This is a genomic window from Amycolatopsis camponoti (assembly GCF_902497555.1).
Lineage (GTDB): Bacteria > Actinomycetota > Actinomycetes > Mycobacteriales > Pseudonocardiaceae > Amycolatopsis > Amycolatopsis camponoti.
The window spans coordinates 3291968-3346849 of sequence record NZ_CABVGP010000002.1; the positions used below are offsets into that span (position 1 = coordinate 3291968).

Consider the following 54882-nt stretch of genomic DNA (forward strand, 5'->3'; position numbering starts at 1 on the left):
CGCAGCCGGCTGCTGGTGATCCTGTCCGTGCTCGCCTTCGGCAGCGCGTGGTTCGCGTCGCGGTCGCTCATCACCAACTACGGCATGGAGACGCTGGGCATGTCCCGCGGCGACGCCGGCGGGCTGACCCTGCCCAGCGGGCTGGCGTTCATCGTCGCCGCCTACCCGGTGGCGCTGTGCGCCGAACGCTTCGGCCGGCTGCGCGTGATCCTGATCGGGATGACCGTGTTCGCCGCGGCGATGGTGCTCGGCACGATCGTGCGGACGCCCACCGGCACGGTCGTCGCGATGTGCGTGGCGGCCGCGGGAGCGTCGGCGTTCATGGTCAACATGGCGGTCGTCCTGTGGAACCTCGCGCCCTCGGCCCGGGTGCTCGGCACCTACACCGGCCTCTACACCGTCGGCTGGGCGGGCGGCGGGTTCCTCGGGCCGGCGCTGGTCGGCGGCATGGTCGACGTGACCGGGTGGCCGTTCCTGCTGCTCGACATCGCGGTCGTCACGGCGGTCGCGGTGCTACTGGTGGCCCGGATCGCTTCGCTGCAACGACGTCGCACCGACGGACGCGCACTGTGAGGCGCGTGCTGGTCACCGCCGACTACCTGCGTCCCGGCGACGAGGTGGACGAGTACCTGCGCGGGGCCGGGCTGGAAACCGTGTACTCGCCGATGATCGGCAAGCGCGATCCCTCGCAGCTCGTCGCGGCGCTCGACGGGATCGACGCGGCTTTGGTGGCCAACGAGCCGTTGACCGCCGGGGTGCTGGCTCGCGCTCCGAAGCTGCGCGTCATCGTGCGGACCGGCGTGGGGTACGACTCCATCGACGTCGAAGCCGCTGCCCGGCAGGGGATCAGCGTCAGCAACCTGCCCGGCGTCAACGCCAACGCCGTGGCCGAGTACACGTTCGGGCTGCTGCTCGCCGGAGCGCGGCGGCTCGTGCAGTCGGCTTCCGGGGTGGCGGCGGGGAAGTGGCCGCGCGAGGACGGCCACGAGCTGCGCGGGTCGACTCTGGGGCTCATCGGGTACGGCGCTTCGGCTCGGGCGGTCGTCCCGCTGGCTCGCGCGTTCGGCATGACGGTGGTCTGCACGTCCGGCCTGCGGGGGCCGGACGTCCGGTTCGTCGACCTGCCCGAGCTGCTGTCCACTTCGGACTACGTCTCGGTGCACACCTCGTTGACCGACCGGACGCGGGGCATGCTCGACGCGGAGGCGTTCAAGCTGATGAAGCCGACGGCGTTGCTCGTCAACACCGCGCGCGGCGCGATCGTCGACGAGGACGCGCTCGTCGCGGCCGTGCGCTCCGGCGAGATCGCCGGCGCGGCGCTCGACGTCGTGTGCGAAGAACCGTTGCCGGACACCAGCCCGCTGCGCGGGGTGGACGGGATCGTCGTCTGTTCGCACCTGGCCGGGCAGACGGCCGAAGCGCGCCGGGCCGCGGGCCTGCGCGGTGCGGAAGAACTGGTCGCGGCCCTCGACGGCCGGGCCCGGCACGTGGTGAACGGAGAGGGATGAGGGACATGGAGAAAGTGCGCGTGCTGGCGCCGAGCGGGATGCTCGGCGCGGGCTGGGACCACGCGACGGTCGAGCGGGGGATCGCCCTGGGCGCCGACGTCATCAGCATCGACGGCGGGTCGACCGACTCGGGCCCGTACTACCTCGGCGCGGCGAAGGCCAAGACGACCGCGAAGGCCGTCGCGCGCGACCTGCGCAGCCTGTTCACGGCCGCCGCGGGCGCCGGGATCCCGGTGATCGTGGGCTCGTGCGGGACGAGCGGGACCGACGCCGGCGTCGACTGGGTCGCCGGGATCGCCGCCGAGGTGCTCGCGGAGGAGGGCCTGGACCTGAGGGTCGCGAAGATCTACAGCGAGCAGGACGCGGCCGAGCTGAAGGACCACCTCGGCTCCGGCCGGGTCCACCCGTTGCCCCCACTGGGGGAGCTGGCCGCGGAGACCTTGGAGAGCTGCACGCACATCGTCGGCGCGATGGGGCACGAGCCGATCGTCGAGGCGTTGCGCGCGGGCGCCCAGGTCGTGCTGGCCGGCCGCGCGACCGACACGGCGGTGGCGGCCGCGTTCCCGCTCATGAAGGGAATGCCGGCCGGGCCGACGTGGCACGCCGCCAAGATCGTCGAGTGCGGCGGCCAGTGCACCGACAACCCGCGCGCGGGCGGCGTCCTGGCGACCATCGACGCGGACGGCTTCACGATCGAGCCGCTCGACCCGGGCGCGGCGTGCACGCCGATCCTGGTGGCGGCGCACATGTTGTACGAGACGGCGAACCCGTTCGAGATGCGCGAACCCGACGGCACGCTCGACGTCCGCGAGGCGGTGTACACGGCGGTCGACGACCGGATCGTGCGGGTCACCGGGTCTCGCTTCCACGTCGCGGACCAGCACACGATCAAGCTGGAGGGCGCGCGGATCACCGGGTACGAGACGATGTCGTTCTCGGCGATCCGCGACCCGCTGGTGCTCGCCGACATCGACGAGTGGGCGTCGCTGATGCGTGCGTTGATCACGCAGCGGGTGGGTCAGACGCTGGGCCTGGCGGACGACGAGTACGCGTTCGACCTGCGGCTGTACGGCCACAACGCGGTGCTCGGTGAGCTGGAACCGGAGAGTGGCCCGCCGCGCGAGGTGGGCGTGATGCTGCTGGTGAACGCGCCGGACCAGGCGACGGCGACGGCGGTGGCGAAGATCGCCAACCCGCTGATGCTCCACCTGCCGACACCGTCGATGGACTACTTGCCGAGCTTCGCGTTCCCGTCGTCCCCGGCGGAGGTCGAGCGCGGCGCGGCGTACGAGTTCGTGCTGAACCACGTCGTCGACTGCGCGCCGCTGGACCTGTTCCGGATCGAGTTCGAGGGGAAGTCCCATGCCTGAAACGACTTTGGCGGAGCTGGCCCACGAGGTGCGCTCCAAGAACGCGGGCCCGTTCTGGGTGACGCTGGAGCTGTTCATGAGGGACGCGGACGGCTACCGCGTGGCGGCGGACGAGACGTTCTTGAACGAGCGCGTGGTGGCTTCGCTGTACCGGGTGGAGGAAGAGACGATCCAGATCTTCCGGATCCCGTCGTTGAACGTCGTGAAGATTTCGTTCCCGCGGCCGGTGAGCCAGGGGTCGTTGCGGGACCGGGACATGCACGCGGGGCAGCACCACGTGCCGTTGGCGCGGATGGTGGTCCCGCTCAGCTGAACAGGCGGGGGAACAGCCGGCGAACACCGCTCCGCAGGTCGTCGAGCGCGTCCTCGGCGCCGATGATGTGGCGCTGCAGGGCCTGCTGGAACAGGCCGTCGAACAGGGCGTACGCCTCGGGCGGTGTGCACGTCGGCTCGACCCCCGTCAAGTCCGCGTACGCCCGGACGTTGCGCCAGATCATCTCCTGCAGGCTCGCGTCGATCTCGGCGACGTCGTCGCGGAACGCTTCCTCGAACAGGGACTGCGAGCGCAGGTCGTACCAGAGCCGGTGCATGAGCGGCGCCTCTTCGAGCGCCGCCGCCAGCCCGTCCGCGCACGCCGCGGCCAGCTCGTCGGTGGTGGCCGCCCCGCCGACGCCGCCTTCGTAGCGCTTCACGCACGCGGCCTTGTACCGCCGCACGCAATACGTGATCAGCTCGACCTTGTCGGCGAAGTAGTAGTGCAGCAGCCCGTGCGAAAAGTCGGTGTGCTCCGCGATCGTGCGCAGGCTCGTGCGGGCGTAGCCGAGGTCGGCCAACGCCAGCAGGGCCGCGTCGGCGAGTTCGCGACGGCGGTCCTCGAACTTGTCGACTCGGGTGCGGCGCCGGACGGCGGCTGCGCTGGTCACCGGCCGAAGATACCACCGAGCGGTTCTCTGACCAATCGTCCAAGAAAATCTTGACATTCGTCCAAACGGCGGCCAGGGTCGTGTCCAGCGACCGACGCAGCTCGAGAGGGACGACGATGTCTCTGTACTTCTACCTGGAAAAAGGCGCCTCCCTGGACCCGGGCGCGCCCTGCCTGACCCTCGACGGGAACTCCCTGTCCTACGGCCAAGTGGTCGAGTTCGCCCAGGCCGTCGCCCGCGCTCTGCGGCGCTCCGGCGTGCGGCCGGGGGACAAGGTCGGCATCCTCTCGGCCAACGACCCGACCGCGTTCAGCTGCGTCTTCGGCATCGCCCGTGCGGGTGCCGTCTGGTGCCCGATCAACCCGCGCAACGCCGCCGGCGAGAACGCCGAGCTCCTGGACCTGTTCGACTGCTCGACCTTGATCTTCCAGCCCGGCTTCGAGGACCTGGTCCGCCGGATCGCCCCGAAGCTGCCGAAGCTGACCACCCTCGTCCGCCTCGGCGAAGGCGACGACTTCGCGCCGGGCTTCCCGGACTGGCTCGACGCCGCCCGAGACGATCCGAGCGCCGAGGCGGACCAACCCGGTGACATCGCCGCCCTCGTCGGGACCGGCGGCACCACCGGACGGCCCAAGGGCGTCATGCTCACCGGCCGCAACCTCGAGGCGATGTCGGCGATCACGCTGATGAGCTACCCCTTCGACGGGCGCCCGGTGTACCTGGCCCTGGCCCCGCTGACCCACGCGGCCGGTGTCCTGTGCTTCCCCATCCTCGCCCGCGGCGGCGAGGTCGTGATCATGGCCAAGCCCGACGTCGGCCGGTTCCTGGAGCTGATCGAACGCCACCGCGTCACCCACACGTTCCTGCCGCCGACGCTGATCTACATGGTGCTCGGCCACGAAGCGCTCGACCGCACGGACCTGTCGTCCCTCCAGTGCTTCTGGTACGGCGCGGCCCCGATGTCGACGGCCCGGCTGACCGAGGCCCTCGACCGCATCGGCCCGATGGCGCAGCTGTTCGGTCAGTCCGAGGCCCCGATGATGATCTCGACGATGTCGCCCGCGGACCACCGCCGACCCGACGGCACCGTCCACACGGGACGGCTGGCCTCCGCCGGCCGCCCCTCGCCGCTGGTCACGGTGGCGATCCTCGACGAGGACGGACGTCCTGTCCCGCAGGGGGACCGCGGCGAGATCTGCGTGCGCGGCTCGCTCGTGATGGCCGGCTACTACCGCAACCCCGAGGCCACGGCGGAGGCGTCCGCGCACGGCTGGCACCACACCGGCGACATCGGGTTCCTCGACGACGAGGGGTTCCTCCACATCGTCGACCGCGCCAAGGACATGGTCATCACCGGCGGCTTCAACGTCTACTCCGCCGAGGTCGAACAGGCCGTGATGGCCCACGACGCCGTCCGCGACTGCGCCGTGATCGGCCTGCCCGACGACAAGTGGGGTGAACGCGTCACCGCCGTCGTCCAGCTGCAGCCCGGCCGGGAGCTGGACACCGGCGAGCTGATCGCGTTCGTCAAGGACCGCATCGGCAGCGTCAAGGCGCCGAAGCAGATCGAGATCTGGCCGGAGCTGCCGCGCTCCACCGTCGGCAAGGTACTGAAAGCCGACATCCGCTCCACCTTCACCGAACGCAGCAAGGAGGCTGTCCGACCATGAAACTCGCGCTCTACCTGCCGAACTTCCGGGACAAGGTGACCGTCCGGGAGCTCGAAGACCTCACCGCGCTCGCCGAAGACCTCGACTTCGACTCCGTCTGGACGCTCGACCGGATCATCGTGCCGGAGGCGTCGGACCGAGGGGAAATGCAGTACCCCTTCGGAATGCTGGACGAAATGGGGAAGCAGCTCCCGGTGAGCTCGCGGGGCGAGTTCCTCCAGGGCATGCCGCTGCTCCCTTGGCTCGCCGCGAAAACCTCGAAGGTCCGGATCGGCATGAGCATCATCGACACGCCGTACCGTTCCCCCGGCGTGCTCGCCGCGGAGCTGGCCACCATCGACCACCTCTCGGGCGGCAGGCTCAACGTCGCCGTCGGTTCCGGCTGGATGCCCGAAGAGTTCGCCGCCGCCAGTGCCGCGCACATCTTTCCCAAGCGGCACAAGCACGTCCGCGAAACCCTGGAGATCATGCAGGGCATCTGGACCAACGAGGTCTTCGAGTACCACGGCGAGTTCGCCGACTTCGAGCCGGCCGGGTTCGGGGCCAAGCCGGTGCAGAAGCCGCACCCGCCGATCTTCTTCAGCGGTCTCAAGGACCCGAAGCGCTCCGCCGCGCGCATCGCGAAGTACGGGCTGTCGGGCTGGATCGGGATCCAGGACTCGCCCGAGGACATCCGGCGGTGGCGCACCGAGATCCAGCGCGAGCTCGACGAGCTCGACACCAAGCGGTCGGTCGACGACCTCGAGATCTCCAGCATGATCTGGTTCGTCATCACCGACCAGGACATGGACCAGACTCCCCGGGGCAAGGGCACGAACCTGCTCGTCGGGTCGGAAGCGCAGATCACCGACCAGCTCAAGCGGTACAAGGAAGCCGGGCTGACCATGCCGTTCCTGTGGCCGCCGTTCGCGGACGTCCCGGTCGCGAAGACGCTCGACGACCTAAAGCGTCTCAAAGAAGAGATCCTGCCCAAGATCGAAGCGATGTGAGAGGAACCAGCATGTCCGAACTCGAGGGAAAGCGCGTCTTCGTCACCGGGTCCGGCGCCGGCATCGGCAAGGCGATCGCGGCGCTGTTCACCGAACGCGGCGCCCGGGTCGTGGTCAGTGACATGAACGCCGACGCGGCCAAGCAGGCGGCCGAGGAGATCGGCGCCGCCGGCGTCGCCAACTGCGACGTCACCGACGAGGGCCAGGTCCAGTCCGCCATCCAGCAGGCGGTCGACCTCCTCGGCGGTCTCGACGTCCTGGTCAACAACGCCGGGATCGAGGTCTCGTCGCCGCTGCTGCAGCAGTCCACCGAGAGCTTCGACAAGATCTTCGCGGTGAACGTGCGCGGCACGTTCGTGACGATGAAGGCGGCGACCCCGCACCTGATGGAGTCCAAGGGCAACATCGTCAACATCGCTTCGATCGCCGGCATCGGCGGCAGCCCGCTGCTCGGCTCCTACTGCGCGACGAAGGCGGCGGTCATCCAGCTGACCCGGGTCGCCGCGGTGGAGATGCGCCCGGCCGGCATCCGCGTCAACGCGGTCTGCCCGGGCTTCGCCGACACCGCCATGGTCGAGCGGCTCGTCCCCGACTTCGAGGCGGCCACCCAGGTCCCGTTCAAGGACCTCGTCGCGGCCAAGCAGGGCCGGCTCGGCACGCCGCAGGACATCGCCGAGGTGGCGGCGTTCCTCGCGTCCGACCGGGCGACGTGGATCACCGGCAGCCACTACGTCCTCGACGGCGGGCTGACCGCTTCGCTCGTCTGACGGCCCCCGGCCGGCGGGTCCGCGAGCGGCGGACCCGCCGGCCGTCCCCGCTTCGGAGCGGAGATCGGCTTCACCCTCGGTACCTGCCGCGTCACGCTCGGGCGAGCCGATGCCGCGTCGTCCCGTTGTCGACGAACTGTCGACGAGGTGTGCGAGCGTCGCCGCATCGTCCGGGGAATTCGGGGTGGGGCCCGCTCCCGGGACGGTCCGCGTGGCCGGTTGCCACGCGGCAGCCGACTTGGGGGATTGCCGTGGGGAGAACGGATGCCGCCGTCGTCGCGGAGCGCTGCTCGGCGGACGGCGAACCGGTCCTGGTGCCGGTGGACGATCCGCGGTGGTTGGACCGGGAGTCCCGGCCGAGCCACGCGCGTCGACCACGTCGGAACCACGGACGGAGGTCGGTATGACCACCTTCGTCCAACCGGTCGACGTCGTCATCGACACCAGCGCACTCGTGCCGGTGGCCCGGCGCTCGCCCGGCGTCGTCGCGGTCGTCGGCGACGCCGACGGTGCCACCGCGCCCGTGTCGACGCCGCTGGTGATCACCGGCCACGCCGACGCGATCGCCCTGTTCGGCAAGGCCGGCGCCGCGACGCCGCTGAGCCGCAGCCTCGACCTGGTCCTCGCGCAGGACCCGCGGCCGAGCAAGATCTACGGCGTCCGCACGCCGGCGGCGGGCAACTACGCGGCCGCGCTCACCGGGCTGGAGGCCGCCGACGACGTCACGTTCGTCTGCCTGGCCGGGGAGACGAACGTCGGCTCGGCCACCGACGGTGCCACGCCCGCGACCGGGCTGCGCGCGCTGGCCGAGCACGTGGAAACCCAGTCGGCGGCGGGAAACCGGCGGCTGGCGGTCGCGATGATCGACCCCGCCACCGCGCCGTCCGCGACCTATGTGGACACCGTGCTGGCGGCGAACTCCTACGGTGCCTTGAGGAGCGCGACCGGCCGGATGGTCCTCGTCGCCGCGCGGGGCGCGACCACCGACGAGACGGTCGACCCGAACCCGGTCGCCGACGCGGCCGCCGCCGTGATGGGGGCGATCGCCGGCCTGGCCCCGGCCGCCGGCGTCGTGCTCGAACGGGTCCGCGGCCTCACGATGCCGATCACGCAGCAGTACGCGCCGTCGGAGGTCACCGGGCTGGCCGGCCAGGGCGTGATCCCGCTGGTCGACCCGGCGCTGGTGCCCGGCACCGGGCTGTTCCTGGGCGACGGCGGCACGTTCTCGTCCGACCCCGCCCGCAACTACGTCGACATCTGCCGGGTGCTCGACGACATCGAGTTCCGGCTGCGGGCCGGGCTGGCCGGCGACGCGAGCATCACGAAGGCCGGCCTCACGTCGGTGCGGGTCCGGGTGGAGGGCATCCTCGGCCCGCTGCAGCTCGGCGAGGTGATCGACGACTTCTCGGTCACCGTCCCGCTGCTGGCCATCCTCGCGCTGCCGGAGACCGCCCGCACCGCCGCCGAAGAGGCCCAAGTGGCCACCGCCCGGCGGACCCGGCAGGTGTCCGTCCTCATCGGCATCACCTACGGGCCCGCGGTGCACCGGCTCAACGTGACTCTCGCCGCCCGGCGCTGAGCAGGAACGGCTACTGAATCTTTTCCGGGGAAGCAAAGGGGAATGCGCATGATGCGAATCCGACGGCGGGCACTGCTGGTGACCGCGGCGATCGCCGGCTTGTCGATCGGGACCGCGGTGGTCGTGTCGGCGGCCGCGGTGCCCCGGGCCGGCTCGGGGGCGGGCGGGTGCTTCGACCCCGTCGCCTTCGGGGCGGTGCCGGACGACGGCGTGGACGACCGCGCGCCCGTCCAGGCCGCCCTCGACGCGGCGAGCGCCGCGGGCGGCGGCACGGTCTGCCTGGGCAGCGGGCGGTGGCGCGTGTCCCGCGCGCCGGCCGGGTCCTACGACCGGTTCGCCGCGTTGTCCACCCACGGCGCGCACGTGACGCTCACCGGCACCGGGCCGGGCTCGGTGCTCGAATTGGTCGGTGACCAGCAGGCGGCCGCCGTCGCGGTGGTCTCGCTCGACCCGGGAGCGAGCGACGTCACCGTGCAGCGGCTCCTGATCGACACGTCGGCGGCGAGCAACACCGACGAGCAGACGCACGCGATCGCGATCGGCTCCGGCGTGTGCACCACGGCGAACGGGACCTGCTCGATGCCGGTCTCCGACGTCACGGTCCGCGACGTCGTCTTCGCCCACCCGGCGACGCCCGGGTCGCGCAAGGGCGACTGCATCCGGGTGCTCGGCAACACCGCGGCCACCGCGGTCGAACGCGTGACGATCTCGGGCGGGTCGTTCGTCAGCTGCGCCCGCTCGGGGATCGGGGTGCAGCGCAACGTGCTCTCGCTGGCGGTACTGGGAAACCACTTCGGCGAGCAGATCGGCGACACCGCCTTCGACGGGGAAGCCACCGGCGGCGACTGGGACGACGGCCTGCGGCTCGAGGGGAACTCCTTCGCCGATTCGACGGTGAACTTCAGCGCGTCGCTGACCTCCTACCGGCACGCGACGATCACCGGGAACACCTTCGCCGGCAAGGGACTTTCCCTCTACCGGACCGAGGACGTCGTCGTCGCGGACAACACGTTCGACGTGACCGCGGTGAGCGGTGCCGGGGTCGTCGACTCCCAGAACGTGGCCACCGGCGACAAGATCGCCGGCAACATCATCCGGCGCCACGGCGCGTCCGGCCCCGGCATCCGGATCACCCCGCACAGCGGCGGGATCCCGGCCCAGGTGACGGTCACCGGCAACACGATCGCGCTGGACGGCGACGCGGACGGGATCTACGGCGACTCGGTGCACGAGATCGGGGTGCGCGACAACGACATCACGTTCACCGGGGCCGCGCCCGACGGTTCGGGAGTCACGCTCCAGGGCATCAGCGGGCCGATCGAAGACGCGATGATCACGGGCAACACGGTGGCGGGCGCGAGTCCCTACTTCGCCGCGATCCGTCTCGACTCCCGGCCGGAACCGTTCCGCGGCGTCACCGTCGCGCTGAACTCGGCCCGCGGCGCCGCCCGGTCGCTGCAGTGCTCGCAACGGGCGCCCGGCGGGTTCCCGCCGTCGATCGTCTCGACCGGCAACCGGTGGCCCGTCGCGCCGACCTGCCCGGTCGCCACGCTCCAGCCGGGGCAATGACCGGCACGTGACCGAAGGGAGAACCGACCATGGCCAGGGGAACCGACGTCCATCCGTTCTACCAGCGCGGCCTTCGCTGGGACCAGGTGACCGACCTCGCGTTCGCGTGGGTCAAGGTCTCCGACGGGGGAGCGCCCTACAGCCGCAAGGAAGGGAACGTGGTCTACCGGCCGGACACCCACGTGGCCGGCGCGAAGTCGCGCGGGATCCCTGTCGGCGGCTACCACTACGCCCAGCTCACCGCCGGTCCGGAGGAGCAGGCCGACCTGCTGCTCGCCGAGGTCCGGCGGCTCGGCGCGATCGGCGTCGCGCCGATGCTGGACCTCGAAGCCCCGTTCCGCCCCGACGCGGGGGCGCGGGACTTCGGGACCGCGTTCTGCGGGCGCGTCGCGGCGGCGGGGGTCCGGCCGGCCGTCTACATGAGCGCGTCGTTCGCCGCCGCGCTGCGCCCGGACCAGTGGGAGGTGCCGGGCCTGGTCATCGTGATCGCCCGGTACGGCGCGCGCCCGGAAGCCCCCGGCGCCGGCCGGTACCCGGGCCGCTACGACGTCCACCAGTACACCAGCGGCGGCAGCCTGCCCGGCTCGGCCGGCGCCGTCGACTTCGACGAGTCCTACACCGACAACCACCTCGACCCGGAGGGTGCCATGCCGTTCACCAGCGACGACTTCGTCCAGTTCATGTGGGGCAACGTCTTCGACAGCGCCGGAAACCGCAACTACGCCCAGTTCGTCAAGGACCTGGACGCCAAGATCACGGCGCTGGGCTCCTCGCTCGACGCCGTCACCAAGCTCATCACCGACAGCTCGGCCCACCCGGTCGACCCGCAGCAGCTCGCCGCGGCGCTCGAAGGGAAGCTGGTCGCCGAGCTCGTGCCGGCTGTCACCGACGCGGTCACCCGGGCGGCCGGCACCGAGACGGCCGACGAGGTCCGGCAGATGCTCGTGGAGCGCCTCAGGTCCCCGGCCTGACTCAGGAGCGGCAGAGCAGCGCGTCGGGCGTCCGGCTCGAGCCCACCCGGCCCGTGTACGCCACCCCGGCGACGTATTCGCCCGGCGCGCACTGTCCCTTGTAGTTGCCCGAAGCGAAGTCGCCGCCGGGGTCGCCCGCCGGGCGGTTGTCGCCGCGGTCGAACCAGACCGTGCGGCCGGCGCGGCCGAGCGGGGCGGGGGAGCGGCCGCACAGCACCGCGGAGACCGCCGCGCCCCGGACGCTGTAACCGACCACGGCGTGGTCGGGCGGGCACTGCGCCTTCGTGTACCCCGACGCCCAGTCGATGTCCACATAGGACTCGTCGCGGACGGTCGTGTAGGCCGTGGGCGTGGGCAGCGTGCCGGTGCAGAGGCCGCGGCCGCCGGTGTGCGCGAGGCCGGTGAGGCGCTGGCCGTCGGGACAGACGCCCTTGCGGGCGCCGGAATCCCAGTCGCCCAGCGCCCGGACCGTGCGTGACTCCTGGAAGTCGGCGTAGTCCAGATTGAGCATCGACCAGTGCTCGGCCGGCGCGATCTGCCCGGTCCGCGTCGGCGCGGTCACCAGCCGCTGCCAGGCCGGGCCGCGCCAGTCGGTGCCGTCGAGGACGTCGATGCGGTGGCCGGCCGCGTCCCAGGCGAGCAGCGACCAGCCGTCACCCGAGCCGTTCGTCTGGAAACCCACCGCGGGCCAGTAGGCGAAGTCGGTGTCGGTCTCGGCGAGGTAGCTCACGAAGTTCTCGAACCAGGCCCGGGAAGCGGCGTCGGTGGTGCCGCGGCCCTCGCCGAACTCGCTGATCCACAGCGGCGCGGTGTAGTGCTTGCCCGTGTCCTGCTCGACGAAGAACGCCTGCCGGTACAGGGTGTCGCGCAGCTCCTGGGGTGAGAGGTCGCGGTAGCGCGGGTCGTGGGTCTCGCCGACGCCGGTCGCGCCGGAGTGGTTCGGGCCGGTGTAGCCGTAGAAGTGCGCCGAATACACGAGCTTCCCGGAGTCGACGAGCGTGTGCGACAGCGTGCGGGCGGGCTCCAGCGTGGGCCGTCCGTGGGCGAAGCCGTCGATCGGCAGGCCGGTCCAGTTGATGCCTTCGACGATGATCAGCAGGTCGCGGTTGGCCTCGGTGAGGATGCGGTCGCCCACCTGCTGGCTCGCGCGCTGCCAGTCCTTGTCGTTGCCCCAGCCCCAGTTCGGGTCGTCGAAGACGTTGCGGCGGACCTCGTTGTAGAGATCGGCGCCGACCACCCGCTTGTTCGCGGCGTAGCGGCGGGCCATGAACAGCCAGTCGTCCTGCCACTGCTGTTCGGACTGCGCGGTGTTCCAGCGCTCGTTGCCGTCGAGCCCGCAGCACCAGCGCGACGTCGTGGTGTGGTTGTTGAGGATCACGGCGAACCCGCGCGCGGTGAGCCGGTCGACGACGCGGTCGTACACCTGCAGCGGGGTCAGGCCGTGCAGGCCGGGGTTGGCGGGCAGGTCCGGCACCGGCCGCGTGTCGTGGATCATCGCGTTGGAGAACTGCAGTCGCACGCTGTTGAGGCCCAGCTGCGCGAGCCCGTCGATCACGGTGTCGATCGAGGCGCGGTCCAGCCCGAGCGGGGTCTGGTAGGCGATCTCGCCGGCGTGGTGGTTCGCGGGGTCGTTCACGTCGCCCGACCCGGTCCACGTCCCGCTCCCGCCGTGCCAGTTGGCGGACTTCAGCTTGAAGCGGTCGCCGTTCGCGTCGACGATGTAGCGCCCGCGGGTGCTCAGCGGGCCCGCGAAGGCGGGCGGGTCGGTGGCGGCCGACGCCGGTGGCGCGGGAGCGACGACGAATCCGGCGGCGGACAGCACGGTGAGCACGACACCCAGGAACCTCACGGGCGGAGGTTAACCAACCTACCCGCCGGTTGCATACGGCCAGGTGGATCAACCCGGCGGTGGACAGGACCACGCGAACGTGTTGGGCTGGGGGTGACTTTCCGCCCCGCGACGCCTCGAGGAGCCCGGTCTGAGCCTGTGGGAGTACCTCCGCGAAAACTGGATCGACGTCGTCAACGACGCGATCCTGCACGTGGACCTCACCCTCGCGGCGGTGGCGCTGGCCGTGCTGGTGGGGATGACCGTCGGCCTGCTCACCTACCGGCGCCGGTGGCTCGGCTCCCTGGCGACCACCACGACCGCGGCGTTCCTGACCATCCCCTCGATCGCGCTGCTGGGCATCCTGATCGGCCCGTTCGGGCTGGGGCTGACCAACGTCCTGTTCGCCCTGGTGCTCTACGCGCTGCTGCCGATCACACGCAACACGATCGTCGGGCTGCGCGGCGTCGACCCGGCCGTGGTGGACGCGGCGCGCGGCATGGGCCTCGGCCGCGCGCGGGTGCTGTGGCGCGTGCGGCTGCCGCTGGCGTGGCCGGTGATCCTCTCCGGCATCCGCGTCTCGACGCAGATCACCATCGGGATCGCCGCGATCGGCGCGTACGTCAAGGGTCCCGGGCTGGGCAACGAGATCTTCGACGGGCTCGGCCGGTTCGGCGCGGTCAACTCGCTGAACCAGGTGCTGACCGGGACGCTCGGGATCGTCGTGCTGGCGCTGCTGTTCGACCTGGCCTTCGTGGTGCTCGGCAAGCTCACCACGCTACGACGCCGGCGCGTCCCCGAAGCGGCGCCGGCGCAGGCAGTCGGCACCGCGGGCGAGACGATCGAGCTGCGGGAGGTCAGCAAGATCTACCCCGGGCAGGCGCGGCCCGCCGTCGACCGCCTCACGCTGCGGATCCCGGCGGGCGAGATCGTCGTGCTGACCGGGCCGTCGGGGTGCGGCAAGACGACGACCATGCGGATGATCAACCGGCTCGTCGAGCCCACCTCGGGCGCGGTCACGATCGGCGGCACCGACGTGACGGCGCTCGACGTCGACGAGCACCGGCGCCACACCGGGTACGTCATCCAGCAGGTCGGGCTGTTCCCGCACCTGCGCGTGGACGCCAACATCGGCGTGGTGCCGCGAGTGCTCGGCTGGACCCGGCGCCGCGTCGCCGGCCGCGTGCGGGAGCTGCTCGACGTCGTCGGCCTCACCCCCGAGCACGGTCTCCGGTACCCGCGTGAGCTTTCCGGCGGCCAGCAGCAGCGCGTCGGCGTGGCGCGGGCGATGGCCGCGGACCCGCCGGTGATGCTGATGGACGAGCCGTTCGGCTCCACCGACCCGATCACGCGCGCCCGGCTGCAGGACGAGTTCCTGCGCCTGCAACGGGAAGTGCGCAAGACGATCGTGTTCGTCACCCACGACTTCGACGAGGCGCTCAAGCTCGGCGACCGGATCGCCGTGCTGCGCCCGCGTTCGGAGATCGCGCAGTACGACACGCCCCAGGCGATCCTCGCCGCGCCGGCCGACGACTACGTCGCGTCGTTCGTCGGCTCGCGGCGGAACCTGAAGCGGCTGGCGCTGATCCCGGTGTCGCACCTGGAACTCCGGCCGGTGACCGGCGGACTGCCCGCGGTTCCGCGGGAAGCCACGCTGCGGGACGCGCTGGACACGATGGTGCGCACCGGCAGCACCGAGGTCGCGGTCACCGAGAACGGCACCGCGCTGGGGGTGTGCGACGTCGCCGGCCTGCTCGCGGCGCTGCGGCCCACCGACGAGACACCGCTCGCGGTCACCGCGACGCCCGCTCCGGCACCGGAGCGCGAGCCGACGGCGCGGCCCCGCCGTCGGCTCGGCCTGCTGGTCCGCCCGGTGCTCATCGCCCTCGCCCTGCTGGCGCTGTTCCTCCTCGTGCGGGCGCAGCCGATCGACTCGATCGAGCAGCGCTACCTCAACGCCGGCGAGATCTTCACCGAGCTGGGCGCGCACCTGCGGCTCACGCTGATCTCGACGGCGTGCACCCTCGCCATCGCCCTCCCGCTCGGCATCCTGCTGACCCGCCCCGGCGCCCGGTGGCTCCGGCCGATCGGCCTGGGCCTGGGCAACCTCGGCCAGGCGATCCCGTCGATCGGGCTCGTCGTGCTGCTCGCGCTCTGGATCGGCACGGGAACCGCGACGGCGGTGACGGCGCTGGTCGTCTACGCGACCTTGCCGGTGCTGCGCAACACGATGGTCGGGCTCGACGGCGTCGACCCGACCCTCGTCGACGCCGCGCGCGGCATGGGCATGACGAAGACGGCGATCCTGTGGCGGATCGAGCTGCCGCTGGCCGTCCCGGTGATCCTCGCCGGGATCCGCACGGCGCTGGTCCTCACCGTCGCGAGCGCGACGCTGGCGACGTTCATCGACGGCGGCGGTCTCGGCGGCGGTCTCGTCGCCGGGATCGGCCTGTACCGCCCGATCCTGAGCCTGACGTTCGGCATCGTCGTCGCCGCGCTGGCGCTGTTCGCCGACTGGCTGGGCCTGGTCGCGGAGGAGGTCCTGCACCCGCGCGGCCTATAACCGACTCAAGGAGGACGTCCCATGCGACGCACGACTGCCGCTGTTCTCGCGCTCGTCGCGGTGCTTGCCGCGGGCTGCACGATCGGCAAGGACCAGACCGGCGCCCAGGTGGGCGAGGGATCCATCAAGAAGATCGACGCGCTGAGCGGCGCGCAGATCCGCGTCAGCTCCAAGGAGTTCGACGAGCAGCTGCTGCTCGGCCAGATCGCGCTCGTCGCGTTGCAGGCGGCCGGGGCGAGCCCGCAGGACAAGACCAACATCACCGGGTCGAGCAACGTCCGCCAGGCGCTCACGAGCGGCGCGGTCGACCTGTACTGGGAGTACACCGGCACCGCGTGGATCAGCTACCTCAAGCAGACCAAGCCGATCGCCGACCCGCAGGCCCAGTACGACGCGGTCAAGCAGGCCGACGCGGCCAACGGCGTCTCGTGGTGGGCCCGCTCGCCGGCCAACGACACCTACGCCATCGCGGGCAACCCGGCGACGGTGGCCAAGACCGGCGTCAAGACGGTGTCGGACTACGCGGCGCTGGTGAACAAGGACCCGGGAGCGGCGTCCACCTGCATGGGCCCGGAGTTCAAGAGCCGCGACGACGGCTTCCCGGGGCTGGCCAAGACCTACGGGTTCGCGTTGCCCGACGCGCAGGTGCACCTGCTCAACGACGCCGTCGTCTACCCGAGCATCGGCAAGGGCGACCCGTGCGGCTTCGGTTCGGTCGCCTCCACCGACGGGCGCGTGGCCGGGCAGAAGCTGGTGGTGCTGGACGACGACAAGCACTTCTTCCCGACCTACAACCCGGCCATCGCGATCGCGGCCGGCGTCGCGGGCAAGTACCCGCAGCTGGAGCAGCTCTTCACCCCGATCGCGGCGAAGCTCGACACGGCGACGCTCACGGACCTGAACAAGAAGGTGAGCGTGGACGGCCAGAAGCCGGCCACCGTCGCGCACGACTGGCTCAAGGCGGCGGGCTTCATCGGCTGAGCGGGCGGGGCGTTCTTCGCATTCCGCCGAAATGCCGCGGTGGACGCCGGTGATCTGTCATGATCCGGCGAAGCCCCGTACCGCGAAGGAAGTGACGATGTCGGCCGAAATGGACCAGCTGATCGCCCAGTTCGAGACCTTCCAGTCGAAGGTGCGCCAGGCCGAAGCCCGGTTCGCCGAGGTCGGCGACATGCAGGAGCGGATCGCCCGGCTCGAGAGCACCGTGACCTCGCCGGACGGCACGGTGACGGTCGTCGCGGGGGCCGGCGGGACCGTCACCGACCTGCGGCTCACCGCCGGGGCGATGCACCTGGAAGCGGGCCAGCTCGCCCAGCGGATCATGGCCACCCTGCGCCAGGCCGTGGCCGGGGCCGCCCAGCAGCAGGCCGGCATCGTCGACGACGCGTTCGGCGACCAGCTCGGCGTGGACGTGAGCGGGCAGGTCCGGCAGGCCCAGGCCGAAGCGTTCGGAACCGCGGCGCCGGAACCCGCGTCGGAGCAGCAGGCGCCGCGGCCGCGACGCCGTCCCGCTCCGGGGGACGACGACGACTTCGACCAGGGCCCGATCCTCCGCCGCTCCTGAAACCGACCGAGGGAACTTCCGCGATGTCAGACGGAATCCAGACCAACATCGACGCGATCTCCGGATACGCGCGCCAACTGCCCTTCTACGAAGGCGAAGCGGACAAGTTCGGGGCCAAGATCGACGCCGCCGACGTGACCGACACCGCCTGGGGCGTCGTCGGGATCTGGGCCAAGCAGGGCTACACCGACCGCCTCGGCGAGCTGCGTTCGCTGCTGGGCGAGCTGAAGGACGGCGTCGACGGCCTCACCACCAAGATGACCAAGGCCGCCGACATGTACCGCGGGACCGAAGAGGCGGGCGTGATCGCGTTCGGCCGGTACGAGGCGGAGATCGACGCGATCGGGGGGCAGGGCAAGTGACCGAGCCGAAGCGGAGCATCGCCGACGCGCTGGACGTCCAGCCGTACGACGAGAGCACGAGCGCCAACCTCGACCGCGCCGCGGAGGCCACGCCGGTGGTCGGCACGCTGTACAAGTCCGGCAAGTCGATCGCCGAGCACGCCCAGCAGGCCGCCTCGGCGGACGGCGTGGGGGAGCTGGCTTCGGCGGGCAAGGCGCTGGTCGGCGACGGCGCGGGGTTCGTCGCCAGTGCCGCCACCGACATGGTCACCTTCGCGATGGACCCGATCGGCTGGCTCGTCAGCCACGGGCTCAACATGCTGCTCGAACTGGTCCAGCCGCTGCAGGACGCGCTGCACGCGGTCACCGGCGACGGGCCGGCCATCGGGCACGCGTCGGAGAACTTCAGCACCATCGCGCACGGCTTCGTCGCCCTCGCCGAGGACTTCGAGAAGACCGGCGACACGGCGCTGGCCGAGTGGGTCGACGAGGCGGGCAAGGCGGCCAAGGAGGCGCTCGGCGACTTCTCCTCGGGCATCCGCGGCGTCGGCTCGGCGGCCGGGTCGGTCGCCGAGGTGCTGCAGATGTGGTCGATGGTCATGCAGGTCATCGAAGAGGTGATCAAGGCGATCATCACCGAGCTGGTCTCCTGGCTGATCACCATCTGGCTGCCCGCGCTGGCCGCGTCGGTGATCAGCTTCGGCAGCTCGGTCGCCGCCGCGATGACGGCGTCCATCGCCAAGGCCGCGAGCGTGCTGCAGAAGGTCACCCGCTACCTCGGCAAGTTCGGCAAGCTGCTCGACACGTTCATCGAGTTCCTCGCGAAGTACTCGACGAAGGTCGTGGAGATGACGCGGAAGTTCCGGCTCGGCCGGTACGCCGGGGAGTCGCGGTTCGGCCTGGACACGCTGGAGAACACCGCGCGCGTGCCGTTCACGCCCGGCAACCGCGCGCTGACCACGATGTTCGGCACCTCGGTCGGCGCGAGCCCGCTGGTCGCGGGAGCGAGCGTGAAGGCCGGCATCGCCGCGGGCAAGACGGCGTTCAGCGAAGGCAAGGAAGCCGTCACCCCGGAGGAGGACGAACCGTGGTTCGACAAGAGCGCGATCGGCGGGGACCAGAACCCGGAGGAGACCCGGCGGAACTTGGACATCTAGCGCGCAAGGCCGTCGAGTTCGGCGACCGCATGGAGTCCGCCGCCGATGCCGCGCAGGTGCGCCCCGGGTTCCGGGAGCGCGTGGAGGCGCTGCTGCGTGAGCACTGGCGGGAGCCGGTGATCGGGCTGCGCCTGGGCGACGCGGACCTGCGGTTCGCCGTCCCCGGCCGCCGTCCGGACGGCACGGTCGAAGGCGAAGGGCTGGTCCGGGAGGGCTTCTTGACCGTCGCGCGCGGGATCGGCGCGGCGGTGGGGTTCGTCGCGTACCTGGCGAGCGCGGCGGGCAGCGGCGGCGGCAAGGGCGAGCGCGCGGTCCACGTGACCGGCCCGGCGGACGCCCAGGTCCTCGAGCCGCTCGACCTGCTCCGGCGCGCGAAGGGCCCGTGGCTGGTCTGCTCGCCGACGTCGGTCGCGCTGGTGGAGACCGGTTCGACGTACCTGGACCCGGCCGACGCGCCCGAGCCGCGGATCCTCTGGGAGGCCAGGGGAGCGGACACCCCGGCGGTCAGCTTCCGCAAGCGCACGCTGACCTGGCCGGACGGCTCGCGGTTCGCGTTCCCGTTGCGGAGCCGGACCGAAGACCAGTACCTGCGGCAGTTCCTCTCGCACCCGGACGAGGTCCGCTGGCCGGAGTGACCGCCGGAACCCTCGGTGTGCGTCCGGACACACCAGGTGACTACTCTGTTCGGAGTAGTGCGTCACCTGGTGGAGGTCCCGGTTGGTTCCCGCCCGTCGCTGGCTGGTCGTCGCGGCCGTGTGCGCTGTCGTCCTGGCCGCTGTGTACTTTCTCGCCGTCTGGACGGTTCCGGGTCAGGCGCTGGAGAACGCCGCGCTGCGTGGAGCCGACGAAGCCGCCGCGCGCGACCAGGCCGCAGCAGACGGCACCCTGAGCCGGATCACCGTCTCCTCGCTGGCCGCCGCCGTCGTGGTGGTCGCGCTCGTCGGCCTGCTGCGCCGGCGGGCGGACCTCGCCTTCGCCGCGGTGGGCGTGATCGTGGCCGGGCAGCTCGTGACGCAGGTGCTCAAGCGGTACGTGCTGCCCCGGCCGTCGCTCGTGCCGCTGACCGGGCACTACGCCGAGAACAGCCTGCCCAGCGGGCACACCGCGATCGCGATGACCGTGCTGTTCGCCGCCCTGCTCGTCGTGCCCTACCGCTGGCGTGGCGTGACGCTGGTGCTCCTGCTCTCCTGGGCGGTCGGCATCGGCGCGTACACGGTGACGGCGAAGTGGCACCGGCTCTCCGACACCCTCGCCGCCGACGCGATCGCCCTCGGGCTCGCCTGCCTGGCGTCGTGGTGGCTCGCGCGTCGCGGTTCCGTGCACCGGAACGACGGGCCGCGCCGGATCCCGCGGGTGCTCGTCGTGACCCTCGCCGCGCTCGGCGGGGCGGTGTTCCTGGCCCTCGGCACCATCTTGATCGGCGCGGCGCTGATCGGCGGCGGCTACGACGAAACCGTGCGGGACAACGCCTGGGTCGTCTACCTGGCGGCGAGCTCGTTCGCCTCCTTCGGGTCCATCGCCGCGGCGCTGGCGTTCCTCGCGACCTGGCGCCGGCTGGAGATCGCGTGAACCCGGCGCTGCTCCCGCTCGCCGCGGCCGTCTTCTGTTTCGCGGTCTTCCTGATCAGCTTCCTGCTCGACCGCCGCAAGCTGCGCAACGGCTTCTACCTGTTCTTCGCGCTCGCGTTCTTCGGGCTCGCGATGCTCGCGCTGCTGGCGTCGATCTCGCCGGAGGCCGCGGCGATCGTCGCGTTCGGGCTGTTCGCGCTGATCCCCCTCACGATCGTGGTGCTCGCGGTGTTCCTGATCGGCAACGGCGTGACGATGCTGCGCCGCGAAGGCCGGCGCCCGGCGAACCTGCTGTCCCTGGCCGCCGGGGCCGGCATCGTGGCGCTGATCGTCTTCGGCTTCGTGGTCGGGCAGCTCGGCTGGGCGCCCCTGGAAGCGGTCCGCGACAGCGTCGACGGGATCGTCGCGTACGCGTCGTTCCTGTTCGTCTGCTTCCTGCTGTACTCCCTGGTCTACGGCCGCGTCCGCAGCCGCCGCCCGCTCGACTTCGTCGTGGTGCTGGGTTCCGGTCTGCTCGGCGGCAAGAACGTGCCACCGCTGCTGGCCGGCCGGCTGGACCGCGGGGCGCGGGTCCTTTCCGCCGAGGACCGCAAGGGCCGCGCGCCGCTGCTGGTCACCTCGGGTGGCCAGGGGCCGGGGGAGGACCTGCCGGAGTCGCACGCGATGGCGGACTACCTCGTCGCCCGCGGCGTCGCCCGCGAGCGGATCGTGCTCGAAGACCGGTCCCGGACCACGCGCGAGAACCTGGCCTTCAGCGCCGGGCTCATGCGCTCGCGAAAGCCGGGCTATCGCTGCGTGGTGGTGACGAACAACTTCCACGTCCTGCGCGCGGCCCTGATCGCCCGCGAGGTCAAGGTGAACGGCCAGGTGATCGGCGCCCCGACGGCGTGGTACTTCTGGCCGAGCGCGACGTTGCGCGAGTTCGCGGCCATCCTGGTGGACCACCGGATCGTCAACGGGATCGTGTGCGCGGCGATCGTCCTCGCGAGCGTGCTGAAGGCCTTCTAGCCGGGGAAGTCCGGCAGCGTGAGCGCCGAGTGCTCGGGCCGGGGCGTGGGCGCCGGTGCCTTCGTGAGCTGCCGGAGCGCGGCGTTGCGCCGCTCGAGCGCTTCCGCCGTGGTCGGGAACAACGTGGCCTTGCCTTCCCCCACCAGGGCCTGGTTGCGTTCGACGAAGCCGCGCAACCGGCTCTCGTAGGCCGCGAACGCCGCCGCGTGGTCCGGGATGGTGGCCAGGGCGTGCCCGAGCACGTACGCGCCGACCAGGGCGAGGCTGGTGCCCTGGCCGGTCAGGAAGGACGGGGCGTGGGCGGCGTCGCCGACGAGCGCGACCCGGCCGTCCGTCCACCGCGGCAGGTGGATCTGGCTGACGACGTCGAAGAACAGGTCGTCGGCTTCGCGCATCGCCGCGACCATGCGCGGGATCTCCCAGCCCTCGCCCGCGAACGTCGCGGCGACGAGATCGCGTTGGGCCTCGGGGTCCCGGAACGCCTCGATCGGCGGGTCCGTCCTGGCGAAGACCAGGAAACCGTGGATGTCCTTGCTTTCGAGGACGGCGTAAAGCGCCGCGCCCTTACCCGGGGTGCTCCACGCGAGCCCCTCGCGGTAGAGGCCGAAGTCGTTGGGCATGGTGAAGCCGGCGAAGCTGTAGCCCAGGTAGTGGTGGAACTGCTTTTCGTCGCCGAAGACCAGCCCGCGGGTGGCCGAGTGCAGGCCGTCGGCGCCGAACACCAGGTCGTAGGTGGCCTGGCGGCCGCTGCGGAAGGTGACGTCGACGCCGCCGGCGTGCTGCGCCAGGGTCTCGATGCTGTCCTCGAACCGGAAGTCGGCGTCGTCGCGCACCAGGTCGTACAGCGTGCTCGTCAGGTCGCCCCGGCGGACCTCGACGTCTTCGCCGTCGACGCCGCCGACGATCGCGTTGGGCTCCAGCGAAGCCACTTCGCTGCCGTCGGTGTCGAGAAAGGTCAGCCGGCGGGAAGCGATGTGCAGGTCCCGCAGGCGGGGGAGGATCCCCATCCGCCGGGCGGCGTCCAGGGCCGTGCCGCGGACGTCGATCGGGTAGCCGCCGTCCCGGATCGTGGCGGACTTCTCGACGACGGTGACCGCGAACCCGGCCTTCCGCAGCCAGAAGGCCAGCGCGGGACCGGCGATGCTCGCGCCCGAGATCAGGACGGATCGTGGTGTGGTGTTCATGGTGACCCCCGATAGCTAAGTTAGGTATCTATGTCGCGGGTGCGACAATGCCGGAGAAGATCAGCGGTATGACGTAACTATATACCTAAGTTAGCTATCTAAGGGGTGTGATGGCCGCCACAGACGCCGGTGACGAGCTCCGTTCCGTGCTGCCGCGGCTCGTGCAGCTGGGCAACCTGATGAACCGCAGTGGCCTGGGGGAGCGGGCGATGAAGCAGATCGGCGCCGACCTCGACCGGCCCGGGCTGTCGATCCTGCTGGCTCTGCACATGACCGGTAAGGCGATGCGCGTCGGCGAGATCGCGGACCGGATGCAGGTCGCCGGGCCGCACGTCACGCGGCACCTGCACGTGCTCGAACGGCGCAAGCTGGTGAGCGGCCTGGCCGACCCCGACGACCGGCGCGCCCGCCTGGTCGAGCTGACCCCGGACGGCGCCGACCTGGCCGGCCGGTACGTCACGACCCTGCTCGGCTGGTTCGGCGACGCGCTGTCCGGGTGGGCTCCGGCGGACCGCCGGACTTTCTTCGACCTGCTGCTGCGGTTCACCGACGACCTGGCGGCTTTCCTTTCCGCGGAGACCGAAGAGGACTGATCCCGCCCGGCTTCTTCGCTGTGGGCGAAACGCGGTAACGCATTCCGTGCAAGGACGTTTCCTGCCGTTTTCTGATATCCTTGCCGTGTTCGAACCATCGGTTCCGGTGAAATCCCTCTTTTCGACGCAGCTGCGCAGTTCTCTTGTCCGGTGCGCCAAGAAGTAAAGGGGAACGTCCATGAACGACGCTGTTCTGGCCCAGACCGCCAACATCAATCCCGGCCTCGCCGCCATCGGCTACGGGCTCGGCGCGATCGGCCCGGGAATCGGTGTCGGCCTCATTTTCGCGGCCGTCATCAATGGTACCGCCCGCCAGCCGGAAGCGCGAGGAAAATTGCAGACGATCGGCTATTCGACCTTCGTGCTGAGTGAAGTCCTCGCGTTGATCGGCATCGTCGTGTACTTCATCGCCTCCACGAAGTGAGGCCGCCCGCCGCATGCGCCCGGTCGCCGCCGGGCGCGTGCGGCGAGCCGGGGTACGTGGGTTACGTTACAGAAGTTGCACGTAACTGAATCGAGGGCTAACGTCGATCGCACCGGGCACTCGAGCCCGAACCGGAAGGCGGGAGTCATGACCGAAGTCATCGCGGGCGTGGAGGTCCCCGACACCCCTGCGGTCGCCGAGGCGACGCGGCACCTCCAGGCGACGGCCGGGCCGCTCGTCTACCACCACTCGCGCCGGGTCTACTTCTTCGGCCGGATCCACGCCGAGCGCCTGGGCGCGGACCCGGACCCCGAGCTGCTCTACCTGGCGGCCATGTTCCACGACACCGGCCTCGCGACCCCGTTTTCCGAGGCGGAGCAACGGTTCGAGGTCGACGGGGCCGACCACGGGCGCCGGTTCCTGCTCGACCGCGGGTTCTCCGCGGCCGCCGCGGAGACCGTCTGGACGGCGATCGCGCTGCACACCACGCCCGGCATCCCCGGCCGGATGGGCCCGGAGATCGCCACGACGCACTTCGGCGTGCTGACCGACATCGTCGGGTTCGGCCTCGGTGAGCTGGACGACGGCCGGGTGGCGGAGATCGTCGCCGCGCACCCGCGGGGCGACTTCAAGAACGAGTTCCTGGCCGCCTACTTCGAGGGGCAGAAGAACCGCCCGGACACCACCAACGGCACCGTGAACGCCGACGTCATCGAACACTTCCTCCCGGGCTACCGGCGCACGACGACCGTCGAGCGCGTCCTCGGCTCCGCCTGGCCGAGCTGAAGCGGAGAAACCATGAAAGCCATCACCGTCACCGACCGCGACGCGGGCGTCGCCGGGTTCACCCTGACCGACCTGCCCCACCCGCACGCCGCCGAGAACGACGTCATCGTGCGGGTCCACGCGGCCGGGTTCACCCCCGGCGAGCTCACCTGGCCCGCCACGTGGACCGACCGCGCCGGTCGCGACCGCACGCCCAGCGTGCCCGGGCACGAGCTGTCCGGCGTCGTCACCGAGCTGGGTTACGGCACCACCGGGTTGACCGTCGGCCAGCGGGTCTTCGGCCTCGCGGACTGGACGCGCGACGGCACCCTGGCCGAATACACCGCCGTCGAGGCGCGCAACCTCGCGCCGCTGGCGGCGGACATCGAGCACACCGTGGCCGCGGCGCTGCCGATCTCCGGGCTGACCGCGTGGCAAGGGCTGTTCGACCACGGCGGGCTCACCACCGGCCAGACCGTGCTGATCCACGGCGCCGCCGGCGGGGTGGGATCGATCGCCGTCCAGCTCGCCTTGGAGGCGGGCGCCCGGGTGATCGCGACCGGCCGCGAGGCCGACCGCGACCTGGCGCTCGGCCTCGGCGCCCACGCTTTCCAGGAGCCGGAAGCCGACCTGGAGGAGCAGGCCGACGTGGTCCTCGACGTGATCGGCGGCGAGGTGCTGGCGAAGTCGGCGGCACTGGTACGCCCCGGCGGCACGCTGGTGACGATCGCCGAGCCTCCGACGGCCCGGCCGCAGGACGGGCGCGCGGTGTTCTTCGTGGTCGAACCCGACCGCGCGCGGCTCGCGGACTTGGCCCAGCGGGTGCGTGACGGGCGGTTGAAGCCCTTGGTCGGAGAGGTGCGCCCGCTGGCGGAGGCGGCCGACGCCTTCGCCCGGCGGCGTCGCGTGCCGGGTAAGACGATCATCCAGCCGACAGCGGACTGAGGAGCCGCGCCACGAGCACCCCTGCTCGCGACGCGGCTCCGGGGAAGGTCAGCGGTTCTCGGCGGCGCAATACCTGTCGTGCGCCGGACGCGAGCCGCTGACCAAGAACTCCGTCACCGTCGTGTTCCCGCACCCGTTCGGCCCGAACAGGTACGCGCCGTGGCCGCCCTGGTCGATCGTCACCATGCGGGCGCGGTCGCCGAAGGCCGCGCGCAGCTTGCGGGCGCCCGCCAGGGGTGTTCCCGGGTCACGCTCGTTCTGCACCATCAGCACGTTCGCCGGCCCGCGGTCGGTGATCCGCACCTTCGGCTCCACCGGCGCCGACGGCCAGAACGCGCACGCCGCGATGTTCGCCGTCGCCGCGCCGAGCAGCGGGTAGCGGATCCGGTCGATCGCCACGTCCACCTGGTAGCCCGCCACCGACCTCGGCCAGGACGAATCCCCGCACAGCACGGCGAACCGGGCCGCGAAGAGGTTCTCGGCCGAATCGTCCGGCGTCAGGCCCGGCGTCTTCGGGGCCCGGCCCTGGTCGAGGGCCTGCCAGTTCTCGGCCAGCGGCTTCAGGTTCGTGCTGTACAGCCCCTCGAACGTCAAGCCGCGGAACAGCGATCCGGTGATGCCCTCGACCGGCTTCCGGTCCAGCCGCGCCGCCAGCTCGTGGAACTTCGCGGTCACCCGCGCCGGCGTGGTGCCGAGGCCGTACTCCGGGTGGGCCGCGGCGAACTTCGCGAAGTCCGGGAAGCGGTCCTCCATGCCGCGGCCGAAGTTGCGCATCGCGTCGATGTCGTAGCCGCCCGGCCCGAGGTTGCTGTCGAGCACGAACCGGTCGCTGCGCTCGGGGAACATGCTCGTGTACACCGCGCCCAGGTACGTGCCGTAGGACGCACCCAGATAGGACACTGTGGACTCACCGAGGGCCGCGCGGATGCGGTCCATGTCCCGCGCGGTGTTCGCCGTCGTGACGTACGGCAGCATCGGCCCGGTCCCGGCGTCGGCGCACTGCTTCGCTTCCGCCTTCGCGACCGCCGCCTGCTTGACGACGTCCGCCGGGCCGTTCGCGTACGGCAGGTTCCCGATCATCATCTGCTCGAGGGTCAGATCGCAGGTCACCGGCGTGCTGTGCCCGACGCCGCGCGGGTCGAAGCCGATGATGTCGTACTCGTCGAGCACGCTTTGCGGCAGCTTCACGAGCTTCAGCAGCTGCGGGTAGTCCAGCCCTTCGCCGCCGGGGCCGCCCGGGTTGGTCAGCAGCACGCCCCGCCGCTTCTCCGGGTTCTTGCTGGGCAGCCGCGACACCGCGACGTCGATCGTGCGGCCGTCCGGGTTCCGGTAGTCCAGCGGCACCTTCATCGTCGTGCACTGCAAGTCCGGTGTCGGGAAGGCACCGGCCGGGCACGGGCCCCAGTCGAGCGGCGCCGCGGACGCCGCCGGCGCCACGACGGTCGTGCCGAACACGGCCAAGGCCGCGGCGAGCAAGGTCTTGCGCATCGGAATTCCCCTCTTGTCGTTCCGGCCGCCGGTCAGCGGCGCGGTTCCCAGCGGAAGAGCCGCGCGGCCAGCGCGACGGCGACGACGACCCAGGCCAGGGTGGGTCCGAACAGGACGAGCGAGTCGGCGAGCGGGACGCCGCCGTTCCAGGCGTTCAGCACCAGCTCGGTCGCCGACCCGCCGGGCAGCAGGCGCTTGAGCAGCGTGAGGTCCCCGGTGCCGGTGACCCCGACCCAGCCGGACACGGCGATGACGCCGAGGCTGACCGGCAGCGTGGTGACCTGCGCGTGTTCGGGCGAGTTCGTCAGGCCGGCCGTGGCCAGGCCGAGCGCGAGCATCATGGCCACGACGGACACCACGGCCACGACCAGCAGCACCGGGTCCGCCGGCGACCCGGCGACCACCGCGAGCGCGCCCAGGATGACGGCGATCTGCAGCACCGAGAGCACGGTGATCGGCAGCAGCAGCCCGCCGAGGATGCCGGCGTCGCCCGCCGCGGTGGAGCGCAGGCGCTTGAGGAACAGGTTCTGGCGGCGGGACGCCAGGGTGGTCACCGTCGTGGTGTAGAGCCCGATGCCGGCCACGAAGAACAGCGCCAGCGTGGCGATGTAGCCGAGGCTGCCGATTTCGGTGAAGAGGTCGTGCTTGGCGATGAAGAACGCGCTGAGCGCGGCCGGCAGCACCAGGGCGGTGACCAGGACGAGGCGGTTGCGGAAGATCTGGATCAGCTCGCCACGAGCGATCGTGAGCATGGGATTCCCTTCTCAGGAGTGTTCGATGGCGCGGAAGACGTCGTCGAGCCGGGTCGGCCCGGCCTGGAGGTCGCGCAGCTCCACGGCGTTGTCCTGCGCCCAGCCGAGCAGCGTGTGCAGGTCCTTCTGCAGGCCGAAGGTCTCGACGAGGAACTTGCCGTCCGCGCCGCGCTTGGCGAGCAGCGGCGGCGACGGCGCGTGCGGCGGGAGTCCGAAGTGGATGGTGGCGGGCAGGGTCCGCGTCAGCTCGGCGACGGTGCCCTCGCGGTGGAAGGCGCCCTGGTGCATGAGCCCGATGCGGTCGGCGCGCTGCTGGGCTTCTTCGAGGTAGTGGGTGGTCAGGACCACGGTCGAGCCGTCTTCGCGCAGCCGGTCCACCGCGTCCCAGAGCGCGTCGCGGGACTGGATGTCGAGGCCGGTGGTGGGCTCGTCCAGGAAGACCAGCTCGGGGGTGCCGTACACGGCGGTGGCGAAGTCCAGCCGCCGCTTCTCGCCGCCGGAAAGCTGGCCGACCTTCGTCGTGGCCTTGCGGGTGAGGTCGACGACGCCGAGCACGCGGCCGACGTCGTCGGTGCGTTCGGTGAGCCCCCCGATCAGCCGGACGGTCTCCCGCACGGTCAGGTCGGGGGAGAACCCGCTCTCCTGCAACATGATTCCCATCCGCGGCCGCACCGCGGCGCGGTCGCGGGGGTCCTTCCCGAACACGCGCACGGCGCCCGAGGACGGCGCGCGGTGACCTTCGATCGTTTCGAGGGTCGAGGTCTTCCCGGCGCCGTTGGTGCCGAGCAGCGCGTAGAGCTCTCCGCGTTCCACCTGGAACGAAAGGTCTTTGACGGCGGCGAACCCGCCGTAGGTGAGGTTCATGCGATCGACGTCGATGACGGGTGTCGTGGACATGCTCCGATTCCAGCGGACCGCGCCGCCGCCGGGCAGTGTGCTGACGTCACCCCGATGTATGACGCAGTGTCACTGGTGCGGCCCGCCCGGCCCGATACGCTCGGATCATGGAGGTGCCGACGATCGCGCGCAGGAGCTCCTGGACCGGCGGGGCGGTCCAGGAACGGCTGCGCCGGATCAACCTGATCACCACGATCCCGCCGCTCGCGTTCGTCGGCGTGCTGCTGCTGGTGTTCACCGCCCGGACCTGGTGGCACGTCGTCATCCAGCTCGTGGGGCTGGTCGCGGCGCTGGCGACCGCCGAGCGCTGGACCGCGGGCGACTACCTGCGCGTCGCGCGGCCCAGCCTGGTCGTCACGGCCGTGGTCTGGCTGGCCGGGGCGCTGACCGACGACAGCGCCGCGTTCTACGGGCTGTCGCTGGTGGGGTCGTTCCTCATCCCGCCGCTGCGCCGCCACCGGGTCGCGGCCCTCTTCGGGCTCGGCGCGCTGGTCGCCGTCCTGGGTGCGGCGAACCTGCTGGTGCACGACGACCGCGTCGGGCCGCGGCTGGTGCAGTACGTCGCCGTGCCCGCGGTCGCCATGCTGATCTCGACCGCGTTCATGTTCGCCAGCCAGCGGTTCTTCGACCTGATCGCGGAGCTCGAGCAGTCACGCGAGCGGGAGGCGGAGCTGGCCGTGATCCGGGAGCGCGTGCGCTTCGCCGGCGACCTGCACGACATCCAGGGCCACACGCTGCACGTGGTGAAGCTGAAGGTCGCGCTCGCCGAGAAACTGCTGGACAGCGACGTCGACCGGGCGCGCGAGGAGCTGGTGGAGGTGCGCAGCCTGGTCGGCGACACCATCGTGCAGACCAAGGAGCTGGCCTACGCCCAGCGCCGGCTCAACCTCTCCGCCGAGCTGGAGAACGCGAAGAACCTCTTCGAGGCGGCGGGCATCCACGTGCGCGTCGAGCGCGAGTCCGAAGTGGACGATCGCGTCGGAGAGCTGCTCGGCCAGGTCCTGCGCGAGACGACGACCAACATCCTGCGTCACGCGCAGGCGCGGCAGGTGCGGATCACCCTTTCCCGGTGCGGGATCGCGATCGTCAACGACGGCACGAACGAGGACGGGCCGCCCGAGCTCAGCGGGCTCTCGGCGTTGCGGCACCGCCTGGGGGAGAGCGGCGGCGAGCTGGAAGTGTCGCGGACGGACGGCCGCTTCCTGACGGCGGCGACGTTCCCGGCGATGAAGACCCGGGAGGACGGCCGATGACCACCGTGGTGCTCGCCGACGACGAAGCCCTGCTCCGGAAGGCTCTGGCGGCGCTGCTGCCGCTGGAGGGCGAGATCACCGTGCTCGCCGAGGCCGAAGACGGCGAGGAAGCGGTGGCGGCCACGCTGCGGCACCGCCCGGACGTGCTCGTCATCGACCTCGAAATGCCCACCGTGGACGGTCTCGGCGCCGTCGCGGAGATCCGGCGCGCGCGGCCGGAGCAGGTGATCCTGATGCTGACCCGCCACGCCCGCCCCGGCGTGCTCCGGAAGGCGCTGAAGCTGGGCGTGCAGGGGTTCGTGAGCAAGTCGGCGGAGCCGGCGCACATCACGGCGGTGATCCGGACGCTGCACGCGGGCAAGCGCTGGATCGACCCGGACGTCTCCGCGCTGGCGGTCGTCGACGACTGCCCGCTGACCGACCGCGAGCTCGACGTCCTGCGCGCGACGCGGGAGGGCTTTTCGGTGGCCGACATCGCGGGGCAGCTGCACCTGGCGGAGGGCACGGTCCGCAACTACCTGTCCAACGCGATGCAGAAGACCCAGACCCGCACCCGCCACGAAGCGGCGCGCTACGCCCGCGAGCACGACTGGCTCTAGCCGGCGCGCTCGAGGATGTCGCGCCGGCCTTCTCCGCGGAGTCGTCAGCCGACCGGGAACTTGACCGCCGTCAGTTCCTCCGAAACCGCCCACAGGCGCTGCTGGATCCCGGCGTCGTAGGACTGCGGGGTCGATGCCACCACCTGCGGACGCCCGCGGTAGCCGCCCACGCCGGCGGGTCCGTAGTACTGGCCGCCGAGCGCGGCGGGGTCGGTCGCCGCCCGCAGGGTCGGGAGGGCGCCGCGCTCCGAGCTCTGCGTGAACAGCGGGGCGACCAGCGGGAAGAGCGCGCGGGCGATGGCGGGGGTGTTGCGCATCAGCTCCGTGCGCGCCACGCCGGGGTGGGCGGCGATCGACGTCGTCGTGCCGTGCGGGGCGAGGCGGCGCTGCAGCTCGTAGGCGAACATCAGGTTGGCGAGCTTGGCCTGCCCGTAGGCCGCGACGCGGTCGTAGGACTTCTCCCACTGCAGGTCGTCGAAGTGGATCGAGGCGCGGATGCGGTGGGCGATGCTCGCGACCGTCACCACGCGGGAGCCCTCGACCGGCAGCAGCAGGTCGAGCAGCAGGCCGGTGAACGCGAAGTGCCCGAGGTGGTTCGTGCCGAACTGCAGCTCGAAGCCCTCCCGCGTGGTCTGCTTCGGCGGGTACATGACGCCGGCGTTGTTGATGAGCAGGTCGATCTTCGGCAGCGTCCCGTGCAGGTCGGCCGCGGCGGCCCGGACCGAGTCCAGCGAGCCCAGGTCCAGCTGCTGCACCGTGACGTCGGCGTTGGCGCCGAGCCGGGCGGCGGCCTGCTTGCCCTTTTCGACGTCGCGGACGGCCAGCACGACCGTCGCGCCGCGCTCGGCCAGCACCTTCGCGGTGTCGAACCCGAGTCCGGTGTTGGCCCCGGTGATGACGGCGACGCGGCCCTTCTGACTCGGGACGTCGCGTTCGGTCCAGTTCTCGCCCATGGCGGTTCCCTCCGTGGCGGCCCTTTCGGACCGGTGGTCTGTTATGAGGACGACGCTAAGGAACCGTCGGTCTGTTGTCAAGAGACTGCCGGTCTTCAATTTCGCCCGCCGGGCGTTAGGCTGGATGGCATGACGTTCCAGCGGGCCCGCAGCGCCGAGCAGAGAGAGGAACGGCGCCGCACGATCCTCGACACGGCGCTGGCGATGCTCGACGAGATGCCGGTGGCCGACGTGAGCCTCAACGAGCTCAGCAGGCGGGTCGGGCTCGCGAAGTCGAATGTGTTGCGCTACTTCGAATCCCGCGAGGCGGTGCTGCTCGAGCTGCTCGACCGGGCGCTGTCGGACTGGCTGTCCGAACTGGCCGGCGAACTGGCCGCGGGAGTCGAGCCGGGCCGGCCGGCGGGGGAGCGGGCCGAGCGGTTCGCGGCGGTCGTGGCCCACTCGCTGGCGCGGCGCACAGTGCTGTGTGACCTCATCGGCGCGCAGGCGGGTGTTCTGGAACACAACGTGTCCACCGGCGCCGTCGTGCGCTTCAAGCGGTCCGCCTTGGCCGGGCTCGGCGCGATGGCGGAGCTGGTCCGCCGGTACGTGCCGGAGGTCGGCGAGGAGGCGGCGTCAGTGTGCCTGCTGGCCATGATCCTGACCGGCGGGCTGTGGACGCACTGCCGGCCCTCGCCGAGCGCGCTCGCGGCGTACGAGGTGGACCCGGCGTTGGCGGCGCTGCACCTGGACCTGGCCCCGGCCCTGGCGAACGGCTTGGCGCTGCTGATCGGCGGCGCGATGAGGCGGAACGAGTCGACCGCCCAAGCGGGCTGAGGGCGCACGTTCGTTTCCCAGGTTTGCGGGCAAGCTCATTTGCTAGCATGTGAGCATGCCCGACCCCGCCAAGCGGCAGTTCAGCGTCTACCTGCCGGCCGAGCTCATCCGGCGGGTGAAGCACGCCTCCGTCGACGCCGACGAATCCCTTTCGGCCTACGTCGAGCGCGTGCTCGAGGACCACCTGCGACGAAGCGAGGAACGCCCGTGATGCGAGTGCTGCCGATCCGCTACAGCTCGGACGTCGAGGCCATGACGCGGTTCTACGCGGTCCTCGGCCTGACGCCCGGGCCGGTGTCGCGGCCCGGGGGCTGGGTCGAGATGCCCGCCGACGCCGGCATGCTGGCCCTCCACCGCGGCGACGCGGGCCGCTGCGAGCTGGCCTTCGAGACCGACGAGCCGCTGGAAGACGTCGCGAACCGGCTGCGGGCGGCCGGGTACGCACCCGGGCCCGTCCTCGACGAAGGGTTCGGGCGCTCGCTGCGCGTCCCGGATCCCGACGGCGTCCCGGTGCAGATCAACGCGTACGACCGCGAGCTCTACACATGACCGTGCTGCCGCGGGGAACGCTCCTCCTCGCGGTGGGGATCGTCGCGCTCGAGTTCGCCGCGGCGGTGACCGGCTTCGTCGCTTCCACGCTCTTGCCGGTCGTCGCCCGGGACCTGGCCGCGGGGGACCGGCTCGGACTGCTGATCGCCGGCTCGACCCTGGGGTTGTTCGTCGCGCTCCCGCTGGCGAGCCGGGTGCTGGGCCGGCTCGGCACGCGGGGCACCCTCGCCGCCGGGATGCTCGCCTACGTCGGCGGCCTCGCCGTGGCGGCCACCGCCCAGGGCGCGTGGACGTTCGCTGTGGGGCAGCTGTGCACCGGGCTCGCCAGTGGCCTGCTCGCGGTGTTCGGCATGAGCTCCGCGATCCGCCACCTCGACGAGCGGCTGCGCCTGCGGGTGATCGCGGCGTCGTCGGCGATGTGGATCGGGCCCGCGCTGGTCGGTCCGGCCGCGACGCTCGGCCTGGACCACCTCGTGGGGTGGCGCTGGACGCTGCTGGTGCCGGTGCCGTTCGTCCTCTTCGGACGGTTGCTCGTCGTGCGCGCCGTCCGCGACGACCCGCCCGCCGACGCCGCGACGCGGCCGCTCGGACGCACGCTGCTGGTACCGCTGGGCGCGGCGGGCGTCGTGCTGAGCGCGGGGTGGTGCCCGCTCGCGCTCGCCGGCGCGGTGGTCGCCGCGGCCGGGCTGGTCGCGATCCTGCCGGCGGGAACGGCCCGCCTCCGGCCCGGGACGCCCGCCGCGCTCGCGGCCATGGTCCTGTTCGCCGTCGGCTACTTCGGCGCCGACAGCCTGATCACCGTCCTGCTGACCACGGGGTACGGGGCCGGCCTCGGCCGAGCCGCGATCGTCCTGAGCGCGGCGCCCCTCGCCTGGGCGGTCACCAGCCTGTTCGCGCGACGGTTTCCCGCCACCGGCTTGAGCTTGGCCGCGCTCGGCACGGCGGTGCTGGCCACCGGCGCACCGTTCGCCGTGGTGCTCGCCGCGTGGACGGCGGCCGGGATCGGCGTCGGGCTCGCCTATCCCGGCCTGTACGTCCGGGCGACGACCGCGGGGCCGGGCGGTCTCACCGCGATCGAGCTGGCCACCGCGGTGATCACGGCCGAGTGCGTCGGCCAGCTCCTGGGCCGCGCGATCGGCGGCACCCTGAGCTCGGCCGGCGGGTTGTTCGCTTCCTACGTGGTGTTCGCGGTCGCGCTGGCCGCGGCCGCCGCGGTCAGCCGCCGGTGACCGGCCACGGCTCGGTCAGGCGACTTCGGCCAGCTTCCCGGTGGCGACGTCGAATACGAAGCCCCGCACGGAATCCTTCTTCGGGACGAACGGGCTGTTCCTGATCCGCGCGATCGACTGGCGGACGTCCTCGTCGAGGTCGCTGAACGCCTCCGCGGCCCAGGCGGGCTTGACGCCGACGTCCTCCTGGATCGACTTCTTGAAGTCGTCGTCGGTGAAGGTGAGCATGCCGCAGTCGGTGTGGTGGATGAGGATGATCTCCTCGGTGCCGAGCAGCCGCTGGCTGATGGCCAGCGAGCGGATCTCGTCCTCGGTGACCACGCCGCCGGCGTTGCGGATCACGTGGGCTTCGCCCTCGTTCAGGCCGAGCACCCCGTAGACGTTGATGCGCGCGTCCATGCAGGCGAGCACGGCGACGTGCTTGGCGGGCGGCAGCGGCAGCGGCCCGGTGAAGTTCGCGGCGTAGTCGGCGTTGTTGGCCAGGAGCTCGTCGGTGACCGACATGGTGATCCTTCCGGCGGAGAAGCGGATGCGCCGAGTGGACCCCTTGCCGGCACCCGGAGGCAATCGCGCCCAGGGCTTGGGACGTCGTGCGGCTACGGCGTGCGGAACGCCCGCCGGTAGGCACCCGGCGTCGTCCCCACCTGAGCGCGGAACCGGCGGCGCAGGTTGACCGCCGACGTCAGGCCGACCCGGGCCGCGATCGCCTCCACCGGGAGGTCCGTCTCCTCCAGGAGCGTGCGGGCCTCCGTGCTTCTCGGCGAAGCGCCGGGCCAGCGTGCGGGGCGAGACGCCGGCGTGCGCGGAACTCGCGCCGGAGCTGCTCTGCGCGGCCCCAGTGGGTCGTCGCGGACCGGCCGTCCAGCAGGCCCGTGCGGGCGAGTGCGAACATGCCGGAGCAGATGGTGACGAGCCGCGCCCCCGGGCGTGGGCCCGCAGCAACGCGCGGCGGCAAGGGGCCTCGACAGGTGCCCAGCCGGGGATGATCACGGTGTCGGCGCTGTCCAGTGCGGGCAGGCGGCGTGCCGAAGACCTCGGCGGCACAGCCCAGCTCGAACGTCGACTGCACCGGCCGCACCAGGGCCACCACGCGATGCATGGCAAGAAAGTACCCCGAGGTGTCTTCCCGGACACTGGCCCGGCCCCTCCGGCACGGGCATCGTGGCGCTCATGCACCCCGAAATCCTCGAGCAGGACGGCTACACCTGGGCCACCGTCCGGGAGGCACCCGTCCGCGAACTGTTCCCGGCATCCGGTTCCGTCCACTGTGGACCGGGCCCACCGGCGCGCACGCCGGGGTGCTGGAGATGGACGCCGGCACGTCGTGGCCACGCCGGGACGTCCACGAACCCGGGCCGGAGGAGGTCTACGTCGTCGCGGGCACGTTCGACGACGGCGCGCGCGAGCACCCGGCGGGCACGTTCCTGCACGCGCCGGCGGGCACGTGGCACGTGCCCGCGAGCGCCACCGGCTGCACGCTGTTCCTGTTCTACCCGGAGGGCTGAACGCCCCACCGCCAGTCCGTTCGCCTGGCGTGGCCGGGCAGTTCGCCGCGCCCGGTCGCCCAGAGCAGCGTCGACCACGGATCGGTGTCCGCCGGGGCACCGGGGAAGAAGCGGGCGAGCAGGCGGCGGCAGAGGTCGGCATCCGGCGTCCAGGGGAGACCGAGCCCCTCGGTGACGTCGTGCATGTGCACCAGGGTTTCGCCGACGGCCATCGCGGCGAAGCCCGCGGTGTCGAGGACGCCGTCGTCGTGGTGCGCGCGGACGTCCGGTGGCGTGGTGCGCGCCATGGCCACCAGGAGCGCGCCGCAGGCGTCCACGCACCGCAGCAGCCCGGCCGGACCGGCGGCGCGGTCGGCGAAGAGCACGAGGCCGGGGCCGCCTTCCCGGTGCTGGGCCCACGCGAACGGCACCGAACGTCCGGTGTCGGCGACCCGCGGGCCGAGCTGGGCCGCGTAGAAGAAGAAGTTGTCGGCGATGTGCTCGACGGTTTCCCAGCAGGTCCAGTCCATCGTGCCGGCGCGGGCGTCCCAGTCGCCGTCGCGCGCTGCGGCGAGGGTCGCGGTGGTCGTCCGCACGGTGTCTTCGACGTCGGCCGCGGTGATCGACATCGGCGGAGCCTATCGGGGTACCGACCCTGGTGCGAAGCGATTTACTGCGGTACAACCGGGGACGTGGCCGAGCGCGCAGGGCGCCTCGACCAGCACGCCGCGGTGGAGCGGGACGTGCTGGTCCGGTACCTCGACGCGTGGACGGCGACGGCCCTGCGCTCCCAGCGCGGCGGCACGTACGTCGAGTGCGGCGGCTTCGCGGCCGACGCGCTCCGCGTGTTCGGCGAGTTCTCCGACCGGCTCGCCGATCACCACCTGGAGCTGGTGATCGTCGGTTCGGCGGTGCCCGCGGGAGTGCCGGCGGGCCTGGCGGTGCGCGTCGCCGAAGATCCCCGCGACCTCGGGCTGACCGGGCCCGTGCTGACCCATTTGGACGGTCCGGAGGCGTGGCCGCTGGTCGCACCGATGGCCCGCGGCAAGGGACACGAGGTGCTGATCACCGCCCCGGCGGGAACCCACCCGGAGCAGGGGTGCTCGGTCGAGCTGGTCGCGGAGGACGGCGAAGCGCGCGTGCTGGTGTTCGTCACCGCGGACGTCAAGCACCTGGCGACGTTCAAGAGCGAACTGTGGGCGGTGGACGAGTTCGCGGGCATCCGCTACCGCGACCCGCAGGACGCCGAGGGGACCCTGGTCGACATCTCGCTGACGCCACAGCTGCTGCCGTTGCGGCGAGCCCTCTTGGCAGAACTGGCGCGCCGGGGCGGGTGTCCGGTCGGCGAGTTGCAGCGGTTCACGCTGCTGGAGACGATCTACCGCCCGGAGGACGCCCTCGGGGCGTTGACGTCCGCGGTCACGGCCGGGGAGATCACCCGGGATCCGGACAAGGGCCGGTTGACGCCGCGGACGGTGGTCGGGCTTCCCGGCTAGGGGGTCCGTGTAGAGGGCGGCTTCGGGCAGTGCCGCGGCGACGCGGGTCGTCGGCTCCGAAGACGACCCGCGCGCGATCGTCCGCGCCTACGCCGAGGTCGGCGACTTCGGCACGTGAGTACCCCGCCCGGGCGGCAAAAGCGTTGCCGGACCTCGTGCGAACGCGTCGTCCCGCCCTGGCGTCAGCCGAGCGTGGCGCCCAGCGAACGGGACGGGACGGCGTCCAGGGCGGCCAGCGTCTCGGCGTCGAGCACGATGTCGCCGGCGGAGGTGTTGCCCGCCAGGTGATCCGCGCTCGCGGTGCCGGGGATGAGGTGGACGTTCGGGGCGTGGTGCAGCAGCCAGGCCAGCCCGATCTGCGCCGGCGTGCGGCCCAGCTGCCGGGCGGCCGCCTGCACCGCCGGTTCGTCGGTCACCTTGGGCAGGCCGGGGAAAGCGCCGCCGAGCGGGAAGAACGGCACCCAGGCGATGTTCTCCGCGAGGCAGAGTTCGAGCGAGTCTTCGTCTTCGCGGCTGACGAGGCTGTAGGCGTTCTGCACGCACGCGATCCCGGCCGGGAGCGCCCGGCGCAGGGCGTCGGAGGTCACGTGGCTGAGCCCGATCGCGCCGATCTTGCCCTCGTCGCGCAGGGCCGTCATCACCGCGAGCTGGTCGTCGAGGTCGACCACCTGGTCGCCCTCGGCCACCAGGCCGGGCCCGCGGTCCGCGCGGCGCAGGTTCACCAGCGGGATCCGGTCGAGCCCGAGCGCCCGCAGGTTGTCCTCGACGCTCGCCCGCAGCTGCTCGGGGCGTTGTGCCAAGCGGAGCGGGACGGGGCCGCCGGGGTCGGGGTCGGCGCCGACCTTGCTGACGACCAGGACGTCGTCCCCGGGCCGGACGGCGGCCCGGATGACCTCGTTGACGAAGCCGTTGCCGTAGAACTGCGCGGTGTCGACGTGGTCGACGCCGAGGTCGAAAGCTCGGCGCAGCAGTGCGACGGCCGCGTCGCGGTCGTCGTGGAGGCGTTCGAGCTGCATCGCCCCGTACCCGACGCGGGCGACGGTCCGGCCGGCGAGCGTGCCGGCGCCACCCGGTCGCGGGGCACTTTCGGTGGAAGGCATGCGTAGTCCCGTCTTCGTGCGATGATGGTCAAGCGGAGGAACCTCCGTTAAACCGACAGTAGCACAACCGGAGGTGCCTCCGTTTTGTCTTCGCCCGAACCCGGCCGCTCGGTGCGCTCCGACGCGCGGCGCAACCGGGAGAAGCTCGTCGCGATCGCGCGGGCCGCTTTCGCGACCGCCGACGGGACCGTCGCGCTGGAAGCGATCGCCCGCGAGGCCGGCGTCGGCATCGGCACGCTCTACCGCCATTTCCCGACCCGGGAGGCGCTCGTCGAGGCCGTCTACGCGGCCGAACTGGACGACGTCACCGCGAGCGCGCCGGCGCTGCTCGGGGAGCTTCCGCCGGAGGCCGCGCTGCGCGCGTGGATGGACTGCTACGCGGCTTTCGTGCAGACGAAGCGCGGCATGGGCGACGTCCTGCGCGCGAGCCTGGCTTCCGGCCGCATCGCGACCCCGGCGACGCGCCGGCGCATCACCGCGGCGATCGGCACGATCCTGGACGCGGGGGCGCTCGCGGGCACGCTGCGCGCCGGGGTCGACCCGGAAGACGTCACCTTGATGCTGCTCGGCGTGTTCCTGTCCACTTCGGCCGACCAGGACGCGGAGCGGATCCGGAGGCTGCTCGACCTGATCGTCGACGCCCTGCGTCCGCAGGAGCACGTCTCATGATGTAACACGTGCTACATTCGTCCCCGTGACTGACCTTCCCCGATGGTCGGTGCTCGTGGTGCGGGTGCCGGCCGAGCCGAGCCGCCACCGCGTCGCCGTCTGGCGCGAGCTTCGGCGCGTCGGAGCGCTGTCGCTGGGCCAGGGCGCCTGGGCCGTGCCGGACGCGCCGGTGTTCGCCGGGGGAGTGGCCCGGGTGGTCGAGCTGGCCGGGCGCGGCGACGGCGAGGTCCTGGTGCTGGACGCGACCGGGCGGTCGGCGCCGGACGCCGCCCGCCTGGAGGCGCTGTTCACCGCGGAGCGCACCGAGGAGTGGGCGGAGTTCCTGGCCGACTGCGGCAAGTTCGACGCCGAGATCGACAAGGAGATCCGCGTCGGGAAGTTCACGATGGCCGAGCTGGAAGAGGAAGAGCAGAGCTTGGAGCGGCTGCGCCGGTGGCACCGCGACATCAAGGCCCGCGACGTCTTCGGCGCCCCGGCCGCGCCGGAAGCCGACGAGCGGCTGAAGCACTGCGCCGAGCGGCTGGCCGAGTACACCGACCGGGTTTTCCGCGCCCTGCACCAGATGTGACCGTGTTCCCGGGCATCGACGGGCCGCCCCGGCCGTGACGAGGTAGTGGTGGACAAGCGGCTGGTCCCCGTCTACGCGGCCGGGTTCGTCACGGCGTTCGGCGCCCACAGCATCGCCGCCGGGCTCGGCGGCTACACCGAAGGCGAACACGCGTCCCTGCTGACCCTGGGTCTGCTGCTGGCGGTTTACGACGGCGCCGAGATCGTGCTGAAGCCGGTGTTCGGGGCGCTGGCCGACCGCGTCGGGCCGCGGCCCGTGCTGCTGGGCGGGCTGGTGGCGTTCGCCGTCGCGTCGACGGCTTTCGTGCTCGCGGGCGATCCCGCGCTGGTCGGCCTGGCGCGGCTCGGGCAGGGGGCCGCCGCGGCCGCGTTTTCCCCGGCCGCGGGGGCGCTGGTGGCCCGGCTGGCGCCGAAGACCGGCCACGGCCGCGCTTTCGGCGGCTACGGCGCCTGGAAGGGCCTCGGCTACACGCTCGGCCCGGCGCTGGGCGGCGTCCTGATCACGCTCGGCGGGTACGCACTGCTGTTCGGCACGCTCGGCGGGCTCGCGCTCGCGGTCGCCGCCTGGGCCGCGGCGGCCGTCCCCGTCGTGCAGCCGCTGCCCCGGACCCGGCAGACGGTCCTCGACCTCGTGCGCAGGCTCGCGACCCGAGGGTTTCTCCGTCCGACCGCGACCCTCGCGGGCGCGACGGCGGCCGTCGCCGTGGGGGTGGGGTTCCTGCCCGTGGCCGGTGCCGCCGCGGGCCTCGGGCCGCTCGTCACGGGGGTGGTGGTGTCCCTGCTGGCGGCCGCGGGAGCGCTGGTCCAGCCGTGGGCCGGGCGGGCCCGCGACGCCGACCGCATCGGCGACGCGACGGGCATGGTGGCCGGGCTCGTCCTGGCCGCGCTCGGCCTGGCGTCGGCGGTCGTGCTGCCGGGGATCGCCGGACTCCTGGCAGCCGCGGTGGCCATCGGCGCCGGAACCGGCCTGGCGACGCCGATCGGGTTCGCGCACCTGGCCGCGGCGACGCCACCGGCACGCCTCGGCCAGACGATGGGCGTGGCCGAGGTGGGCCGCGAACTGGGCGACGCGGGCGGCCCACTGTTCGTCGGCGCGCTCGCCGCGGCCGGTTCCCTCGGTCTCGGCATGGCCGGGCTGGAGGGGGTGCTGGTGGTTTTCGCGGCGTCGGTGGCGTTCAGCGCACGCCGTTAGGCGGACCGCCCCGTTCGTCAACCACGGCCCGGCTCTCGAGTCCCAGACGGTCGTGAGTGAGAAACAGGGTTAGAACACTGTTTCTCACTCACGACCGCGCCCAGCAGCCCAAAAGGAACGGGCCCGGCCGATCCCCCAGGATCAGCCGGGCCCGTCACCAAGCCAAGGATCAAACCAGATCGAACCGGTCCAGCTCCATGACCTTCGTCCAAGCCGCGACGAAGTCCGCCACGAACTTCTCCCGCGCGTCGTCGCTCGCGTACACCTCGGCCAACGCCCGCAGCTGGGAGTTCGCTCCGAACACCAGGTCGACCGCCGTGGCGGTCCACTTCAGCTTGTCCGTGCTCGCGTCCAGGATCTCGTACACGTTCTCCTCGGACTCCGAGGCCTTCCAGCGCGTTCCCGGCGAAAGCAGGTTGGCGAAGAAGTCGTTCGTGAGCACGCCCGGCTTGTCCGTCAGGACGCCGTGCCGGTCGCCCGCCAGTGCACGCAGGCCGCCGACCAGGACCGTCATCTCCGGGGCCGACAGGCTGAGCATGTACGCGCGCTCGACCAGGAGCTTCTCCGGCTGGGTCTTCTCGCCCGCCCGCAGGTAGTTGCGGAACCCGTCGGCGCGCGGCTCGAGCACCTTGAACGACTCCGTGTCGGTCTGCTCCTGGGTCGCGTCCGTGCGGCCCGGGCGGAACGGCACCGTCGTCTCGACGCCGGCGTCGCGCGCCGCCTTCTCGACCGCCGCCGAGCCCGCCAGCACGATCAGGTCGGCCAGCGAGATCTGCGCGCCGCCGGCCTCGTTGAACTCGCGCTGGATGCCCTCCAGGGCTGAAAGGACCGTCGAGAGCTGCTCGGGCTGGTTGACTTCCCAGCTCCGCTGCGGCTCGAGGCGGATGCGGGCGCCGTTCGCGCCGCCGCGCTTGTCGGTGGAGCGGAAGCTCGAGGCCGACGCCCACGCCGTGCTGACCAGCTGGCCGACCGACAGGCCGGACTCCAGCACCTTCGCCTTGAGGGCGGCGATGTCGGCGTCGCCCACGAGGTCACCCTCGACGGCCGGCACCGGGTCCTGCCACAGCTGCGGCTCGGCGACCCACGGGCCCAGGAAGCGGCTGACCGGGCCCATGTCGCGGTGCAGCAGCTTGTACCACGCCTTGGCGAACGCCAGCGCGAACTCGTCCGGGTGCTCCAGGAAACGGCGCGAAATCGGGCCGTAGACCGGGTCGAAGCGCAGCGACAGGTCCGTCGTGAGCATCGTCGGCTTGTGCTTCTTGTTCGGGTCGTACGCGTCCGGGATGATCTCCGGCGCGTCCTTGGCGACGTACTGCTTGCCGCCGCCCGGGCTCGTCGTGAGCTCCCACTCGTAGCCGAAGAGGATCTCGAAGAAGCGGTTGCTCCACTCGGTCGGCTTGTCCGTCCACGTCACCTCGAGACCACTGGTGATCGTGTCCGCGCCCTTGCCGCTGCCGTGCGTGCTCAGCCAGCCGAGGCCCTGCGACTCCAGCTCCGCGCCCTCGGGCTCCGGGCCGACGTGGTCGTCGGCGACACCGGCGCCGTGGGTCTTGCCGAACGTGTGACCGCCGGCGATGAGGGCGACGGTCTCCTCGTCGTTCATCGCCATCCGGCCGAAGGTCTCCCGGATGAAGTGCGCCGCGGCCTCGAAGTCCGCGCTGCCGCGGGGACCCTCGGGGTTGACGTAGATGAGGCCCATCTCGGTCGCGCCGAGGTCGGGCACCATCTCGGTGTCACTCGCGTAGCGGTCTTCGCCCAGCCAGCTTTCTTCGGTGCCCCAGAAGATCTCCTCGGGCTCCCAGGTGTCGACGCGGCCGAAGCCGAAGCCGAAGGTCTCGAAGCCCATCGACTCCAGCGCGACGTTCCCGGCCAGCACCAGCAGGTCGGCCCACGAGATCTTCTGGCCGTACTTCTGCTTGACCGGCCACAGCAGGCGGCGCGCCTTGTCGAGGTTGGCGTTGTCGGGCCAGCTGTTCAGCGGCGCGAAGCGCTGACCGCCGTCACCGGCGCCGCCGCGGCCGTCGTGGATGCGGTAGGTGCCCGCGGCGTGCCAGCTCATCCGGATCATCAGGCCGCCGTAGTGGCCGAAGTCCGCCGGCCACCAGTCCTGCGAGGTGGTGAGCACCTCGGTGATGTCCCGCTTGAGGGCCTCTACGTCGAGCTTGGCGAACTCCTTGGCGTAGGCGAACTTCTCGCCCAGCGGGTTGGCCTTGGCCGAGTGCGCGTGCAGCACCTTCAGGTCGAGCTGGTTGGGCCACCAGTCCTGGTTGGTGCGCGGACGGCCGCCCGTCTTCGCGGACGGGGCGTCGATCGCCGGGTTCTCGCTCTCGCTGCCGTGTGCGGTCACGGAGTCGTGCGCGACCGGGCAACCGGCGTTGTCCTGGGTGTTGCTCATCTACTTCCTTCCGAGGCGGCAATGATGGGGATGTTCGGGTCGGCCGCACAGTCGGGGCACGTGCCCCAGTAGACGACCTCCGCCTGGTCGATCACGAAGCCGTGGTCGTCCGAGGCGGTCAGGCACGGGGTGTGGCCGACGGCGCACTCGACGTCCGCGATCGCACCGCAGGTGCGGCACACGACGTGGTGGTGGTTGTCCCCGACCCGGGACTCGTACCGGGCGGTCGCGCCCGCGGGCTGGATGCGCCGCACCAGGCCGGTGTCGGTGAGGGCCCGCAGGACGTCGTAGATCGTCTGGTGCGAGACCGTCGGGTGCTCGGCCCGCACCAGTGCGATCACCGTCTCGGTGTCGATGTGCGGGTGGTCGCGCAGCGCGGTGAGCACGGCCAGCCTCGGCCGCGTCACCCGCAACGAGACCGCCCGCAGCTGCGCCTCGAAGTCGGTCATCACGCCGGTCACCCTAGGGGGCTTCTCTGGAATGAGTCAAGTTATCGGCGGCGTGTCACCCGGCCGGGTTTTCAAGATCAGGTCGGCGGGATCCGGTGGCGGGCGATCAGCTGGGCGGCGATGACGGTGCGCTGGATCTCGTTGGTGCCCTCGCCGACGATCATCAGCGGCGCGTCGCGGAAATAGCGCTCGACGTCGTATTCCTTGGAGTAGCCGTAGCCGCCGTGGACGCGGATCGCGTCCAGAGCGACCTGCATCGCGGCCTCCGACGCGAACAGCTTCGCCATCCCCGCCTCCATGTCGGCGCGCACCCCGGCGTCGAGCTTCGCGGCGGCGTCCAGCGTCAGCAGACGCGCCGCGCGCACCTTGGTGGCCATGTCCGCCAGCAGGTTGCCGACGGACTGGTGCTGCCAGATCGGCTTGTCGAACGTCTCGCGTTCCTGGGCGTACTTCACGGCGTCGTCCAGCGCCGCCTGGCCGACGCCCACCGCTCGCGCGGCGACCTGGACGCGGCCCACCTCCAGACCGCGCATCATCTGCGCCCAGCCCTCGTTCGGGGTGCCGCCCAGCACCGCGTCCGCGCCCACGCGCCGGCCGTCGAAGACCAGCTCGCACGCCTCGACGCCGCGGTAGCCGAGCTTGGGCAGCTTGGGGGAGACGGTCAGGCCGTCGCCGGGCTCGACGAGCAGGACGCTCATGCCGCGGTGGGCCGGGGTGGCGTCGCGGTCGGTGACGCAGAGCAGGCCGATGAGCCCGGAGTGGGCGGCGTTGGAGATCCAGGTCTTCGACCCGGTGATCGAGTAGCCGTCGCCGTCGGGGGTGGCGTGGGTGCGCATGGCCTGCAGGTCGCTGCCGCCGCCGGGTTCAGTGAGCGCCATGGTCGCCCGGATCGTGCCTTCGGCCATGGCGGGCAGGTACTTTTCGCGCTGCTCGGGCGTGCCGAAGGTCTTGATCAGGTAGGTGATCACGGAGTGCCCGCCGATGGCGCCGGCCAGGCTCATCCAGCCGCGGGCCAGTTCCTCGGTGACCCGGGCGAAGCACGCCGTGCTGACGTCGACGCCGCCGTGCTCGGCGGGGGCGAGGAGGCCGAAGAAGCCGAGCTTCTTCATTTCCTCGATGAGCTCGGCGGGGTAGATGTCGTCGGCCTCGAATTCGCGGACGCGCGGCCGGACGCGTTCGTCGGTGAACTCGGCCACGAGGGCCACGATCCGCGTCTCGTCGTCGGTGAGCGTCATCGCCCGATCCTAACGCGGACGGCGTACCGTACCCCGGTTCCCGATCACCCGCAGTCCGGCGCCGGAATCCCCGGAGGATTCAGGCAGACCCCGAAGTCCCGATGGGCACGAGTCGCCCCGATTCGTCCGTATCGACGTACTTTCGATGGCGAAGATCTTTTCGATTCCGGAGAAAGGAACCACAATGGCGAACAACTGGACCAGAACAGCCATCACGGTCGCGGCCGCCGCTTCGGCCGTTTCGCTGCTCGGCGCCGTTCCCGCGGCCGCCGCGGACGTCACCCGCCACTGCGTGCTGAACGCGGAAACCGGTGTGCAGCACTGTTCCACGGGCACGCAGCGCTCGCTCGCCCTCGCGGAGGCGGACGGCGACGTCGTGCAGGGCACGTTCTTCGACGGGCCCGACTACACCGGGAACTCGCTGACGATCACCGGACCCGAACTGTGCAAGAAGGACGGCTGGGTCAACTGGCAGTTCGACCTGGGCGACGACTGGAAGAACAAGATCTCCTCGGTGCAGCCGTGGGGGAACTGCTGGGTCTGGCTCTACCCGGAGCCGAACCTCGGCGGCGACCGCGACGGCCCGTTCAAGGAGAACACCGGCAACGTCGGGTCGTTCATGAACGACCGCACCCAGTCCATCGGTTTCAGCTGAGCGAGGAGTGATCACCATGACCAGCAAGCGAAACGCCTGGACGGCGGCGGGCCTCGGCCTGCTGACCGCCGCCGGCCTCGTGCTCACGGCGCCCGGCGCGTCGGCCGACGGCCAGCCCACCGCGCGGGAACTGCTCGACAAGTGCGACAACGGAACGGATTCGTGCGTGTTCCACCCGGCCGGCCCGCCGGAGGAGCACACCGGCGCCGGGCACCAGGTCGGGGAAGCGGCGTTCAACTGCACCGGCGATCTGCAGCGCAGCACGGTCAACTGGTCCGACACGACGGGCGAATCGAACAGTTTCGGCGTGTCGCTTTCCGCGGAATACGGTTTCTCGGAAGTGTTCAAGGTGTCCATCGAGACGTCTTACCAGCACACCTGGGAATCGTCGCACACCGAAGGGCAGGCGACCAACGTCGACGTCCGGCCCGGCGAAAAGGGCTGGGTGGAACGCGCGCCGAAGATGCAGAAGGTGCACGGCACCTACGAAATGCATTTCCCGGACAAGTTCTACGACCACTACATCTGGTACCAGGACTTCGACGCGGACGGCCCGGTACCCGGCTCGACCGGGGACATCACGCAGCACACCGCGCCGATGACCGACCAGGAGCGCAGCGAGCACTGCGGCTGACGGGCGCGGGCCCGGCCGTCGCCGCGCGCGGGGTGCGGCGGCGGTCGGCCCGCTCACACCCGGGAATCATTTCCGGCCGCCGGACGCTGGGACGGGTGTGAAGAAGATCGGTTTCCTCTCGTTCGGCCACTGGTCGCCGAGCCCGCACTCCGAGACCCGCTCCGCCGCGGACTTCCTGCACCAGTCGATCGACCTGGCGGTCGCGGCCGAGGAGCTGGGTGTCGACGGCGCGTACTTCCGCGTGCACCACTTCGCGCGGCAGGCGGCGAGCCCGTTCCCGCTGCTCTCGGCGATCGGGGCGCGGACCTCGAAGATCGAGATCGGCACCGGCGTGATCGACATGCGCTACGAGAACCCGCTGTACATGGTCGAGGACGCCGGGGCGGCGGACCTGATCTCGGGCGGCCGGCTCCAGCTCGGCATCAGCCGGGGATCCCCCGAGCAGGTGATCGAGGGCTGGCGCTACTTCGGGTACGCCCCCGCCGACGGCGAGACCGACGCCGACATGGCCCGGCAGCACACCGAGGTCTTCCTCAAGCTGCTCGAGGGCGAGGGCTTCGCCCAGCCGAACCCGCGGCCGATGTTCTCCAATCCGCCGGGCCTGCTGCGGCTCGAGCCGCACTCCGAGGGCCTGCGGGACCGCATCTGGTGGGGGTCGAGCTCGAACGCGACGAGCGTCTGGGCCGCGAAGCTGGGCATGAACCTGCAGAGCTCGACGCTCAAGGACGACGAGACGGGTGAGCCGCTGCACGTCCAGCAGCGCAAGCAGATCGAGGCCTACCGCGAGGCGTGGACGGAGGCCGGCCACGAGTGGGAGCCGCGCGTGTCGGTCAGCCGCAGCATCTTCGCGCTGACGAACGACCAGGACCGCGCGTACTTCGGCGGCGACCGCAACTCGCGCGACTAGGTCGGCATGATCGACGAGAACACCCGCGCGATCTTCGGGCGCTCGTACGCCGCCGAGCCGGACGAGCTGGTCCGCGAGCTCAAGGAGGACGAGGCGGTCCAGGCCGCGGACACGCTCCTGCTGACCATCCCGAACCAGCTGGGGGTCGACTACAACGTCCACGTGCTGGAGAGCATCCTGACCCACGTGGCCCCGGAGCTCGGCTGGCGCTGACGCCCATCCGGCCTGGTGGTGGCGGCCACCGGGCCGGGAGCGGTCAGCTGTGCGAAACGGTCAGGCCGTAGAACGCGACCCGCGCGCCCTTCGTCGTGCTGCTCGACGACGACTGGTTGTACGAGCCCGCCTTGAAGTACTGCTTGTACGCCTTGAACGACGACGGGATCGAGTAGTGGGTGACACTGCCGTTGACCGTCAGGTCGATGGTGTTGCCGCCCGAGATGCCGATCGTGTAGGTCCAGGTCTTGCCGACGGCCACGTGCCCGACGGTGTGCGACGTCTGGCCGCCGTCGGGGGAGTTCTCCGTGCCCAGCACGATGTCGCCGCTGGACCGGTAGTACAGCTCCAGCAACGGTTTCGTCGACGACCCGCCCGTGCCGAGGTGGACCTGGCCGACGCACACGTTCGACGTCACCGACACCACGCGCAGCGTCGCGTTCAGCTTGTGCGAGCCGCTCAGCGACCAGTTCGCGGCCGAGCCGTCGCGGTTCATCTCGCGCAGCTCGGACCGCGCGTAGTTCGAGTTCGGGGTGGTGACGCCCTTTTCCGGCGCCCAGAAGGTCATCGCGCCGTCGCGGGTGTCGGTGTAGAAGTAGCTGTCCTGGAAGCCGTTCGCGCCCTTGAGCCGGGACGACGAGATGGTGGTCGGCGAGCCGGGGGAGCCGACCGGCTCCTGCAGCTGCCAGATCCCCAGGTCGAAGTTGCCGCCCGGGGCGACGGTCGGGTCGGCGGCCGATGCGGGGAGAGCGGTGGCGGCGGCCAGTGCCGGGACCGCCAGCAGGACGAGCAGGGAACGCAAGCGCATCGAGGTGTCCTTTCACGATGTAAATGGTCTGGACAACCCGGCGGCGTGGGAAAACGGTAAGTCCCTGTTGGCGTCATGTCAAGGATTGACCCGCGAGCTACCGCGTCCCGTGATTCTCCGCCAGTGCTCCCGGGTACCACTCGGGTCCCCAAAGGGAGATGTTCATGCAGGTAGACGGACGTTCGGTGGTCCGGCGGGACAGCTGAAGTCGTGGTGGGGTGTCCTCAGCGTCAGCAGGTAGCCGTCCACCGCCGCCAGGGTGCACGGGGTGCGCCGGTAGGCACCGTGCCCCGAGCCTTCGTAGGTCAGCAGCGTGGTGTTCGCCGGCGCCTGGCGGTGGGCGTTCACGGCCCAGGCGTACGGCGTCGCCGGGTCGTAGCGGCTGGTCACCAGCAGGATCCGCGGGGCCAGGGGGATGCTGAGCCGGTGCGGCGGGTTCGCGGGCGGGCCGGCGACGCCGAGGCACGCGGCGGCTTCACCGTGGCCGATCGTGCTGCCGCGCATGATCGGCGACCGGCGCAGCTCTTCGGCGTGCATCGCCGAATACCGCGCGAACGTCGGCATCCGCAGGTCGAAGTCCTGGCAGACGACGGCAAGGCGGACCGCCTCGTAGTTGGGGGTGAACTCGGCTCGCACCGGCGACGTGCCGGCGGCGGTGTCGGCGATCACCCGGGCCACGTCGTCCCAGTCGGGGACGCGCATGTCCGCGTACACCTGGTCGCGCAACCAGTTGTGCGGGAACGGCATCCCGTCGGCGGCGATCTGGGCCCGCCGCCAGGTCGCCAGGACGTCCCGCCCGTGCAGCGCGCACGTCGTGGTGGCGGCGCACCACGCGGTGAACTGCCCGAACAGCTCGTCCACGGCGGCGGCCCGGTCGCCCACGAAGTGCGCGAGATCGACGCTGTGGTCGATGACGCCGTCCAGCACCATCGCGCGGACGTGGTCGCCGTACCGCTCGGCGTACTGCCGGCCCAGCAGCGTGCCGTAGGACGCGCCGTGGAAGCTGATCCGGTCTTCGCCCAGCGCGCGGCGGACGGCGTCCAGGTCGCGGGCGTTGGTGGCGGTGTCGGCGTGGTCGAAGACCGGCAGGTTCCGCGCGCGGCAGTCGGCGACCAGCTGCCGGTTGCGGGCGCGCAGCGCGTCGAACTCCGCCCGGTCGGCGGGCTCGTCGCCGGGATCGTCGGGCGTGGTCTCGCAGTCGATGTAGCCGGTGCGGCCGGTCCCGCGCAGGTCGAAGCCCACGACGTCGAACCGCGCCCGGATCTCCGCGCCGAAGTAGCCGGGGGACAACGGGATCTCCGCACCGGACGAGCCGGGGCCGCCGGCGTCGGCCAGCAGGACGCCGAGGCGGTGGGCGGGGTCGGTGGCGCGGTGCCGGGCCACCGCGAGGCCGATCGACGGCCCGTGCGGCCGATCCCAGTCGAGCGGCACCCGGAGCGTGCCACATTCTCCGTCGGGAACGCCGGGGTTGTCCGGGTCGTCCGGGCAGGTCGTCCAGGCGATCGGGGACGGCGACCACGTCGCGTCCGCGAGGGCGGGTGCCGCGCCAGTCAGCAGGAAAGCGCTTGCCAGGACAGCTCCGAACGCCCGCACGGTGCCCCCTCCACGTGTCGGTCCGCATCCGACCGTAGAACTCGCGTGGCCGGACCACAAGCGTTCGCGGGAAGGAAAAACCAACCGGTCGGCGGGCCCTGATCGTGCTTATGCTGACGGCCCTCGTCCTCTCTCGAAAGGGTCCCCGCCATGGAACAGCCCGAGAGCCAAGCAGTCGCTTCGCCGTCCGCCGACGGCGTCAACCGGCGAAGCCTGCTCGCCGGAGTCGGCGGTCTCCTGGCCGCCGGGGGAGTCGCTTCCGCGCTCGCCCCGGCCGCGGCGGCGGACCCCGCCGCGCGGCCCGAACGGAACCCGCGGGTCGAAGACCTGCTCCGGAAGATGACCCTCGCCGAGAAGCTCGGGCAGCTCCAGCTGGTCGGCACCGAAGACCTCGCGCGGACGTCGCTCGCGACCGGACAGCTCGGCGGGGTGTTCTCCGTGGTGGGCGCCGCGAAGCTGAACGCGCTGCAGAAGATCGCCGTCGAGCAGACCCGGTTGCGCATCCCGCTGATCTTCGGCCTCGACGTCATCCACGGCTACACCACGAACTTCCCGATCCCGCTGGCCCAGGGGTCGAGCTTCGACCCGGGCGTGCCGGCCGCCGACGCGACGGTGTCGGCGAAGGAAGCGCGGCGCAGCGGCATCCACTGGACCTACGCGCCGATGATGGACGTCACGCACGAGCCGCGCTGGGGGCGCATCGCCGAAGGCAACGGCGAAGACCCTTACCTGGCATCGCAAATGGCCGTGGCCAAGGTCCGCGGTTACCAGGGCGGCGACTACTCGTCCCCGGACCGCCTCGCCGCGTGCGCCAAGCACTTCGTCGCGTACGGCGGCGCGGAAGGCGGCCGCGACTACAACACCGTCGACGTTTCGCTGCAGCGCCTGCACAACCTCTACCTGCCGCCGTTCAAGGCCGCAGTCGAGGCCGGCGTCGCGACCGTGATGGCCAGCTTCAACACGATCAGCGGCGTCCCCGCGCACGGCAACGGCTACGTCCTGCACGACGTCCTCAAAGGCGCGTACGGCTTCGGCGGCTTCGTCGTCAGCGACTACACCGGCGTCGAGGAGCTGATCCTGCACGGGCTGGCCGGCGACGGCGCCGATGCCGCGGCTGCCGCGCTGCCGGCCGGCGTCGACATGGAAATGGTCAGCACCAACTACGTGAAGTACGGGGAGCAGCTGCTGGCCCAGCGGCGGATCACCCGTGACCAGATCGACGACGCCGTCCGCCGCATCCTGCTGGTCAAGGTCAAGCTGGGCCTGTTCGAACGCCCGTACGTCGACGAAGCCGGCGAGACGAAGGCGCCGTCCCCGGCCGCGCTCGCGGCGTCACGGCAGGCCGCCGGGCGGTGCATGGTGCTGCTCAAGAACGACGGGCCGGTGCTGCCGCTGGCCAAGTCGGTCGGCTCGGTGGCCGTGGTCGGCCCGCTGGGCACCGCGACCTACGACCTCAACGGCACCTGGGCGGGCCTGGGCACCGGCGCGGGCACGACCCCGCCGGTGACGGTGGTCGACGGGATCAAGGCCGCGGCGCCCGGGGCGTCGGTGACCTACACCGCGGGCTGCACCGTCGACGGGACCGACACCAGCGGGTTCGCCGCCGCTCAGCAGGCCGCCCGCGCGGCCGACGTCACCGTCGTCGTGGTGGGCGAGACCGCCGCGATGAGCGGGGAAGCGGCCGCACGGAGCAGCATCGACCTCCCCGGCGTGCAGCAGCAGCTCGTCGCGGCGATCAAGGAGACCGGGAAGCCGTTCGTGGTGGTGCTGGTCAACGGCCGGCCGCTGACCATCCCGTACCTGCACGACAACGCGCCCGCGATCCTCGAAGCGTGGGCACCGGGCGTGCAAGGCGGGCACGCGGTCGCGGACGTCCTGTTCGGCACGGTCAACCCGGGTGGCAAGCTGCCGGTGAGCTTCCCGCGCGCGGTCGGCCAGGTCCCGATCTACTACAACCACGAGAACACCGGACGTCCGGCCGACCCGAACAACCTGTACACGTCGAAGTACCTCGACCTGGAGACCGGCCCGCTCTACGAGTTCGGCTACGGCCTTTCGTACACGACGTTCCGGGTCGACGGCCTGCGCCTTTCGGACACCCGGATGTCGTCGCGCGGCGGCCGGATCCAGGTGAGCGCCCGGGTGACCAACACGGGTGGCCGCGCGGGCGACGAGGTCGTCCAGCTGTACCTGCGCGACCCGGTCGCGAGCATCGTGCAGCCCGTCCGGCGGCTGCGCGGCTTCCAGCGGGTCACTCTGGAGGCGGGTGGGTCGAAGACGGTCTCGTTCACCCTGACCCCGGACGACGTCGGCTTCTACGACAACGCCGCGAAGTTCCGCGTCGAGCCGGGGAAGATCGAGGTCTACGTCGGCACCAGCTCGGCCGCCACGCTGACCGCGAGCTTCACCGTGGGTTGAGGCCGAGGACGCAGGCCACCGGCGGATCGAGGTCGAGCGTCTCGACCCGCAGGCCGGTGAACCCCGCCTGGGTGAGCAGCTCCCGGAGCTCGCCCGCGGCCCTGGCCGTGGTGTCCCGGTTCGCGCCGGGGCACCGCGGCTGGGACGCGAGCGCGATGCGCCCGCCGGGACGCAACAGGCCACGCAGCTCGCGCAGCCGCTGCGGCGGATCGGGCCAGAAGCCGGACGAGTTCACGGCCAGGACGGCGTCGAGCGGCTCGCCGAACGACGGCAGCCGGTCCACCGAGGCGTGGATCAGCTCGATCCGGCCGGCCGCGGCCCGGGTGCGCTTGGCCGCGCGCCCGACCATGACCGCGGAGTGGTCGACGCCGTAGACGCGGCCCCGGGTGGCACGCGCGGCCAGTTCGCCGAGGGCGATCCCGGGCCCGAAGCCGACTTCGAGCACCCGGTCCTCGGGCCGGACGTCCAGCAGTTCCACCACCCAGACGTTCCGCCGCCGGTTCGAGGCCCGGTGGGCCATCACCCAGCCGGCGATCCGTCCGCCGACGCCGTGGGGGCGGTGGAACTGCCCGATCATCCGTTGCTTGAGCCCGGTCTTCACCATGCCGCGAGTCAACGGCTTCAAGTACGCTCGAAGTCAATGTCCGAGGAGCTGCTGACGATCGGCGAGCTGGCCCACCGCACCGGCGTGGCCACCTCGGCCCTGCGGTACTGGGAAGAGCAGGGGCTGCTCCCGGCGCCCGCCCGGGTCGCGGGCCAGCGGCGTTACCCGCTTTCGGCCGTCGAGCTGGTCGGCGAGATCCTGATCTTCCGCGAGGTCGGCTTCAGCCTGCGCGAGCTGAAGACGCTCATGGACCTGCGCACGTCGGCCGCGCCCGGCTGGCGCGAGCTGCACGAACGCAAGCTCGCCGAGCTCGACCGCCGGATCGCCCGGGCCCAGGCCGCCCGCACGGCGATCGCGCACGGCCTGGCCTGCCCGCGCGAGGACGTCCACGACTGCCCGAACTTCCGGCGCGGGGTCGCGGCCCGCCTGGCCGGAGCCTCCCTGGAAGAAGCCCACTCGCACTGACGACGTGTCGTCCAGCTGTGTACGCGTGTCGTCCGTCCGTCCAGGTACGCGTGTCGTCCGTTCCGGGGCGGTCAGCGGACAGTGGCCGGGGCGTCGGCGCCCAGCGCGCGGGTGAACGTCTCCGGGATCCGGACGTCGTCGCGGCCGAGGTCGTGGACGCTGCGGTGGCCGAGCGCCAGCAGCGTCGAGTCGATGCCGTTGCGCAGCACGTCGAGGACGTTCTCCACGCCGGCCTGGCCGTTCGCCGCCAGGCCCCAGAGGTACGCGCGTCCGATGAGGACGGCCCGTGCGCCGAGGGCGAGCGCCTTGACGACGTCGCTGCCGCGCCGGATACCGCCGTCGAGCAGGACTTCCACCTGGTCGCCGACCGCGTCCGCGATCGCCGGGAGCGCCCGGATCGTCGCCGGGGTGCCGTCGAGGTTGTTGCCGCCGTGGTTCGACACCGAGATCGCGCTGACGCCCGCGTCGACCGCGCGCCGGGCTTCGTCGACGCGGATGACGCCCTTGAGGAGGAACGGCCCGTCCCACTGCTCACGCAGCCACCGGACGTCGTCCCACGACGGCGGCGGTGTCTGCATCCACTGGCCGTACGCGCCGAAGAACGTGGGGACCGGCGTGCCGGGCTCGGCCATGTTCGGCACGCTGAGGTCGGGCAGGCGGCGGGTGCGCGCGTAGTCCAGGAGCCAGCGCGGGCGGGTCAGGCCTTCGGGCGCGAACCGCAGCAGCTCGCGGAAGGTGAGCTTCTCGGGGATGTGCGGGCTGCCCCAGTCGCGGCTGTGGGAGAACGACCAGTCGAGCGTGAGGATGAGCCCCACCGCCCCGGCGCGCCGGGCACGGTCCACCCGGGCGAGGATGTCGTCACGGCTGCCGGTCCAGTAGATCTGGAAGAACGTGTCCGGGTTGGCGGCGACGACCTCTTCGATCGGCTTGCCGGCGAAGGAGCTCAGGCCGATCGCGGTGCCGCGCGCGGCGGCGGCCCGGGCGACGGCGACCTCGCCGTCCGGGTGCACGGCCTGCACACCGGTGGGGGAGATGACCACCGGCAGCGCGATCTCCCGGCCGAGCACGGTGGTGCCGAGCGCGCGTTCGCCGGAGTGCCCGGCGGTGCGCGGCGCGAAGGTCAGCTCGTCGAACGCGTCGAGGTTGTCCTTGAGCGTCAAGCCTTTCTCGGAGCCGGCGATCAGCGCGGAGTAGACGGACGCGGGCAGGCGCTTCTTCGCGCGCCGCTGGGCTTCGGCGATGGATTCGAACCAGGTGTCGGTCATCGTTTTTCCTCACGGTCGACGCGCAGGGGGCGCCAGACGATCTCGGGCAGGACGGGTGCGGGGGTCCGGTGGGTCAGGCAGCCGGCCCAGACGCCGGCGCCGTAGGCGATGTCGTCGGCGAGCGCCGCGGCGGTGTAGCGGACGGGGTCCAGGGCGGGCCGGTCGGCGAGCCACCGGGTCAGCGGCGGCCCGAGCAGCAGCGACGCGACGGCGGCGCGCCGTCCCCACCCGCGTGGCACGAGGAGCGCGGCGAGGACCGGCGCGGCGAACTGCGTCCCGTAGCGGCCGGCGCCGAGCCAGGTCTGGTGCACGGCGGTGCCCATCGCCCGGACGAGGCCATCGGTGGGGATGTCGTTGGATCGCAACGTTTTGAGCATGCCGAGGACGGCACCGCCGAAGCCGGCGGATGCGAGCAGCGGTCGCCGGGCAAGCAGCGCGGCGACCGTCAGGGCCGGCCACGGGTGCAGGACGAGGGGTGAGAGGTTCCCGGGGTGGCGCTTCGCGAGCGGGGCGGCCGAGGTCCCGTAGCGCGCCCGGCGTCCGAGGAGCGCACGCCAGGTCGTGGGTTCCAGGTGGTCGACGTGGACGTCCGGGGCGTACCGCACGCGACGGCCCGCGGCGTGCAGCCGCCAGACGAGGTCGACGTCCTCGCCGACCCGCAGCTCCGGATCGAACCCGCCGACCTCCACCAGGGCGCTCCGGCGGGCGACCAGCGCGGCGGTGGGGACGTACGACATCCGGGTGCGGGGTGCGACGCGCGCGGGCCGATCACCGAGGTCGAGACCGCCGGCGGCGGTGGTGTACCGGCCCGCCGCGGTGTCGGGGGCCAGGGCGCGAACCCGCGGCGCGACGGCGGCGAGCAGGGGATCGGCGAAGTGGGCGGCGAGCCGATCGGCCCAGTCACCGGCCGC

The 54882-nt window shown here is 71.8% G+C and carries 54 protein-coding genes and 5 pseudogenes (2 of these 59 only partly in view); 40 read left to right on the top strand and 19 right to left on the bottom strand.

Annotated elements, in window-relative coordinates:
- The 4 genes in view from AA23TX_RS35520 to AA23TX_RS35535 are tightly spaced (at most 5 nt apart) and all read left to right on the top strand, a layout consistent with a single transcriptional unit that may run on beyond the window.
- On the top strand, positions 1–573 hold the end of the coding sequence (locus AA23TX_RS35520) for an MFS transporter (RefSeq protein ID WP_155547058.1). 696 nt of this gene lie to the left of the window's left edge; the window shows 573 of its 1269 coding nt (coding positions 697–1269); its start codon lies beyond the left edge, outside the window; it ends in the stop codon at positions 571–573.
- A gap of 5 nt (positions 574–578) precedes the next feature.
- The gene (locus tag AA23TX_RS35525) at positions 579–1508 is read left to right on the top strand and encodes a phosphoglycerate dehydrogenase (protein ID WP_230862917.1); all 930 of its coding nucleotides are present in this window, start codon (positions 579–581) and stop codon (positions 1506–1508) included.
- 5 nt (positions 1509–1513) lie between these two features.
- On the top strand, positions 1514–2878 hold the full coding sequence (locus tag AA23TX_RS35530) for an acyclic terpene utilization AtuA family protein (RefSeq protein ID WP_155547060.1): 1365 nt from the start codon (positions 1514–1516) through the stop codon (positions 2876–2878).
- Positions 2871–3191 (top strand): DUF4387 domain-containing protein, encoded by a 321-nt coding sequence (locus AA23TX_RS35535; RefSeq protein ID WP_155547061.1) that lies wholly within the window; start codon positions 2871–2873, stop codon positions 3189–3191. Before AA23TX_RS35530 ends, AA23TX_RS35535 begins: the two co-directional genes overlap by 8 nt.
- Here AA23TX_RS35535 and AA23TX_RS35540 read toward each other — a convergent pair.
- Positions 3184–3801 carry a TetR family transcriptional regulator gene (locus AA23TX_RS35540; protein WP_155547062.1) on the bottom strand — a complete coding sequence of 206 codons (618 nt, stop codon included), beginning with the start codon at positions 3799–3801 and terminating at the stop codon, positions 3184–3186. The two genes, AA23TX_RS35535 and AA23TX_RS35540, sit on opposite strands and share 8 nt — an antisense overlap.
- Positions 3802–3917: 116 nt before the next feature.
- Here AA23TX_RS35540 and AA23TX_RS35545 point away from each other — a divergent pair, with 116 nt between their 5' ends.
- From AA23TX_RS35545 to AA23TX_RS35570, 6 genes are all read left to right on the top strand, one after another.
- Complete coding sequence (locus tag AA23TX_RS35545) at positions 3918–5471, top strand: acyl-CoA synthetase (RefSeq protein WP_155547063.1); 1554 nt, start codon at positions 3918–3920, stop codon at positions 5469–5471.
- Positions 5468–6460, top strand: a complete 993-nt coding sequence (locus AA23TX_RS35550; protein WP_155547064.1) for an LLM class flavin-dependent oxidoreductase — start codon at positions 5468–5470, stop codon at positions 6458–6460. The genes AA23TX_RS35545 and AA23TX_RS35550 overlap by 4 nt, the downstream gene beginning before the upstream one ends.
- 11 nt (positions 6461–6471) lie before the next feature.
- Entirely contained in the window at positions 6472–7227 is a 756-nt protein-coding gene (locus AA23TX_RS35555) for an SDR family NAD(P)-dependent oxidoreductase (protein ID WP_155547065.1), read from the top strand.
- Positions 7228–7630: 403 nt separating this feature from the next.
- The gene (locus AA23TX_RS35560; protein ID WP_155547066.1) at positions 7631–8806 is read left to right on the top strand and encodes a phage tail sheath protein; all 1176 of its coding nucleotides are present in this window, start codon (positions 7631–7633) and stop codon (positions 8804–8806) included.
- 48 nt (positions 8807–8854) lie between these two features.
- Positions 8855–10375 (top strand): right-handed parallel beta-helix repeat-containing protein, encoded by a 1521-nt coding sequence (locus tag AA23TX_RS35565; protein WP_155547067.1) that lies wholly within the window; start codon positions 8855–8857, stop codon positions 10373–10375.
- Positions 10376–10404: 29 nt separating this feature from the next.
- Positions 10405–11346, top strand: coding sequence for a glycoside hydrolase family 25 protein (locus tag AA23TX_RS35570; RefSeq protein ID WP_155547068.1), 942 nt, complete (start codon positions 10405–10407; stop codon positions 11344–11346).
- 1 nt (position 11347) lies between these two features.
- Here AA23TX_RS35570 and AA23TX_RS35575 read toward each other — a convergent pair whose 3' ends face one another.
- Entirely contained in the window at positions 11348–13186 is a 1839-nt protein-coding gene (locus AA23TX_RS35575) for a glycoside hydrolase family 5 protein (protein ID WP_196425727.1), read from the bottom strand.
- 247 nt (positions 13187–13433) lie between these two features.
- On the opposite strand from AA23TX_RS35575, the pseudogene AA23TX_RS50515 reads away from it, so the two are divergent.
- The 10 genes and pseudogenes from AA23TX_RS50515 to AA23TX_RS35615 form a co-directional block, all read left to right on the top strand.
- Positions 13434–13880: pseudogene (locus AA23TX_RS50515) on the top strand (ABC transporter permease); the annotation flags it as partial.
- Between the two features lie 135 nt (positions 13881–14015).
- Positions 14016–14861: pseudogene (locus tag AA23TX_RS50520) on the top strand (ABC transporter ATP-binding protein); the annotation flags it as partial.
- Between the two features lie 405 nt (positions 14862–15266).
- Positions 15267–15737 (top strand): annotated as a pseudogene (locus tag AA23TX_RS50990) (ABC transporter permease); the annotation flags it as partial.
- 21 nt (positions 15738–15758) lie between these two features.
- Positions 15759–16718, top strand: coding sequence for a glycine betaine ABC transporter substrate-binding protein (locus AA23TX_RS35585; protein WP_155547071.1), 960 nt, complete (start codon positions 15759–15761; stop codon positions 16716–16718).
- Positions 16719–16815: 97 nt separating this feature from the next.
- Positions 16816–17301, top strand: coding sequence for a YbaB/EbfC family nucleoid-associated protein (locus AA23TX_RS35590; RefSeq protein ID WP_155547072.1), 486 nt, complete (start codon positions 16816–16818; stop codon positions 17299–17301).
- Positions 17302–17324: 23 nt separating this feature from the next.
- Entirely contained in the window at positions 17325–17663 is a 339-nt protein-coding gene (locus AA23TX_RS35595) for a hypothetical protein (RefSeq protein WP_155547073.1), read from the top strand.
- A complete protein-coding gene (locus AA23TX_RS35600; RefSeq protein WP_155547074.1) occupies positions 17660–18799 on the top strand; it encodes a hypothetical protein in 1140 nt (379 codons plus the stop codon). The genes AA23TX_RS35595 and AA23TX_RS35600 overlap by 4 nt, the downstream gene beginning before the upstream one ends.
- A gap of 29 nt (positions 18800–18828) precedes the next feature.
- Positions 18829–19434, top strand: a complete 606-nt coding sequence (locus AA23TX_RS35605) for a hypothetical protein (RefSeq protein WP_155547075.1) — start codon at positions 18829–18831, stop codon at positions 19432–19434.
- Positions 19435–19516: 82 nt separating this feature from the next.
- The gene (locus AA23TX_RS35610) at positions 19517–20368 is read left to right on the top strand and encodes a phosphatase PAP2 family protein (RefSeq protein WP_155547076.1); all 852 of its coding nucleotides are present in this window, start codon (positions 19517–19519) and stop codon (positions 20366–20368) included.
- Complete coding sequence (locus AA23TX_RS35615) at positions 20365–21375, top strand: YdcF family protein (protein WP_155547077.1); 1011 nt, start codon at positions 20365–20367, stop codon at positions 21373–21375. The genes AA23TX_RS35610 and AA23TX_RS35615 overlap by 4 nt, the downstream gene beginning before the upstream one ends.
- Here the strand turns inward: AA23TX_RS35615 and AA23TX_RS35620 are convergent.
- Positions 21372–22559, bottom strand: coding sequence for an FAD-dependent monooxygenase (locus AA23TX_RS35620; RefSeq protein ID WP_155547078.1), 1188 nt, complete (start codon positions 22557–22559; stop codon positions 21372–21374). The two genes, AA23TX_RS35615 and AA23TX_RS35620, sit on opposite strands and share 4 nt — an antisense overlap.
- Positions 22560–22669: 110 nt before the next feature.
- Here AA23TX_RS35620 and AA23TX_RS35625 point away from each other — a divergent pair, with 110 nt between their 5' ends.
- The 4 genes from AA23TX_RS35625 to AA23TX_RS35640 all read left to right on the top strand — a co-directional run bounded on the left by AA23TX_RS35625 (position 22670) and on the right by AA23TX_RS35640 (position 25286).
- Positions 22670–23152: a MarR family winged helix-turn-helix transcriptional regulator gene (locus tag AA23TX_RS35625; RefSeq protein WP_155547079.1), complete on the top strand. Its 483-nt coding sequence runs from the start codon at positions 22670–22672 to the stop codon at positions 23150–23152.
- 178 nt (positions 23153–23330) lie between these two features.
- A complete protein-coding gene (locus AA23TX_RS35630) occupies positions 23331–23576 on the top strand; it encodes an ATP synthase subunit C-like protein (RefSeq protein ID WP_155547080.1) in 246 nt (81 codons plus the stop codon).
- 147 nt (positions 23577–23723) lie between these two features.
- Positions 23724–24362 (top strand): HD domain-containing protein, encoded by a 639-nt coding sequence (locus tag AA23TX_RS35635; RefSeq protein ID WP_155547081.1) that lies wholly within the window; start codon positions 23724–23726, stop codon positions 24360–24362.
- A gap of 12 nt (positions 24363–24374) precedes the next feature.
- Complete coding sequence (locus AA23TX_RS35640) at positions 24375–25286, top strand: NADP-dependent oxidoreductase (protein WP_155547082.1); 912 nt, start codon at positions 24375–24377, stop codon at positions 25284–25286.
- Positions 25287–25334: 48 nt separating this feature from the next.
- Here AA23TX_RS35640 and AA23TX_RS35645 read toward each other — a convergent pair whose 3' ends face one another.
- The 3 genes from AA23TX_RS35645 to AA23TX_RS35655 are packed head-to-tail and all read right to left on the bottom strand — an operon-like array spanning position 25335 to position 28423.
- Positions 25335–26774 (bottom strand): alpha/beta hydrolase, encoded by a 1440-nt coding sequence (locus AA23TX_RS35645; RefSeq protein WP_155547083.1) that lies wholly within the window; start codon positions 26772–26774, stop codon positions 25335–25337.
- Between the two features lie 32 nt (positions 26775–26806).
- A complete protein-coding gene (locus AA23TX_RS35650; protein WP_155547084.1) occupies positions 26807–27526 on the bottom strand; it encodes an ABC transporter permease in 720 nt (239 codons plus the stop codon).
- 12 nt (positions 27527–27538) lie between these two features.
- On the bottom strand, positions 27539–28423 hold the full coding sequence (locus AA23TX_RS35655; protein WP_155547085.1) for an ABC transporter ATP-binding protein: 885 nt from the start codon (positions 28421–28423) through the stop codon (positions 27539–27541).
- A 107-nt stretch (positions 28424–28530) separates the two neighbouring features.
- On the opposite strand from AA23TX_RS35655, the gene AA23TX_RS35660 reads away from it, so the two are divergent.
- A complete protein-coding gene (locus AA23TX_RS35660) occupies positions 28531–29676 on the top strand; it encodes a sensor histidine kinase (protein WP_155547086.1) in 1146 nt (381 codons plus the stop codon).
- Positions 29673–30275 (top strand): response regulator transcription factor, encoded by a 603-nt coding sequence (locus tag AA23TX_RS35665; RefSeq protein ID WP_155547087.1) that lies wholly within the window; start codon positions 29673–29675, stop codon positions 30273–30275. The genes AA23TX_RS35660 and AA23TX_RS35665 overlap by 4 nt, the downstream gene beginning before the upstream one ends.
- Before the next feature lie 44 nt (positions 30276–30319).
- Here AA23TX_RS35665 and AA23TX_RS35670 read toward each other — a convergent pair whose 3' ends face one another.
- Positions 30320–31228 (bottom strand): SDR family NAD(P)-dependent oxidoreductase, encoded by a 909-nt coding sequence (locus tag AA23TX_RS35670; RefSeq protein WP_155547088.1) that lies wholly within the window; start codon positions 31226–31228, stop codon positions 30320–30322.
- A gap of 129 nt (positions 31229–31357) precedes the next feature.
- Between AA23TX_RS35670 and AA23TX_RS35675 the strand changes: the two genes are divergently transcribed.
- The 4 genes from AA23TX_RS35675 to AA23TX_RS35690 are packed head-to-tail and all read left to right on the top strand — an operon-like array spanning position 31358 to position 33822.
- Entirely contained in the window at positions 31358–32044 is a 687-nt protein-coding gene (locus tag AA23TX_RS35675; protein ID WP_155547089.1) for a TetR/AcrR family transcriptional regulator, read from the top strand.
- 55 nt (positions 32045–32099) lie between these two features.
- Complete coding sequence (locus AA23TX_RS35680) at positions 32100–32255, top strand: CopG family transcriptional regulator (RefSeq protein ID WP_155547090.1); 156 nt, start codon at positions 32100–32102, stop codon at positions 32253–32255.
- A complete protein-coding gene (locus tag AA23TX_RS35685) occupies positions 32255–32593 on the top strand; it encodes a VOC family protein (RefSeq protein WP_155547091.1) in 339 nt (112 codons plus the stop codon). Before AA23TX_RS35680 ends, AA23TX_RS35685 begins: the two co-directional genes overlap by 1 nt.
- On the top strand, positions 32590–33822 hold the full coding sequence (locus AA23TX_RS35690) for an MFS transporter (protein WP_155547092.1): 1233 nt from the start codon (positions 32590–32592) through the stop codon (positions 33820–33822). The genes AA23TX_RS35685 and AA23TX_RS35690 overlap by 4 nt, the downstream gene beginning before the upstream one ends.
- 15 nt (positions 33823–33837) lie before the next feature.
- On the opposite strand, the gene AA23TX_RS35695 is transcribed toward AA23TX_RS35690, so the two are convergent.
- Positions 33838–34326 carry a beta-class carbonic anhydrase gene (locus AA23TX_RS35695; RefSeq protein WP_155547093.1) on the bottom strand — a complete coding sequence of 163 codons (489 nt, stop codon included), beginning with the start codon at positions 34324–34326 and terminating at the stop codon, positions 33838–33840.
- Between the two features lie 92 nt (positions 34327–34418).
- Positions 34419–34921: pseudogene (locus tag AA23TX_RS35700) on the bottom strand (helix-turn-helix domain-containing protein).
- Between AA23TX_RS35700 and AA23TX_RS35705 the strand changes: the two are divergent.
- Positions 34920–35327, top strand: a complete 408-nt coding sequence (locus AA23TX_RS35705; protein ID WP_230862918.1) for a cupin domain-containing protein — start codon at positions 34920–34922, stop codon at positions 35325–35327. The pseudogene AA23TX_RS35700 and the gene AA23TX_RS35705 sit on opposite strands and share 2 nt — an antisense overlap.
- Here the strand turns inward: AA23TX_RS35705 and AA23TX_RS35710 are convergent.
- Positions 35312–35935, bottom strand: a complete 624-nt coding sequence (locus AA23TX_RS35710) for a maleylpyruvate isomerase N-terminal domain-containing protein (RefSeq protein ID WP_155547094.1) — start codon at positions 35933–35935, stop codon at positions 35312–35314. The genes AA23TX_RS35705 and AA23TX_RS35710 overlap by 16 nt on opposite strands.
- A gap of 63 nt (positions 35936–35998) precedes the next feature.
- On the opposite strand from AA23TX_RS35710, the gene AA23TX_RS35715 reads away from it, so the two are divergent.
- Complete coding sequence (locus AA23TX_RS35715) at positions 35999–36802, top strand: hypothetical protein (protein WP_155547095.1); 804 nt, start codon at positions 35999–36001, stop codon at positions 36800–36802.
- Positions 36803–36984: 182 nt separating this feature from the next.
- Here AA23TX_RS35715 and AA23TX_RS35720 read toward each other — a convergent pair whose 3' ends face one another.
- Positions 36985–37902: an aldo/keto reductase gene (locus tag AA23TX_RS35720; RefSeq protein ID WP_155547096.1), complete on the bottom strand. Its 918-nt coding sequence runs from the start codon at positions 37900–37902 to the stop codon at positions 36985–36987.
- A gap of 84 nt (positions 37903–37986) precedes the next feature.
- On the opposite strand from AA23TX_RS35720, the gene AA23TX_RS35725 reads away from it, so the two are divergent.
- Genes AA23TX_RS35725 through AA23TX_RS35735 form a run of 3 tightly spaced genes read left to right on the top strand, consistent with a single transcriptional unit; the run spans position 37987 to position 40330 of the window.
- On the top strand, positions 37987–38571 hold the full coding sequence (locus AA23TX_RS35725) for a TetR/AcrR family transcriptional regulator (RefSeq protein ID WP_155547097.1): 585 nt from the start codon (positions 37987–37989) through the stop codon (positions 38569–38571).
- A gap of 25 nt (positions 38572–38596) precedes the next feature.
- Positions 38597–39139, top strand: a complete 543-nt coding sequence (locus AA23TX_RS35730; RefSeq protein ID WP_155547098.1) for a Chromate resistance protein ChrB — start codon at positions 38597–38599, stop codon at positions 39137–39139.
- 48 nt (positions 39140–39187) lie between these two features.
- The gene (locus AA23TX_RS35735) at positions 39188–40330 is read left to right on the top strand and encodes an MFS transporter (protein ID WP_155547099.1); all 1143 of its coding nucleotides are present in this window, start codon (positions 39188–39190) and stop codon (positions 40328–40330) included.
- Between the two features lie 169 nt (positions 40331–40499).
- Here AA23TX_RS35735 and katG read toward each other — a convergent pair whose 3' ends face one another.
- The 3 genes from katG to AA23TX_RS35750 form a co-directional block, all read right to left on the bottom strand.
- Complete coding sequence (gene katG, locus AA23TX_RS35740) at positions 40500–42725, bottom strand: catalase/peroxidase HPI (RefSeq protein ID WP_155547100.1); 2226 nt, start codon at positions 42723–42725, stop codon at positions 40500–40502.
- A complete protein-coding gene (locus tag AA23TX_RS35745) occupies positions 42722–43174 on the bottom strand; it encodes a Fur family transcriptional regulator (RefSeq protein ID WP_155547101.1) in 453 nt (150 codons plus the stop codon). Before AA23TX_RS35745 ends, katG begins: the two co-directional genes overlap by 4 nt.
- 77 nt (positions 43175–43251) lie before the next feature.
- Positions 43252–44409 carry an acyl-CoA dehydrogenase family protein gene (locus AA23TX_RS35750; RefSeq protein ID WP_155547102.1) on the bottom strand — a complete coding sequence of 386 codons (1158 nt, stop codon included), beginning with the start codon at positions 44407–44409 and terminating at the stop codon, positions 43252–43254.
- A gap of 184 nt (positions 44410–44593) precedes the next feature.
- On the opposite strand from AA23TX_RS35750, the gene AA23TX_RS50530 reads away from it, so the two are divergent.
- From AA23TX_RS50530 to AA23TX_RS35765, 3 genes and pseudogenes are all read left to right on the top strand, one after another.
- Positions 44594–45064 carry a peptidase inhibitor family I36 protein gene (locus AA23TX_RS50530; protein WP_230862919.1) on the top strand — a complete coding sequence of 157 codons (471 nt, stop codon included), beginning with the start codon at positions 44594–44596 and terminating at the stop codon, positions 45062–45064.
- A 16-nt stretch (positions 45065–45080) separates the two neighbouring features.
- Positions 45081–45698: a hypothetical protein gene (locus AA23TX_RS35760; protein ID WP_196425672.1), complete on the top strand. Its 618-nt coding sequence runs from the start codon at positions 45081–45083 to the stop codon at positions 45696–45698.
- 97 nt (positions 45699–45795) lie between these two features.
- Positions 45796–46818: pseudogene (locus AA23TX_RS35765) on the top strand (LLM class flavin-dependent oxidoreductase).
- A gap of 43 nt (positions 46819–46861) precedes the next feature.
- On the opposite strand, the gene AA23TX_RS35770 reads toward AA23TX_RS35765, so the two are convergent.
- Together AA23TX_RS35770 and AA23TX_RS35775 are read right to left on the bottom strand one after the other, a co-directional pair.
- The gene (locus AA23TX_RS35770) at positions 46862–47626 is read right to left on the bottom strand and encodes a polysaccharide lyase family 7 protein (protein WP_155547103.1); all 765 of its coding nucleotides are present in this window, start codon (positions 47624–47626) and stop codon (positions 46862–46864) included.
- A gap of 162 nt (positions 47627–47788) precedes the next feature.
- Positions 47789–49219: an alpha/beta hydrolase gene (locus AA23TX_RS35775; RefSeq protein ID WP_155547104.1), complete on the bottom strand. Its 1431-nt coding sequence runs from the start codon at positions 49217–49219 to the stop codon at positions 47789–47791.
- A 150-nt stretch (positions 49220–49369) separates the two neighbouring features.
- On the opposite strand from AA23TX_RS35775, the gene AA23TX_RS35780 reads away from it, so the two are divergent.
- Positions 49370–51637, top strand: coding sequence for a glycoside hydrolase family 3 N-terminal domain-containing protein (locus AA23TX_RS35780; RefSeq protein ID WP_155547105.1), 2268 nt, complete (start codon positions 49370–49372; stop codon positions 51635–51637).
- On the opposite strand, the gene AA23TX_RS35785 is transcribed toward AA23TX_RS35780, so the two are convergent.
- Positions 51624–52241 carry a class I SAM-dependent methyltransferase gene (locus AA23TX_RS35785; protein ID WP_196425673.1) on the bottom strand — a complete coding sequence of 206 codons (618 nt, stop codon included), beginning with the start codon at positions 52239–52241 and terminating at the stop codon, positions 51624–51626. The genes AA23TX_RS35780 and AA23TX_RS35785 overlap by 14 nt on opposite strands.
- A gap of 36 nt (positions 52242–52277) precedes the next feature.
- Here AA23TX_RS35785 and AA23TX_RS35790 point away from each other — a divergent pair, with 36 nt between their 5' ends.
- Positions 52278–52706, top strand: a complete 429-nt coding sequence (locus tag AA23TX_RS35790; RefSeq protein WP_155547106.1) for a MerR family transcriptional regulator — start codon at positions 52278–52280, stop codon at positions 52704–52706.
- 71 nt (positions 52707–52777) lie between these two features.
- On the opposite strand, the gene mftD is transcribed toward AA23TX_RS35790, so the two are convergent.
- Both mftD and mftF read right to left on the bottom strand, forming a co-directional pair.
- On the bottom strand, positions 52778–53971 hold the full coding sequence (gene mftD, locus AA23TX_RS35795; RefSeq protein ID WP_155547107.1) for a pre-mycofactocin synthase MftD: 1194 nt from the start codon (positions 53969–53971) through the stop codon (positions 52778–52780).
- Positions 53968–54882 carry the 3' portion of a mycofactocin biosynthesis glycosyltransferase MftF gene (gene mftF / locus AA23TX_RS35800; protein ID WP_155547108.1) on the bottom strand. 498 nt of this gene lie beyond the right edge of the window, so 915 of the gene's 1413 nt are visible here — the last part of the coding sequence; its start codon lies beyond the right edge, outside the window; it ends in the stop codon at positions 53968–53970. Before mftF ends, mftD begins: the two co-directional genes overlap by 4 nt.

Coding starts and splice junctions, on each gene's coding strand:
- AA23TX_RS35680 (WP_155547090.1), top strand. CDS start 32,100: ATGCCCGACCCCGCCAAGCGGCAGTTCAGCGTCTACCTGCCGGCCGAG.
- AA23TX_RS35585 (WP_155547071.1), top strand. CDS start 15,759: ATGCGACGCACGACTGCCGCTGTTCTCGCGCTCGTCGCGGTGCTTGCC.
- AA23TX_RS35570 (WP_155547068.1), top strand. CDS start 10,405: ATGGCCAGGGGAACCGACGTCCATCCGTTCTACCAGCGCGGCCTTCGC.
- AA23TX_RS35760 (WP_196425672.1), top strand. CDS start 45,081: ATGACCAGCAAGCGAAACGCCTGGACGGCGGCGGGCCTCGGCCTGCTG.
- AA23TX_RS35565 (WP_155547067.1), top strand. CDS start 8,855: ATGATGCGAATCCGACGGCGGGCACTGCTGGTGACCGCGGCGATCGCC.
- AA23TX_RS35555 (WP_155547065.1), top strand. CDS start 6,472: ATGTCCGAACTCGAGGGAAAGCGCGTCTTCGTCACCGGGTCCGGCGCC.
- AA23TX_RS35530 (WP_155547060.1), top strand. CDS start 1,514: ATGGAGAAAGTGCGCGTGCTGGCGCCGAGCGGGATGCTCGGCGCGGGC.
- AA23TX_RS35590 (WP_155547072.1), top strand. CDS start 16,816: ATGTCGGCCGAAATGGACCAGCTGATCGCCCAGTTCGAGACCTTCCAG.
- AA23TX_RS35665 (WP_155547087.1), top strand. CDS start 29,673: ATGACCACCGTGGTGCTCGCCGACGACGAAGCCCTGCTCCGGAAGGCT.
- AA23TX_RS35745 (WP_155547101.1), bottom strand. CDS start 43,174: ATGACCGACTTCGAGGCGCAGCTGCGGGCGGTCTCGTTGCGGGTGACG.
- AA23TX_RS35630 (WP_155547080.1), top strand. CDS start 23,331: ATGAACGACGCTGTTCTGGCCCAGACCGCCAACATCAATCCCGGCCTC.
- AA23TX_RS35655 (WP_155547085.1), bottom strand. CDS start 28,423: ATGTCCACGACACCCGTCATCGACGTCGATCGCATGAACCTCACCTAC.
- AA23TX_RS35545 (WP_155547063.1), top strand. CDS start 3,918: ATGTCTCTGTACTTCTACCTGGAAAAAGGCGCCTCCCTGGACCCGGGC.
- AA23TX_RS35780 (WP_155547105.1), top strand. CDS start 49,370: ATGGAACAGCCCGAGAGCCAAGCAGTCGCTTCGCCGTCCGCCGACGGC.
- AA23TX_RS35675 (WP_155547089.1), top strand. CDS start 31,358: ATGACGTTCCAGCGGGCCCGCAGCGCCGAGCAGAGAGAGGAACGGCGC.
- AA23TX_RS35620 (WP_155547078.1), bottom strand. CDS start 22,559: ATGAACACCACACCACGATCCGTCCTGATCTCGGGCGCGAGCATCGCC.
- AA23TX_RS35635 (WP_155547081.1), top strand. CDS start 23,724: ATGACCGAAGTCATCGCGGGCGTGGAGGTCCCCGACACCCCTGCGGTC.
- AA23TX_RS35660 (WP_155547086.1), top strand. CDS start 28,531: ATGGAGGTGCCGACGATCGCGCGCAGGAGCTCCTGGACCGGCGGGGCG.
- AA23TX_RS50530 (WP_230862919.1), top strand. CDS start 44,594: ATGGCGAACAACTGGACCAGAACAGCCATCACGGTCGCGGCCGCCGCT.
- AA23TX_RS35690 (WP_155547092.1), top strand. CDS start 32,590: ATGACCGTGCTGCCGCGGGGAACGCTCCTCCTCGCGGTGGGGATCGTC.
- AA23TX_RS35650 (WP_155547084.1), bottom strand. CDS start 27,526: ATGCTCACGATCGCTCGTGGCGAGCTGATCCAGATCTTCCGCAACCGC.
- AA23TX_RS35770 (WP_155547103.1), bottom strand. CDS start 47,626: ATGCGCTTGCGTTCCCTGCTCGTCCTGCTGGCGGTCCCGGCACTGGCC.
- AA23TX_RS35605 (WP_155547075.1), top strand. CDS start 18,829: ATGGAGTCCGCCGCCGATGCCGCGCAGGTGCGCCCCGGGTTCCGGGAG.
- AA23TX_RS35695 (WP_155547093.1), bottom strand. CDS start 34,326: ATGTCGGTCACCGACGAGCTCCTGGCCAACAACGCCGACTACGCCGCG.
- AA23TX_RS35645 (WP_155547083.1), bottom strand. CDS start 26,774: ATGCGCAAGACCTTGCTCGCCGCGGCCTTGGCCGTGTTCGGCACGACC.
- AA23TX_RS35535 (WP_155547061.1), top strand. CDS start 2,871: ATGCCTGAAACGACTTTGGCGGAGCTGGCCCACGAGGTGCGCTCCAAG.
- AA23TX_RS35710 (WP_155547094.1), bottom strand. CDS start 35,935: ATGTCGATCACCGCGGCCGACGTCGAAGACACCGTGCGGACGACCACC.
- AA23TX_RS35640 (WP_155547082.1), top strand. CDS start 24,375: ATGAAAGCCATCACCGTCACCGACCGCGACGCGGGCGTCGCCGGGTTC.
- AA23TX_RS35685 (WP_155547091.1), top strand. CDS start 32,255: ATGCGAGTGCTGCCGATCCGCTACAGCTCGGACGTCGAGGCCATGACG.
- AA23TX_RS35625 (WP_155547079.1), top strand. CDS start 22,670: ATGGCCGCCACAGACGCCGGTGACGAGCTCCGTTCCGTGCTGCCGCGG.
- AA23TX_RS35560 (WP_155547066.1), top strand. CDS start 7,631: ATGACCACCTTCGTCCAACCGGTCGACGTCGTCATCGACACCAGCGCA.
- katG (WP_155547100.1), bottom strand. CDS start 42,725: ATGAGCAACACCCAGGACAACGCCGGTTGCCCGGTCGCGCACGACTCC.
- AA23TX_RS35750 (WP_155547102.1), bottom strand. CDS start 44,409: ATGACGCTCACCGACGACGAGACGCGGATCGTGGCCCTCGTGGCCGAG.
- AA23TX_RS35550 (WP_155547064.1), top strand. CDS start 5,468: ATGAAACTCGCGCTCTACCTGCCGAACTTCCGGGACAAGGTGACCGTC.
- mftD (WP_155547107.1), bottom strand. CDS start 53,971: ATGACCGACACCTGGTTCGAATCCATCGCCGAAGCCCAGCGGCGCGCG.
- AA23TX_RS35705 (WP_230862918.1), top strand. CDS start 34,920: ATGGCAAGAAAGTACCCCGAGGTGTCTTCCCGGACACTGGCCCGGCCC.
- AA23TX_RS35670 (WP_155547088.1), bottom strand. CDS start 31,228: ATGGGCGAGAACTGGACCGAACGCGACGTCCCGAGTCAGAAGGGCCGC.
- AA23TX_RS35720 (WP_155547096.1), bottom strand. CDS start 37,902: ATGCCTTCCACCGAAAGTGCCCCGCGACCGGGTGGCGCCGGCACGCTC.
- AA23TX_RS35595 (WP_155547073.1), top strand. CDS start 17,325: ATGTCAGACGGAATCCAGACCAACATCGACGCGATCTCCGGATACGCG.
- AA23TX_RS35785 (WP_196425673.1), bottom strand. CDS start 52,241: ATGGTGAAGACCGGGCTCAAGCAACGGATGATCGGGCAGTTCCACCGC.
- AA23TX_RS35790 (WP_155547106.1), top strand. CDS start 52,278: ATGTCCGAGGAGCTGCTGACGATCGGCGAGCTGGCCCACCGCACCGGC.